The 57,671-nt window shown below is 71.2% G+C and carries 45 protein-coding genes and 1 pseudogene (2 of these 46 only partly in view); 27 read left to right on the forward strand and 19 right to left on the reverse strand.

All coding sequences use genetic code 11. The features are described 5' to 3' along the window. Nucleotides 1-1,106, reverse strand: the 5' portion of a protein-coding gene (locus WME98_RS37480) for an ArnT family glycosyltransferase (protein WP_437946478.1). Its footprint begins 718 nt before the window's first position; 1,106 of the gene's 1,824 nt are visible here — the first part of the coding sequence; the start codon lies at nt 1,104-1,106; its stop codon lies off the left edge, out of view. 503 nt (nt 1,107-1,609) lie between these two features. On the opposite strand from WME98_RS37480, the gene WME98_RS37485 reads away from it, so the two are divergent. From WME98_RS37485 to WME98_RS37495, 3 genes are all read left to right on the forward strand, one after another. Then, nucleotides 1,610-2,446: a DUF1206 domain-containing protein gene (locus WME98_RS37485; RefSeq protein ID WP_437946480.1), complete on the forward strand. Its 837-nt coding sequence runs from the start codon at nt 1,610-1,612 to the stop codon at nt 2,444-2,446. A 70-nt stretch (nt 2,447-2,516) separates the two neighbouring features. Beyond that, nucleotides 2,517-3,296, forward strand: a complete 780-nt coding sequence (locus tag WME98_RS37490; RefSeq protein WP_437946481.1) for an N-acyl homoserine lactonase family protein — start codon at nt 2,517-2,519, stop codon at nt 3,294-3,296. 76 nt (nt 3,297-3,372) lie between these two features. Beyond that, nucleotides 3,373-3,747 (forward strand): zf-TFIIB domain-containing protein, encoded by a 375-nt coding sequence (locus tag WME98_RS37495; protein WP_437946483.1) that lies wholly within the window; start codon nt 3,373-3,375, stop codon nt 3,745-3,747. Nucleotides 3,748-3,770: 23 nt separating this feature from the next. On the opposite strand, the gene WME98_RS37500 is transcribed toward WME98_RS37495, so the two are convergent. The 7 genes from WME98_RS37500 to WME98_RS37530 form a co-directional block, all read right to left on the reverse strand. Then, nucleotides 3,771-4,610, reverse strand: a complete 840-nt coding sequence (locus WME98_RS37500; protein WP_044985785.1) for a class II glutamine amidotransferase — start codon at nt 4,608-4,610, stop codon at nt 3,771-3,773. After that, nucleotides 4,603-5,988, reverse strand: a complete 1,386-nt coding sequence (locus WME98_RS37505) for a hypothetical protein (RefSeq protein ID WP_437946485.1) — start codon at nt 5,986-5,988, stop codon at nt 4,603-4,605. The genes WME98_RS37500 and WME98_RS37505 overlap by 8 nt, the downstream gene beginning before the upstream one ends. Before the next feature lie 7 nt (nt 5,989-5,995). After that, nucleotides 5,996-7,501, reverse strand: a complete 1,506-nt coding sequence (locus tag WME98_RS37510; protein WP_437946486.1) for a hypothetical protein — start codon at nt 7,499-7,501, stop codon at nt 5,996-5,998. A gap of 284 nt (nt 7,502-7,785) precedes the next feature. Then, nucleotides 7,786-8,268, reverse strand: a complete 483-nt coding sequence (locus tag WME98_RS37515) for a hypothetical protein (protein ID WP_437946487.1) — start codon at nt 8,266-8,268, stop codon at nt 7,786-7,788. 80 nt (nt 8,269-8,348) lie between these two features. Then, nucleotides 8,349-9,683, reverse strand: a complete 1,335-nt coding sequence (locus WME98_RS37520; protein WP_437954064.1) for an ATP-dependent 6-phosphofructokinase — start codon at nt 9,681-9,683, stop codon at nt 8,349-8,351. Nucleotides 9,684-10,155: 472 nt separating this feature from the next. Further along, the gene (locus tag WME98_RS37525) at nt 10,156-10,992 is read right to left on the reverse strand and encodes a hypothetical protein (protein ID WP_437946488.1); all 837 of its coding nucleotides are present in this window, start codon (nt 10,990-10,992) and stop codon (nt 10,156-10,158) included. Nucleotides 10,993-11,074: 82 nt separating this feature from the next. Beyond that, a complete protein-coding gene (locus WME98_RS37530) occupies nt 11,075-11,377 on the reverse strand; it encodes a hypothetical protein (protein ID WP_437946489.1) in 303 nt (100 codons plus the stop codon). A gap of 121 nt (nt 11,378-11,498) precedes the next feature. Here WME98_RS37530 and WME98_RS37535 point away from each other — a divergent pair, with 121 nt between their 5' ends. The 3 genes from WME98_RS37535 (at nt 11,499) to WME98_RS37545 (ending at nt 14,445) form a co-directional block, all read left to right on the forward strand. Beyond that, entirely contained in the window at nt 11,499-12,740 is a 1,242-nt protein-coding gene (locus WME98_RS37535) for a methyltransferase (RefSeq protein WP_437946491.1), read from the forward strand. A 283-nt stretch (nt 12,741-13,023) separates the two neighbouring features. Next, the gene (locus tag WME98_RS37540) at nt 13,024-14,004 is read left to right on the forward strand and encodes an ABC transporter substrate-binding protein (protein ID WP_061629236.1); all 981 of its coding nucleotides are present in this window, start codon (nt 13,024-13,026) and stop codon (nt 14,002-14,004) included. A 288-nt stretch (nt 14,005-14,292) separates the two neighbouring features. After that, nucleotides 14,293-14,445, forward strand: a complete 153-nt coding sequence (locus WME98_RS37545; RefSeq protein ID WP_437954164.1) for a hypothetical protein — start codon at nt 14,293-14,295, stop codon at nt 14,443-14,445. Nucleotides 14,446-14,638: 193 nt separating this feature from the next. Here the strand turns inward: WME98_RS37545 and WME98_RS37550 are convergent. Beyond that, a pseudogene (locus WME98_RS37550) lies at nt 14,639-15,304 on the reverse strand (hypothetical protein); the annotation flags it as partial. A gap of 232 nt (nt 15,305-15,536) precedes the next feature. Between WME98_RS37550 and WME98_RS37555 the strand changes: the two are divergent. Beyond that, on the forward strand, nt 15,537-17,159 hold the full coding sequence (locus WME98_RS37555; protein ID WP_437946492.1) for a hypothetical protein: 1,623 nt from the start codon (nt 15,537-15,539) through the stop codon (nt 17,157-17,159). Continuing rightward, on the forward strand, nt 17,156-18,142 hold the full coding sequence (locus WME98_RS37560; protein ID WP_437946494.1) for an Rpn family recombination-promoting nuclease/putative transposase: 987 nt from the start codon (nt 17,156-17,158) through the stop codon (nt 18,140-18,142). Before WME98_RS37555 ends, WME98_RS37560 begins: the two co-directional genes overlap by 4 nt. A gap of 238 nt (nt 18,143-18,380) precedes the next feature. Here the strand turns inward: WME98_RS37560 and WME98_RS37565 are convergent, their stop codons facing one another. The 3 genes from WME98_RS37565 to WME98_RS37575 are packed head-to-tail and all read right to left on the reverse strand — an operon-like array spanning nt 18,381 to nt 21,405. After that, complete coding sequence (locus tag WME98_RS37565) at nt 18,381-19,355, reverse strand: alpha/beta hydrolase (RefSeq protein WP_437946495.1); 975 nt, start codon at nt 19,353-19,355, stop codon at nt 18,381-18,383. Between the two features lie 18 nt (nt 19,356-19,373). Next, entirely contained in the window at nt 19,374-21,128 is a 1,755-nt protein-coding gene (locus WME98_RS37570) for a hypothetical protein (protein WP_437946496.1), read from the reverse strand. A 22-nt stretch (nt 21,129-21,150) separates the two neighbouring features. Further along, complete coding sequence (locus tag WME98_RS37575; RefSeq protein ID WP_437946497.1) at nt 21,151-21,405, reverse strand: hypothetical protein; 255 nt, start codon at nt 21,403-21,405, stop codon at nt 21,151-21,153. A 252-nt stretch (nt 21,406-21,657) separates the two neighbouring features. Here WME98_RS37575 and WME98_RS37580 point away from each other — a divergent pair, with 252 nt between their 5' ends. Then, the gene (locus WME98_RS37580) at nt 21,658-22,623 is read left to right on the forward strand and encodes an NADP-dependent oxidoreductase (protein ID WP_437946499.1); all 966 of its coding nucleotides are present in this window, start codon (nt 21,658-21,660) and stop codon (nt 22,621-22,623) included. 94 nt (nt 22,624-22,717) lie between these two features. Here the strand turns inward: WME98_RS37580 and WME98_RS37585 are convergent, their stop codons facing one another. Further along, complete coding sequence (locus tag WME98_RS37585; RefSeq protein ID WP_437337425.1) at nt 22,718-23,524, reverse strand: class I SAM-dependent methyltransferase; 807 nt, start codon at nt 23,522-23,524, stop codon at nt 22,718-22,720. Between the two features lie 21 nt (nt 23,525-23,545). Here WME98_RS37585 and WME98_RS37590 point away from each other — a divergent pair, with 21 nt between their 5' ends. Next, nucleotides 23,546-23,881 carry an aldo/keto reductase gene (locus tag WME98_RS37590; RefSeq protein WP_437946500.1) on the forward strand — a complete coding sequence of 112 codons (336 nt, stop codon included), beginning with the start codon at nt 23,546-23,548 and terminating at the stop codon, nt 23,879-23,881. Between the two features lie 419 nt (nt 23,882-24,300). Then, nucleotides 24,301-25,404 (forward strand): 3,4-dihydroxy-2-butanone-4-phosphate synthase, encoded by a 1,104-nt coding sequence (gene ribB / locus WME98_RS37595; protein ID WP_437946502.1) that lies wholly within the window; start codon nt 24,301-24,303, stop codon nt 25,402-25,404. Between the two features lie 106 nt (nt 25,405-25,510). On the opposite strand, the gene WME98_RS37600 is transcribed toward ribB, so the two are convergent. Beyond that, a complete protein-coding gene (locus WME98_RS37600; RefSeq protein ID WP_437946503.1) occupies nt 25,511-26,983 on the reverse strand; it encodes a DUF4215 domain-containing protein in 1,473 nt (490 codons plus the stop codon). 229 nt (nt 26,984-27,212) lie between these two features. Here WME98_RS37600 and WME98_RS37605 point away from each other — a divergent pair, with 229 nt between their 5' ends. Beyond that, nucleotides 27,213-27,482 carry a hypothetical protein gene (locus WME98_RS37605; RefSeq protein WP_437946504.1) on the forward strand — a complete coding sequence of 90 codons (270 nt, stop codon included), beginning with the start codon at nt 27,213-27,215 and terminating at the stop codon, nt 27,480-27,482. Between the two features lie 9 nt (nt 27,483-27,491). Here the strand turns inward: WME98_RS37605 and WME98_RS37610 are convergent, their stop codons facing one another. After that, complete coding sequence (locus WME98_RS37610) at nt 27,492-28,274, reverse strand: SDR family oxidoreductase (protein WP_061621278.1); 783 nt, start codon at nt 28,272-28,274, stop codon at nt 27,492-27,494. Between the two features lie 826 nt (nt 28,275-29,100). Here WME98_RS37610 and WME98_RS37615 point away from each other — a divergent pair. From WME98_RS37615 to WME98_RS37650, 8 genes are all read left to right on the forward strand, one after another. Next, on the forward strand, nt 29,101-30,387 hold the full coding sequence (locus WME98_RS37615) for an ABC transporter substrate-binding protein (RefSeq protein WP_437946505.1): 1,287 nt from the start codon (nt 29,101-29,103) through the stop codon (nt 30,385-30,387). A gap of 11 nt (nt 30,388-30,398) precedes the next feature. After that, nucleotides 30,399-31,295, forward strand: a complete 897-nt coding sequence (locus WME98_RS37620; RefSeq protein WP_437946506.1) for a carbohydrate ABC transporter permease — start codon at nt 30,399-30,401, stop codon at nt 31,293-31,295. Nucleotides 31,296-31,399: 104 nt separating this feature from the next. Continuing rightward, nucleotides 31,400-32,179 (forward strand): carbohydrate ABC transporter permease, encoded by a 780-nt coding sequence (locus WME98_RS37625; protein WP_437954065.1) that lies wholly within the window; start codon nt 31,400-31,402, stop codon nt 32,177-32,179. Beyond that, nucleotides 32,176-34,494 (forward strand): alpha-xylosidase, encoded by a 2,319-nt coding sequence (gene yicI, locus WME98_RS37630; RefSeq protein WP_437946508.1) that lies wholly within the window; start codon nt 32,176-32,178, stop codon nt 34,492-34,494. The genes WME98_RS37625 and yicI overlap by 4 nt, the downstream gene beginning before the upstream one ends. A 32-nt stretch (nt 34,495-34,526) precedes the next feature. Continuing rightward, nucleotides 34,527-37,502 carry a glycoside hydrolase family 3 C-terminal domain-containing protein gene (locus tag WME98_RS37635; RefSeq protein WP_437946509.1) on the forward strand — a complete coding sequence of 992 codons (2,976 nt, stop codon included), beginning with the start codon at nt 34,527-34,529 and terminating at the stop codon, nt 37,500-37,502. 342 nt (nt 37,503-37,844) lie between these two features. After that, complete coding sequence (locus WME98_RS37640) at nt 37,845-39,053, forward strand: right-handed parallel beta-helix repeat-containing protein (protein WP_437946510.1); 1,209 nt, start codon at nt 37,845-37,847, stop codon at nt 39,051-39,053. Between the two features lie 215 nt (nt 39,054-39,268). Beyond that, on the forward strand, nt 39,269-39,928 hold the full coding sequence (locus WME98_RS37645; protein WP_437946511.1) for a hypothetical protein: 660 nt from the start codon (nt 39,269-39,271) through the stop codon (nt 39,926-39,928). Next, nucleotides 39,918-40,349, forward strand: a complete 432-nt coding sequence (locus tag WME98_RS37650) for an SAM-dependent methyltransferase (RefSeq protein ID WP_437946512.1) — start codon at nt 39,918-39,920, stop codon at nt 40,347-40,349. Before WME98_RS37645 ends, WME98_RS37650 begins: the two co-directional genes overlap by 11 nt. 558 nt (nt 40,350-40,907) lie before the next feature. On the opposite strand, the gene WME98_RS37655 is transcribed toward WME98_RS37650, so the two are convergent. Next, on the reverse strand, nt 40,908-42,983 hold the full coding sequence (locus tag WME98_RS37655; RefSeq protein ID WP_437946514.1) for a hypothetical protein: 2,076 nt from the start codon (nt 42,981-42,983) through the stop codon (nt 40,908-40,910). Between the two features lie 365 nt (nt 42,984-43,348). Between WME98_RS37655 and WME98_RS37660 the strand changes: the two genes are divergently transcribed. From WME98_RS37660 to WME98_RS37670, 3 genes are read left to right on the forward strand one after another with little or no spacing between them, the layout of a single operon-like run. Then, complete coding sequence (locus tag WME98_RS37660) at nt 43,349-44,827, forward strand: protein kinase domain-containing protein (RefSeq protein ID WP_437946515.1); 1,479 nt, start codon at nt 43,349-43,351, stop codon at nt 44,825-44,827. A 21-nt stretch (nt 44,828-44,848) separates the two neighbouring features. Next, the gene (locus WME98_RS37665; protein ID WP_437946517.1) at nt 44,849-45,844 is read left to right on the forward strand and encodes a hypothetical protein; all 996 of its coding nucleotides are present in this window, start codon (nt 44,849-44,851) and stop codon (nt 45,842-45,844) included. Between the two features lie 35 nt (nt 45,845-45,879). Beyond that, nucleotides 45,880-47,730, forward strand: coding sequence for an RCC1 domain-containing protein (locus WME98_RS37670; RefSeq protein ID WP_437946518.1), 1,851 nt, complete (start codon nt 45,880-45,882; stop codon nt 47,728-47,730). 148 nt (nt 47,731-47,878) lie between these two features. On the opposite strand, the gene WME98_RS37675 is transcribed toward WME98_RS37670, so the two are convergent. Beyond that, entirely contained in the window at nt 47,879-48,952 is a 1,074-nt protein-coding gene (locus WME98_RS37675; RefSeq protein WP_437946519.1) for a hypothetical protein, read from the reverse strand. Between the two features lie 765 nt (nt 48,953-49,717). Between WME98_RS37675 and WME98_RS37680 the strand changes: the two genes are divergently transcribed. Further along, on the forward strand, nt 49,718-51,127 hold the full coding sequence (locus WME98_RS37680) for an eCIS core domain-containing protein (protein WP_437946520.1): 1,410 nt from the start codon (nt 49,718-49,720) through the stop codon (nt 51,125-51,127). Next, a complete protein-coding gene (locus WME98_RS37685) occupies nt 51,112-51,528 on the forward strand; it encodes a hypothetical protein (protein WP_437946522.1) in 417 nt (138 codons plus the stop codon). Before WME98_RS37680 ends, WME98_RS37685 begins: the two co-directional genes overlap by 16 nt. A gap of 219 nt (nt 51,529-51,747) precedes the next feature. Here the strand turns inward: WME98_RS37685 and WME98_RS37690 are convergent, their stop codons facing one another. Then, nucleotides 51,748-54,576, reverse strand: coding sequence for a TonB-dependent receptor domain-containing protein (locus WME98_RS37690; RefSeq protein WP_437337440.1), 2,829 nt, complete (start codon nt 54,574-54,576; stop codon nt 51,748-51,750). 265 nt (nt 54,577-54,841) lie between these two features. After that, nucleotides 54,842-56,593, reverse strand: coding sequence for a protein kinase domain-containing protein (locus WME98_RS37695; RefSeq protein WP_437946524.1), 1,752 nt, complete (start codon nt 56,591-56,593; stop codon nt 54,842-54,844). A 340-nt stretch (nt 56,594-56,933) separates the two neighbouring features. Here WME98_RS37695 and WME98_RS37700 point away from each other — a divergent pair, with 340 nt between their 5' ends. Next, entirely contained in the window at nt 56,934-57,368 is a 435-nt protein-coding gene (locus WME98_RS37700; protein WP_437946526.1) for a YeeE/YedE family protein, read from the forward strand. Continuing rightward, on the forward strand, nt 57,365-57,671 hold the 5' portion of the coding sequence (locus WME98_RS37705; RefSeq protein ID WP_437946527.1) for a DUF6691 family protein. The gene runs 185 nt beyond the window's last position; only the first 307 of its 492 coding nucleotides appear in the window; it begins with the start codon at nt 57,365-57,367; its stop codon lies off the right edge, out of view. The genes WME98_RS37700 and WME98_RS37705 overlap by 4 nt, the downstream gene beginning before the upstream one ends.

Below are 57,671 nucleotides of genomic sequence, written 5' to 3' on the forward strand. Positions count from 1 at the left end.
AGCACGGCGGCGTCCGTGCCCCCGAGCTGCGCGCCGCCCGCCTCCGCCACGCGCGGCGCGTCGGCCGGCTCGGCATCGCGACGAGCGTCGCCAGGAGCCGCCGCGCGCACATCGCCCGAGGAGAAGACCCGGCGATCGACCATCACGTAAAAGAGCGCGAGGAGGCAGCTCACCGAGAGCGGCCGCATCAGATCCTCGAGCCAGAAATCGACCCACATCCGCTCCACCCAGGGGTGCTGCCGCGGGAGCCAGAAGACGAACCACCAGAACCAGCCGTCGTGGATCCGGTCGAGCACGACGACGCTGCCGACCATCATCGCGGCGCCAGACGCGGCGAAGACGAGGCCGCGCCTCCACCCGGCGAGGACGAGGTACGCCGCGACCGGCACGAAGATGACCGACGCCGACTGCTTCGTGAGCAGGGCCAGCGTGAAGAGCGCCGCGGCGCCCACGGCAGAGCTCACCGAGCGGCCGAACCGCGCGACGTAGAGCGCCGCGAGCAGCAGCAGCACGAACAGCGAGTCGACCCGCGCGATGTCGAAGAAGCCGGCGGAGAGCGGATACGCGCCCGCGTAGACGCCGGCCGCGAGCAGGGCGGCGTGCTTGCCGCCGGTCTCGCGGTGGACGATGCGCGCGATGAGCGCGATCCCCGCGATCGAGGCGAGATACGAGACCAGACGCGCCGAGAAGAAGCCGACGCCGAGCACCTTCGAGAACGCGGCCGCAACATAGAAGTAGAGCGGCGCGTACAGGAAAGGGACGTACTCGACCGTGGGCTTGACGTAGAGCTTCTGCCCGGCGAGCGCGCGGCGGATCTCGTCCACGAGGCCGCCCTCCATCCACTCGATCTCGAACGGAAAACGAAGGTGGATGATCCCGAGCACGAGGTAGGTGCCGATCGCGCCCGCCGCGGCCAGCGCGACGACCACGCGCAGGAACACGACGGCGAAGCGCGGGAGGCGCTCGAGCCACGGCAGGACGCGCGCGAGGAGCTGGGCGGCGCGCGCGCCCCACGGCGAGGGGACGGCCAGCGCCGTGGGCGTTCCAGCGCGCTGCGGCTCGTCAGGCGCAGGCTCGGGCGCTACGTCAGGGGAGGTCTGGGTCATCGAGGGGCCGAACAGCGGAAGCAGGGGCGACAGAGAGCCGGCGCGGCCAGCTCGGAGGGCCAGAGCGGCCCGCGCGGGGGATAGATCGCGCGCGAGAAGACCCCAAACCGCAACGGGGTGTCAATGCTCTACCACGCGGCGTGGGCCACCGAAGATCCAGCGCGGACCGGGATGGACGTAGGCTCGTTTGCAGGCTGCCAGAGGACTCCCCTCCATCCAGCGCTCCGGTTTCCCGCCGAAAATCCCCGCGATCGCGAGAGCGCATGTGCGCTCACCCGCCCTCGTCGCCCACGACCCCCCGAGGACCGCTGCGCCCGCCGCGACACCTGGGGCGCGCGGCGAAGCACGTTACCGACGCTCGGCGAGGGGGTGTGAGGCACTCTGGAGCCAAGGCGTGGCGGCCCGCCCCACACCGCACGACGCCCCCCGCACCCGCGCTCGAAGCGCCCCGCTCGACCGGTGGCATGCCCGCTGCACCAGGCTCGCCCAGGAGAGCTGAAGCCATGGAAATTCCGGTAGGACAGAACATGTTCACCCAACCTGAAAACAACGGTTGGGTGCGCACCCTGGCCAGGTTCGGGTTTGCGGCCAAGGGGCTCGTCTATGTGCTGATCGGCGCCCTCTCGCTCCAGGCGGCCTTCAGCGGCGGCGGGCGCACCGCCGGCGGGCACGAGGCGGTCGGGGTCCTCGGCGAACAGCCGTTCGGGCAAGCGCTGCTGATCGTCGTGGGGATCGGGCTCCTCGGGTATGCGCTGTGGCGCGAGGTCCTCGCGCTCAAGGACCCGGGCCACGTGGGCCACGACGCGAAGGGGAAGGCCGAGCGCGTGGGCTGGGCCGCGAGCGGCGCGATCTCGGCGGGCCTCGCGATCACGGCCTTCCAGCTCGCGCTCGGCCGCGGCGGCGGCGGCGGCGACGGGTCCCGGACCTGGGTCGGCAAGGTGATGGAGCAGCCGTTCGGGGGCGTGCTGGTCGGCCTCGCGGGGCTCGTGGTGATCGCCGTCGCCGTCCAGCAGCTCCGCAAGGCGATGAAATCTCGCTTCGCGCGGGACCTCAGCACCCAGGGCATGAGTCCCCCCGAGCGCACGTGGGTCTTCCGCATGGCCCGGGTCGGGCTCGTCTCGCGCGGCGTCGTGTTCGGGATCATCGGCGCGGCGCTGATCAAGGCCGCGATCACCCACGATCCGGGGCAATCGAAGGGCGTCGGCGAGGCGCTCTCGACCGTGGCCGCGTCGCCCTTCGGGCCCATGCTGCTCGTGCTCGTCGCCGCCGGCCTGTGCGCCTACGGCGTGTACATGTTCTTTTGCACGAAGTACTCGAAGCTGGCACACCCCGCCGCATGACGCGGGCGCGAGGCTCGGCCAGGCTGGACAGGCCCGCTCGCGGGCCGGCGCCGCAAGGGAGGTCGCGCCCATGAGCACCGAGGTCTCGAGGCTCTACGTGCTGCTCTGTGGGTACGAGATCCTCGAGAAGACGGTCTCGACGCGCGACCGCGGCGGGCGCTTCATCCTCGCCGAGCCGGTGTCGGCCTATCTGCTCGAGACCGCGCGGGGGCTCGTGCTCGTCGATACGGGGCTGAACAGCGCGCTCGTCCACGACCCGGCGCTCCGCGAAGAGCACTACACGAAGCAGGGGATTCGCCCGCCGGTCATCCTCCCGGAGCACGAGCTCGCCTGTCAGCTCGACCGGATCGGGGTGCGCCCCGACGACGTGGGCCACGTCATCCTCACGCACATGCACCTGGACCACGCCGGGAACCTCGCGATGTTCCAGGGCGCGCGCATCTCCGTGCAGCGGCGAGAGCACGCGTATGCCTTCGGCCCGGATCACGGGCCCGCCTGGTTCGAGCGCGACTATGACCTGCCCGGCCTGCGCTGGGACCTCGTCGAGGGAGACTGGGAGGCGATGCCGGGCGTCGAGGTCGTGTCGACGCGCGGGCACACGCCCGGCCATCAGTCCGTGGTGGTCGAGCTGAGGGGCACCGGCACGGTCGTCCTCGTCGGCGACGCGGGCGACCTCGCCGAGAACTTCAGCGAGGAGATCCTCCCCGGCGAGAGCGTGGACGACGAGGCCGCGCTCGCCAGCATCCGCCGCCTCAAGCAGATCGCGCGAGAGCGCCGCGGCGCGCTCCTCCTCGGCCACGATCCAGCGCTCGTCCAGGCGCTGCGGCTCGCGCCGGCGTGCTACACGTGACGCCGGCGCTTCACGCGATCCGGCCCGTCTGATAGCATCGCGGCAGACCGCGGCGCCGGCCGCACTGGAGCGCGACGTGAACTGCCCGAAATGCACCGCCTCGATGGATGTCGTCACCTTCGGAGGGATCGACGTCGACCGATGCACCGCGTGCGGCGGAATCTGGTTCGACAGCCGTGAGAAGGAGTCGCTCAAGGCGATGGAGGGCTCGCAGCACATCGACACCGGCGACCCCGCGGTCGGGCGGAAGAACAACGAGATCCGGCGCGTGCCGTGCCCCCGCTGCACGACGCCGATGGTGCGCATGGTCGACCCGCAGCAGCCGCACATCTGGTACGAGAGCTGTAGCGTGTGCGGCGGCGTCTACTTCGATGCCGGCGAGTTCCGCGACTACAAGGAGCACACGCTGAGCGACTTCTTCCGCGGCCTGTTCGCGCGGCCGCGCGGCTGACGGCGCGCCGCGGACACGGCGCCTCAGCCCGGAGGGCCGGGCTCGGCGATGTCCGCGATCGAGCCCCGCGCCGCGGCCTCGGGGTACGTCGCCACGAGCTCGCCGGCGCGGAAGACCCAGAGCGTGCCGGGCGTCGCCTTGCTCCAGAGCTCGTCGCGCGTGAGCGGCTCGGTGGCCACCACGGCCATGCGCGCGTCGGGGCCCAGGCCGTGGACGTCGTTGAAATTCACCTTGAGATCGGCGTCCACGAGGGTGGCCTCGCCGAACGGGGCGTGGCGGAGGATGCAGGAGAGGTGGTCGCCGCAGCGGGCGAACAGGTGCTCTCCGTCCGCGAGCAGGAAGTTGAACACGCCGTCGCTGCCGAGCTCGTTCCCCAGCTCGTAGAGCGTCTTCCCGAGCGCCCGCCCGTCGCTCGGGTACTGCGCGCCGTAGGCCGCCCGGAGCTCCTCGAGGAGGACGCAGAAGGCATGCTCGCTGTCGGTGTCCCCGATCGGCGTCTCGAGGTGGAGCTTCCGATCCCGGACGTTGGGCAGGGTGCCGTTGTGCGCGAACACGATGTGCCGCCGGTGGAGCACCCGCATGAAAGGGTGCGTGTTCTTCAAGGCCGCCCCGCCGCGCGTCATCTTGCGCACGTGCGCGATGGAGAGGGCCGTGTGGATCGGGTTCTCGCGGATGAACCGCGCGAGCGGGCTCGAGAACGCGGGGTGAGGCTCGAGGAACGTCCGCGCGAAGAGGCCATCATAGAGCGATACGCCCCAGCCGTCCGCGTGCGGCCCCGTCTGCCCGCCGCGGAGCGCGAGCCCCGTGAACGAGAACACGATGTCCGTCGGCACGTTCGAGACCATGCCAAGGAGCTCACACATGGCGGTTCTCCTCTCGTTTCAGGCGCGCATCGTCGACGATCAAGAGCCCGGTGACCCCGCCGCCCGCGGAGACGTTGCTCACCGCAGAGGCCGAGAGCCGCACCATGGCGCCCTCCATGCGGCCGGCGAACACGAAGGGACACAGGTCGAAGTAGACCTCCTCTTCGACCACGCGGCCGTCTCGGAACGCGGGCATGCGCGCCGTAAGCGCGCGGCTGCGCTCCTGCACGATCGCGCGCTGCGCCTCGGCGTCGCGGACAGCCGCCCTCCACGCGTCCGGGGGCGTCTGCCACCCGAGCAGCACGCCTTTGCCCCCGTAGTCGTCGTTCGGCTTCAGCACGAAGCTCTCCTGCTCGGCGGCGATGAGCTCGAGGAGGTCCACGTCGCGCCCCCGCCACGAGGTCCGGCCCGCCCGCGCGCGGCGCGTCCAGGGGATGTGCTCCGCGATGGCCGCCCGCTGCTCGGGCGAGAACAGGTCGGCGAACTCGGGGGCGCTCAGCACCGCGAACGCCGCCTTCTTGTTGAGCGGCTTGGTCCGGAACGAGTTCGCCACGTACGCCGCGCGGTCGCGGTAGGCGCGGACGAGCGGGTGATCCAGGCCGCGCCGCCCGACGAGCTCCTGCGTGATGACGCGCCGGTAGACGAGATCGATCCGCTCCCCGCCGGCCGAGAGGCGGCCTCCGTCGAGCTCGAGCTCGTCCGGATCGAGGATCAGCGTCCGGTGCCCCTCGGCCGAGAACAGGTCGGAGAGCACCTTGAACTCGGCCGAGGTGTCGGCGGTCTTCCAGTCGACGATGGCGATCGTGGGCCTCGCCTCGCGTCCGCCCCACGCGGCGTACCCCTCGCGCAGGGCGCGGAGGAGCGCCCGGTGCGGCGCCGGCGCGCGCACGCCCCGCCCGCGCCGGAGCGGCGCGAGGTGGGGGAGCGCCATCAACGTCTCCTCGATGAGGAGCTGGTCGGTGATGCCAGCGGGCGAGTCGGCGTTGTATTCGATGAACGAGAAGCCGCCGTCGGTGACGAGCATGTCGAGCCGCCCGACCGTGAGGAACGGCCCCTCGCCGGGATCGAGGGCCGCGAGGGCGCGCTCTTCCGCGGAGAGCCCCAGCTCCTCGGCCAGGGCGGCGTCGACGAGCGCGCGCCGCGCGACGCGCTCGAGCGCGGCGGCGATCCGCTCGGCGGCGCGCGCGACCGCGGCGTAGTCGTGCTCCGCGATGAGGTAGGGCCTGAGGTGGCGGCACAGCGCGCGGCCGCCGTGCGTGAGGCCGAGCCTCCGCTGGCCTCCGAGGAACGACGCGAACCGCGCCGCGTCCATCGCCCCCGGCGCGGAGAGCCGCGCGTCGATCTGCGCTGCGAGCGAGCTCGTGGCGGTAAGGCTCATGGCGACCTCACGTCGAGCCGGCGCCCGGGATCGCCCAGGCGTGCACGGGGTTGCCGGAGTCGACCTCGGCCATGTACCGCTCGAGCATCCGCCGGAGCGCCTCCTCGCGCGACGGCGCGCGCGGCTCCAGGGCCGAGAGCGCACGGAGCTGCCACACGGCCCCGGTGACGCCCCTGGCGACGCGCGCCTCGAAGATCTGCAGGTAGCGGCGGGCCTCCGCGCCGTCGACCCCCGCGCTCACGAGGCCCTCCTCGACCCGCGGCAGGAGCGAGAGGAGCAGATCGCGCGCGCGGACGCCCTTCGGCGCGGCGCCCGGCCCCTCCGGCCAGACCAGCTCGGCGTCGAGGCCGTGCTGCGCGGCCTGGTAGAAGTTCCGCGCGGCGAGCCCGAAGGGGAACGACGGCAGGAGCTCTCCGACGGTCGGCGCGAGGGCGAGGATGCCGCCGAGCAGGAAGCACCCGTTCGCGAGCATGTCGTCGAGGGTGGGCCCGGACGGCATGGCGCGCAGCTCGATGCGCAGGTGACCGCCGCCGGCCGGGTCGTACACCGGCCGATTCCACTTCCAGACGGTGCCGTGGTGCAGGCGGAGCTCGTGCAGCTGGGGCACGCCGCCGGCCCGCGCGCACGCGATGACGTCCTCGTCGCTGCAGACGGGGAGGATGGGCTCGTGCAGCGCGACGCTCTCCATGAAGAGCTCCGCCGCGCCGTCGCGCACCCAGCCGGTCCCGAAGCCGATGCGGGCGGGCTTCTTCCAGTCCGCGTCGGTCTCCGGGGGGCGGTCGTCGCCGGCCTGCTTGAACACCGCCACCCGCGTCTCGTGCCAGAGCCGGTGTCCGAGGAAGGTGGGAGAGTTGCCCGCGGCCGCGAGGACGGGCGCGGTCATCATCATGGCCGCGTTGAACAGCCGCGCGAACGCGTCGGGCGACGCCCGGAGGTGGACCTGAAAGGCGGTGTTCGCCGCCTCCATCGCGGGGTCGTCCGACATCAGCTCGAGCGGCTCGGCGCCGTCGATCCGGATGTGGAACGGCGCCTTGCGCAGCCGGCAGAGCCCCGCGGCGAGCGCGCGGTACCGGGGGAGGTTCGTGATCGTCGCAGGGCTGAAGTCCTGCCGCTGGAAGGTCGGCAGGATGCTGACCGGGACCACGCGCGCGCCCCGCGCCGCGGCGCGCTCGCGGATCGCCTCCACGGTCGCGCGCATCTGCTCGCGCAGGGCCGACAGCGGCCGGCCGGCGAGCGGCACCGCCTGCGTGCTGAGCTCGATGTCGAACGCGCCCATCTCCGGCGTGATCATCGGGCTCGCCGCCGCGCGCGCGATCTCGGGCCCGAGCGGCACGGGTCTCGCCTCCCGGTCGACGAGGAACATCTCGAGCTCCGCGCCGATCGTCGTGTCGCCGAGGCCGAACCCCGGCCGGCTGAGCACCATCTCGAGCGCGGTGAGGTTCTGCTGGAGGCGCGCCTTGAAGAGCCCGTAATCGACGGTCTTGAAATGGTCTTGCTGGATCTCGATGCCCAAGGGACCTCCCGCGGCGATCTCGGCGAGAGCCGATCCACGATCTCCACGTTCCAGCCGTGGGCCGGCGACGTCCGCGGCCGGGATCGCGATGTTCTCGGACCCACGCAATGCAAGCGCAGGGCCAGGGGCTGGCGATCTCGACGTGAGGGACGCCGGAGATGGGCTGTGCGATCGGGTCGAGCCGCGTCGAGCTCGATCGGTGTGGCGCAGGTGCGGCCTGTGGCAAAACGCAGCGTGAGGCGTTCTCGGCCGCGCCGTTCACCGGTGTTCGCGCGGGCGGCCGGTCACCGGTCGACGTGCGGCACGCGCTCGACGACGCATTGCCCCGCCTTGCAGCGGGCGACCGAGTCCTCCTTCGGCGCCATGCACTTGGCGACCGGGCAGCTCTCGGCCGCGCAGCGCTCGGCGCGCCACTGCTGGAGCGCGGCGAGCGCATCGCGGTGGTACGCCTGGTCGCACGGCGGGCACAGCTGGTCGCAGCACTGTCCGACCCGCGCGCAGGAGACCACACAGTCGGCGTCTGCCGCGCACCGGGGCTCGGTCGCCGCCGCGCTGCCGCCGTCGCCCGGCGCGGCGCTGCTGCCGTCGCCTGGGGCGACGCTGTTGCCGTCGCCCGTCGGGGCGCCGGTCCCGGCGGTGGGGTCCTGCGTCCGGGCCGCGGCCTCGACCGGCGGCGGGGCCTGCGCCGGGGCCTCCTTGTGACAGCCGGCGAGACCGGCGAGACCGACGACGAGCACGAGCGGGCGCGAAAGCGACGAGATGTTCATGCCGGGCATCATGCCACGAGCGCGTCGCGCCCCGCGCCTGGTTGATGCACGAGAGGCGGCGCCTCGACCCGGAGACCGGCCTAATGGAACGTGAGCGGCTGCCCCGTGGCCTCCACGACGGCCATCCACAGATCGTCCGTCGGCTCGACCTGCTTGCGCATGCGGACGGCGAGCGGCATCGGTACGTGCACGAAGCGGCCGTGCCACCGGCCGATGAGCATCTCCGTGTTGCCCGCCATGGCCGCGTGGACGGCGTTCCTGGCCATGTTCCAGCAAAACACGCTGTCCGACGGGGACGCGGGGACGCTGCGGATATGATAGCTCGGGTCGAGGTACTTCAGCGTCGCCTCGACGCCGCGCGCCCGGAAGTGCGCGTTGATGCGATCGCGCAGGACGAGGCCGATGTCCTTCAGCTTGATATTGCCGCTGAGATCGGTGGCCATCGGCTCCGCGCTCGAGGCGCAGTGCTCTTGCAGCGCGCCCTCGGCCACGACGACCACGGCGTTGCCGTGGCGCGCGAGCCGGCGCTCGAGGTGCGCGAGCAGGCCGCGCGGGCCGTCGAGCTCCGCGCGGACCTCGGGGATGAGCACCACGTCCACGTCCGCCGACGCGAGGGCCGCCGAGCACGCGATGAAGCCCGAGTGCCGGCCCATCACCTTGACGAGGCCGATGCCGTTCTTCGCGCCCGAGGCCTCCACGTGCGCGCTGCGGATGACGTCCACGGCGGCGGCGAAGGCGCTCTCGAAGCCGAAGCTGCGGTCGATGAAGTGGATGTCGTTGTCGATGGTCTTCGGCACGCCGATGACCCCGATCGACAGCCGGCGCTCCTCGATGGCCCGGACGATCGACATCGCGCCGCGGATCGTGCCGTCTCCGCCGACGACGAAGAGCACGTTGATGCCCATGGCCACGAGCGTGTCCACCATCTGGTGCGGGTCCTGGTTGCCGCGGGAAGTGCCGAGGACGGTGCCGCCCATGCGGTGGATCTCCTCGACAGTGCGCGGGTCCAGGCGCACCGGGGCGTGCCCGAAGCGGGCGACGAGCCCCTCGTAGCCGTAACGGAAGCCGAAGATCTCCTGCACGCCGTAGCTGTGCGCCATCGTGAGCACGAGCCCGCGGATGACGTTGTTCACGCCGGGGCATAGCCCGCCGCACGTCACGATGCCGGCGCGCATCTCCTTCGGCTCCCAGAAGGCGCGGTTGCGCGGCCCGGCGAGCTCGAACGCCGGCGGGCGCGGGCCGGCGGCGCCCGAGAGGACGGCGGACAGGCGATCGTCGAACAGCACTTTGTCGGCCTCGCCGACGTACACCGTGGCCTTCTCGCCGAGCTTCTCGGCGACGGGCGAGGGGTAGCGGCAAGGGCCGAGATCCTTGATGGCGAGATCTGCAGAGGTCACCACGCGGAAGGCCTCCATGGTGAGGAGAGGACCGCCCCGCGGCGAGGGCCGCCGCGGGGACGCCGGCATTGTCTCTCGGCGCTGGTTTCGTCGGCATTTCATGCGCGATACGGCGTCGTAACGCGCGCCGCGCGGCCCGCGTCACACGCCCCGGCCGAAGGCGGCCGAGGCGCTCGCCGGGCCGCCGCAGGTCCCCCCGGAGCCCCGGAGCTCGCTCCCCGTCTCTCGTCCCGCGTCTCTCGTCCCGCGTCTCTCGTCCCGCGTCTCTCGTCCCCCGTCTCTCGTCCCCCGTCTCTCGTCCCCCGTCTCTCGTCCCGCGTCTCTCGTCCCCCGTCTCTCGTCCCCCGTCTCTCGTGCGCGTGCGCGTGCGCGATTTTCCGGAGTTAGCGCGCACGCGCACGCGGGACGAGCACGGAAGACGGAAGACGGAGACGGAGACGGTAGACGAAAGACGGAGACGGCAGTGCGCCAGTCTCGGCAGAAATCCCCTCTAGAACTCAACCATCAGCCCCACCGCCGGGTAGACGATGAAGCTGTCGAGATCCACCGCGGCCGCCCGCTTCCCGAGCACGGCGAGCTCGCCGCCCGTGAAAATCTCCGCGAGCGTGAGCTCGACGCCCAGGAACACATGCTTGTAACCGAACGCGACGCCGGCCTGACCGCCCACGTAGAGCCCGAGGCCGGAGAGCGAGGCGATCTCGAGCTCGCCCGGGTATCCGGTGACGGCGGGCAGGTTCACGGTGAGGCCGGCGTCGAACGTCGTGAGCATGAGGCGAGGGCCGCCCCAGACCCGGTACCACGTGCCCGCCGTCCCGACCTGGATCGGCAGATCGACTTGCCACCGCGTGAAGTCCTGGAGCTCGACGATGTCGAGGACGCTCACGACAGGAAACCCGAATACATAACGCCCGACGCCGGCGCCGACCGTCAGGTCGATGCCGTCCTTGTCGCGCTTCAGGAGCTGGTAGCGGGTGCCCAGGCGAAGCGCGCTGCCGGTATAGCGGAGGTTGAGCTCCCAGCGGTCGAGCGCGGTGTAGCCGACCCCGAGGTGCGGCGTCGCCGACGGCGGGTTCAGCGTGAGCGCGCCGCCTGCCTCGAAGAGCGTCTGCCGCTCGCGCTCGGACAGCTCCCGGGACTCCGCGACCTCCGCGAGCACGACGCCGGCGTCGATGAGCGAGGCGATGGTGCCGGTCGGGATCGAGACGTCGAGTCCGAGCTCGGCCTGGACATGGCCCTTGTCGGCCACGTGGGCGGGCTGGAACGTGGAGAGGGCTGGAGCGCAACCGCACGTCCAGAGGCAGAGAGACGCGAAGGCGAGCAGGCGCATGGCGCCCCCACGCTACCATGCGCCGCCGGGCAGGAAGCCCGCGCCCGCCGGGTGGCTCCGGCCGCGCGCTCGGGCGGGCGGGTCAGTCCCGCCCCTTCTTCACACCGATGTCCTCGTAGGGGTTCGGCCTGCCCTCGCCCTCGTCGCCGCCGGTCGCGCCCTCGCCGCCGAAGCCGCCGTGGCCGTGCGTCGCGCCCACCGCGCCCTCGGTGTCGCCGCCCTGGTGCGTGCCGCCGGGGTTCTCGCCCTTCTGGTACGCCTCCGCGCTCTCCTGCGAGCCCTTGCCGCCGTGGTGCGCCTCGCCGGCGCGCCGCTGCGTGCGCTCATCGACGTGCTGTTGCCGCTGATCCTTGCCCGCTGGGCCCTGCTTGTTCTGCTTCTCCATGCGCCCCTCATGGAGCGGGGGTGCCCGGCCGCAAGCCCCCCGCCGGCCCCGCGGCGCGCGCGAGAGGCGGCTTCCTGGCGCCGCGCGGATCCGGTACTGCTCGCCCCGCTCCGGTTCGCGCATGCCCCCGTCGCCCAGGTTGCCCACCGTCGCTCAGCGCCTCGCGCGCGCCCTCGAGGTGCTGGTGCCGGCGCTCGACATCGTCGAGGCGCGCGTCGACGAGGGCGCGCCGCCGGCCTGGTGCGAGGCGCGGGGCTGGACGGGCTTCCTCCTCTCGCTCACGGACGCCGATCTCGCCCGCTGCGAGGGCGAGGGGCTCGCGGCGTGCATCGCCGGGCTCGGCGGCGCGCCGGCGAGCCTCGCGGCCCTGGCGCGCGCCGCGGACGAGGCCGCGAGGCTGCCGCGGCGCCCGGTCCAGCCGCTCCCGCCGGCGTCGCTGGACGAGCTCCGGGCGGTGCCGGCGCGCAAGCGGCTCCAGCTCGAGGCGCTGCTCGGCGCGGTGGCGCCGATGGCCGCCCGCGCCCGCCGCCTCGTCGACGTGGGCGCGGGGCACGGGCACTTCACCCGCCTCGCCGCCGCGCGCTTCGACCGTGAGGCGATCGGCCTCGAGCGCGAGCCCGACCGCGTCGCGACGGCCTCGGCGCTGGCCGCCGGGGGCCGGGCCCGCTTCGTCGCGTTCGACGCCTTCCAGGAGGCGCTCGCGTTCGCGCCGGACGACCTGCCGGTCGGCCTGCACGCGTGCGGGGAGCTCGGGGATCGCATGGTGACCGCGGCGGCGGCGGCGCGCTGCGACCTCGCGCTCGTCTCGTGCTGCTTGCAGAAGATCGGCGCGCCGGCGCGCGCCCCGCTGTCGGCGGCGGCGAGGGCGGCGGGGCTCGTCCTCCGGCGCGAGGCGCTGGGCCTCACCAACCTCACGGCGCGGCGCGCGGGGGTCGAGGCCAGCCTGGACGAGGAGCTCGCGGCGCGCGAGCGGCGGCACGCGCTGCTCTCGCTGCTCCGCGGCCGCGGGCTCGACGTCGCCCTCGGCGAGGAGATGCGCGGGATCAACCGGCGGCGCGCGCACGGCGGGCTGCGCGAGCTCGCGGCGCGGGCGCTCGCGCTGCGGGGCCTGCCGCCGGCGACCGAGGCCGAGCTCCGCGAGCGCGAGCGCGCGGCGCGCGCGGCGTTCGGCCGGATGCGCCGGCTCACGCTGCCGCGCTCTCTCCTGGCCCGCCTCACGGAGGTCGCGGTCTCGCTCGACCGCGCGATGGCCCTCGGCGAGCAGGGGCACGAGGTCGAGGCGGCGATCGTCTTCGACCCCGAGGTGACGCCGCGGAACATCGCCGTCTTCGCGAGCGCGCGGCCGGGGGGGCTCGGCGGCTGAGGCCGCGACGCCCGGACCGGCGGCGAGCCGCGGGCGGGGCGCGCGCGGCCGGGCGCGGCTCCCCGGCCGGACTGCGGGATGGACCGCCGCCAGCATCGTTGCGGATCGGCTGCTCCCCTGGAAGCAGCGTGGCGCGCCGGAGCGCTGATTTCGGGGGTGCTCGGCGAATGGCATGTCCGGTGCACATCGGCGCGTCATGGATAGACGTCAGTTCTTGGGGGGCGCTGCGGCGGCGGTGTCCGGAGCGCTCCTCGCAGGCAGGGCCCGTGCTGCTGGGCCCAGTGTGATCCGCGTTGGCGTGCCGGGCGTGGGCGTGGGCAATCGCCCCGTCACGGGGGGCAGCTTCTTCTCCCTCTTGCACCTTCAGGGGAGCCTCGTCGAGGAGTTCAAGAAGGACGGCATCGAGGTGAAGTGGAACTTCTTCCGCGGCGCCGGTCCGGCCGTGAACGAGGCGGTGGCGAACAACCTGCTCGACATCTGGACGCACGGCCACCTGCCGTCGGTGGTCGGTCGGGCGAGCGGCCTCAAGACGCGGCTCTTGGGCAGCGCCAGCCGGCGCGGCCACGCCTACCTGGTGGTGCCCTCCGATTCGCCGATCAACGGGGTCAAGGATCTGCGCGGCAAGAAGGTGGCATTCGCCAAGGGCACGGCGACGCAGCTGTCCGCGAACCGGATCCTCGAGGGCCACGGGCTGACCGAGAAGGACATTCGCTCCATCAACATGGACACGTCCACGTCGAAGGCGGCGCTGGCCACGAAGGACATCGACGCGGCGTTCGGCGGCACCGATTTCCTGTCGCTGCGCGATCAGGGCATCGCGAAGATCGTCTACTCGACGAAGGGCGACTCGCCGACCTACCCGAGCAATTCAGGCATCATCGCGCGGGAGGACTTCATCAACGAGCACCCCGAGATCGTGCAGCGCATCATCACGCTGGCGGTGAAGTCGTCGGCGTGGGTCGCGGACGAGAAGAACCGCAACCAGGTGTTCCAGCTGTGGTCGAAGTCGGGCACGCCCTACGCGAACTACAAGGAAGCGCAGCAGGGCGAGGACATGAAGCAGAACGCGAGCCCGCTGCTCGACGAGTACGTCATCGCCCGGTACAAGTCGGCGGTCGCCGACTCGAAGAAGTTCGGTTTGATCCGGAACACCTTCGACGTCGAGCCCTGGACCGATCGTCGCTTCCTGAACCGGGCGCTGAAGGACCTCGGCCTGGAGCGCTTCTGGGCGGAGTGGGACGCGAACGGCAAGGCGAAGGGGTGACCGAGGCTGCCGGGAGCCTCCCGGGAGAATTGAAATTCAGACCCGAGGCTGCCGGGAGCCTCCCGGGAGAATTGAAATTCAGACCCGAGGCTGCCGGGAGCCTCCCGGGAGAATTGAAATTCAGACCCGAGGCTGCCGGGAGCCTCCCGGGAGAATTGAAATTCAGACCCGAGGCTGCCGGGAGCCTCCGGGCAGGAAGCTCCTGCGCAGGATGAGGCTGCTTCGGACGGCGCGTCCTGGACCCGTCGGGCTCCCGTTCGCGGTCCCTTCCGCGTAGCATCGCCCGTCATGACGCTCGTCCTTCGGAGCGGCGATCCCGACCTCCGCGACCTCGCCCGTGACCGGCCGGCGCTCACCGACGCCCCCACGGGCGCGCCCTCGGGGCTGCGCCTCGTGCGGTGGATCGGTAGCCGCTGCTGTTGCCGCTCGGGGGCGAGGTGAACGCGGTCGCGTCGGGGCCGCTCGGCTCTTCGTGGCGAGCAGCTTTCGGGGCAAGCGCGGCCGGACGATGTGGCTCGGCCACGACGGCAAGGCGCAGGTGTTCGCGGCGGGCCTGGGCGCCGAGGCTCACCGCGTCGTCGGGCGAGCGGTCCGAGAGCGCGAAGAACGTCGCCACGAGGGGATTGCAGGTCAGGTCGAGCAAGGGTGGGGACGCCGTGGGGCTGAGCGAGGCACAGGGCGCGCCACTCGTCGGCGAGCATGTCCGGCTCGCCGCGCGCCGCCAGGCGGAAGCGGTGCGCGACGTCGCGCTCGAGCGCGCCGAGCCACGCGCCGTCGACGGGCTGAGCGGAGGCGAGGTGCGCCCCACGTCGCGGTAGAGCGTCGGCACCAGGCTCCACGCGGCGCTCGCGTGGCCCCGGCAGCAGAACCGCGCATGAGGCGCGCACTCGAGGAGCGCCATGAGCTCCGAGAGGCGGGAGATGTGGACCGCCTGCACCGACGAGAGGGTACGGCAGGTGAGGCGCGCGTGCCTAGACCTGGACCGGAGCGGTTCGGGGGGCCAGCCCCGGCGCGATGCAGGGGGGACCTTTCCCAGGCGCGGCGAGGAAAGCGCCTGTTCAGCGCAATCCCAAATCATACCGGTCGAGTCCCCGTAATTGATGGGCAGAGCCCCGTCGCCGGCGCGCAGCGCCGCGGGGAGCGAGCGAGGTCGCGCGCTTCTCCCGTCGGCTCGCCAGGCAGCAGCGTTGGCCCGAGGTGGGCCATGTCGACCCGGGGGAATCGGCCGCGAGGCGATCCGAACAGGTTGTCCAGCAGCACAGGCGCGCCTGTGAAGCACGATTGAGAAATGAGAATGCATGCCTCGCCGTAATTGCGCGGCATCCGCCGATCTCGTCACATGAAATGCAGCTTGAACTCGACATCTTTTTCATGGCCAACCTGTCTGTGGCTTGCTAGCGAATGGGCCTCGAAGACGATGCGCCGCCGAGCCCGTGCTCGGTTGGGCCAGGCCCCAGCTTGTCTTCTCGCGCCGCGGAGGCTCTGCGCCATCACGGCGGCCGGCCGCGCCGGCCGATCAGGAGGATCGATCCATGGGCGTGCACGTGATTCTCGACATCGATCCGCGAGGCATCGACGAGGCCGAGTGGGCAGCCGTCTACGAGGAGACGCTCGCGCTCCTTTCGGCGTGGCGGCCGCGCCTCCTGGGCCGGGGTTGGCGCACGATCGACGGCGTGCGCGTGCCGATATACACGCGCTCACTCCGTGGCGATGTCGACGAACCCAAGCATGCGCACTGGTCCGTGGCCGGCGACCGCGACAGCCTGCGAACGGCCGAGTGCCAGTCGTTCTTCCGCGATCTCGGCGTGTACGCGGCGCGCCGGGATGCATGCCCCGACGATGACATCGTCGTCACCGCCGCCATGCCGGACCGCGTCGGCACCGGCGGCCCCGTGCGCGTGTTCGGCGGCAAGACGCAGGGCTGCCCGTATCATTTCGCCTTGCTCGCGGCGGCGATGCTCGTGGAAGAGCGTTTTCCGCGGCACGCGATGGTGTGGGGCAACATCGATCGCGAGGACGCGGAGGAGGCCAGGCGGCTCTCGGCGCCGATCCTCGGCCGTGAGCTGCCGCTGCCCGTGCGCGTCGACGGCCCGCGGTTGATCGAGCGCTTGCGCGCTCGCTACGAAGCCGACGCGTTGGCCGGCGCGTTTCTGCGGGTGTTCCTCGGCGAGGTGGACGAGAAGCTCGACGCCATGCTGGGCGCGTTTCCGGGCGAGGACGGCGCGCGCGAATGGCGGCGCGCGCTCGCCGAGTCGAAGTCGCCGACCGCGCTCGACGCCACGCGCCTGGTGCTCGCCTGGCTCAACGCCGGGCGCGGCCTGCGCGACGCGTGCCGGCTCGCATGCCTCGCGCCGGAGGGCCCGCGCTTCTCCCCGGAGGATTTCGTCGAGACCCTCGCGTGGACGTGGGTCGCGGTGCCGCCTCCTGCGCGCGAGCTGCTCGCCGCTTTGTGCAAGCCGCCCGAGGCGACGCACACCGTCGCGTCGCTGTTGGCGTCTTTCTTCCTCGACCTGATCGCGATGGGACGGCGCCTCCGTATTCACATCGAGCCAGCCGCGCTCGCCGCCGACCTCTCCGCGGTCTTCGACGATGGAGGTCCCGCGCTCGCGGAGCAGCTGCGCGAGAGGAGCGCGAACATCGAGGCGCAGCTCCGCGAGAACGCGCACTTCCTGGAGACCCTCCTTGCGGAGACGGGCGACGCTGCCCGCGACGACACGGACGCGCTCGCGGTGCTCCGCTCCGCGGACGCGATGGGCCCGAGACAGCAGACCTGGGTGCAGGCGATGGCGTGGCGCGTGATGACGGAGCTCGTGCGCCTCCGTGGCGGGAATCCGAAGATGGCGGAGGTCCTCGACGATGCGGCGCAGGGGAAGCGTTTGCTCGTACGGATGCTGGCCGAGCAACCCCCGGTGCTCACCGAGGACGCGTGGGAGGGGATCCTCGCGGAGAGCGAGGCGGGGGCCATTGCGTGGCGGATCGCGCTCGTCAGCCTGCGCACCAGCGAGCTGCACGCATCGCAGGTCTGCCGAGCCTTCCTCGAGAACGCGGAGCTCCGGGCCTACGCGATCGGCATCGGCCGTGACGAGCGGGCGATGCGTGAGCTCGGCGAGCTCGCCGCCAGGGTTCGCGCCGGCAGGGGGAGCGAGACTCGATGACGCCTACCCCTCATGACGCCCTGTTCAAGTCGACGTTCAGCCAGCCGGCGCACGCGGCCGGGGCGCTACAACAGGCGCTGCCGGCGGCGTTGGCCGCCCGCATCGACTTCGGATCGCTGGAGCTGCAGCCCGGCAGCTTCATCGACGAGGCGCTCGCGGCGAGCCACAGCGATCTGCTCTTCACCGCCAGGCTGGAGCAAACGTCGCTGTTCCTCTACGTGCTGTTCGAGCACCAGAGCACGACGCACCCGCTGATGGCGTTTCGGCTGCTCGCGTACATGGTGCGGATCTGGCAGCGTCACCTGGAGCGCCATCCGGAGGCGACGCGCCTCCCGGCGATCCTGCCTGTGGTGCTGCACCACGACGAGACCTGCTGGAGTGCGGCGGTTTCGTTTCAGGAGCTGCTGGACGTGCCGCCGGGAACGCTGGCGCTGATGGCCGAGCATGTGCCGCAGTTCCGGTTCGTGCTGGACGACATCAGTAAGGAGGAGGACGACGCGCTGCGAGCGCGGGCAATGACGGCGCTGGGCCGGCTGGTGCTGTGGTGCTTCCGGCTCGCGCGCGATCCTCGCGACCTGGAGGAGCGTGTGTCGGCATGGCGGGAGGTGCTCCGGGAAGTGCACCAAGCGCCCGACGGAGTAGCTGCGCTCAGGCGCGTGTGGCACTATATTTTCATCGTCGTCAACCCGTCCGAGCCCGAGAAGCTGCTGCCGAGGCTGCTCGCGGCGGCGGGACCGGAGTTCAAGGAGGAGATGGTGACCGTCGCAGACTACCTTCACGAGCAGGGGCGCCTGGCGGGCGAGCGGGAAGGCCGCCTCGAAGGGCAGCGGAGCACGTTGCTGAGGCTGCTCGGGCTGCGCTTCGGCGAGCTGCCGGAGCCGATCGAGGCGCGCATCCGTGCCGCGGATGCCGGGCAGATCGAGGGCTGGACCGATCGCGTGCTCACCGCGCCCACGCTCGACGACGTCCTCAACGAGCGCTGATGCGGCTCGTTCGCGCGTGGTGCCGCGGGCGCCAGGCACGGCGCTGCACCCGCCGCATCGGCTGACCGCCGTCCGTCCACGGGGTAGCACGCGCGCGCTGACGCGGTGGTGATAGCCTGGCCCCATGCGGCTCTGGGCGTGCTCGATCTGCGAGCAATCCTCCGCGCCTCGGCCAGCTGCTTCACGGTCGCGGAGGAGGCGGGAGGTGACGGGCGCGGCGGTAGAGAGGGCGCGAACCCTAGTCCCCGAGCGGCGGGAAGCGCTCGTCCAGCCATCCGCGGATCGCCGCGTACGCGGTGGGCGCGTTGATCTGGAGGTTCAGATCGTGCCCCGCGTTGGGCACGACGACGATCTCGAGCTCCGCGGCCGGCGCGTAGGCGGCCGGCTCCAGCGTGGTCCCGCTGAACAGGGTGCCGCAGGGCGCGATCCCGCAGAATACCGTGTCGTGCCGCCCCACGACGGTGAGCACCGGCGCGTCGACCTGGAGGCTCGTGAGCGCGGTGTTGACCAGCGCGAACTCGGCGAGCTCGCCGGACGTGCCGAGCCCCTTGGTCGCTTCGTCCAGGGCGATCACCGCCGGATCCGCGTTCGGGAGGTGATAAAAGAGCGAGCCGCGGGTGCCCGGCCGGGTCGTCAAATAGCCGAGGTCGAGGCCGGCGCCCGCGAAGCTCGGGTCGAGCGTGGCCGGATGAACGTTCAGGAGCAGCTGCGGCAAGCCCGGGCCGTAGGTGTGCAAGAACCCCGTGACGACCACGCCGTCCACGTCGTGGTACGTCGCGGCCTGCTGGACCGAAATGATCGATCCCAGCGAGTGGCCGACGAGCACCACCCGGCTCCATGCGCGCCCGAGCTCGCCGCTCCGGAGCGCCTCCGCGAGCTGATGATGGACGTAGGCCTGCGCGGTCGGTGTGACCAGAAGGGAGGGCGGTCGGTCGCTGTCTCCGGTGCCGATGCGGTCGAAGTTCAGCGTGGCGTAGCCCGCCGCGTTGGCGTAGCGCACGAACGAGTAGCGCTCCGGCTGGTACGGGAAATCCCAGTACACGCTCGTGTACGTGGTGCCGTGCACGGTGAGCAACACCGTGTCCCGCGGGCTGTCCTGCGGCACGCAGAGCTCGGCGGCGACCTCGTAGTCCGCCGGCGCTCCAGGAGCGAGCGCGACCGCGTACCGGAAGCTCGTGCACACCGGCAAGAGGACGGATGCGAGATGTGCCATGTCCATGGCTTCTGAGTACTACATCTTCAGGCGCGCGGGAAGCGGCACGCGCGCCCCCCGCGGCGCCTTCTTCGCGAACGTGTACAGCAGGAAACAGCAGAACGCGAGCATCGCCACGGTGAGCACCGTGTACCTGTCGTCGTTCCAGGAGCTCCACCTCCAGATGCCTTGGCTGAGCGCCGCCAGGCCGAGGAGGGGAATCTCGAGGCGCCGCCTCACTCGGGTGAGCGGGGCGCTCAAGATCATGAACACATAGTAATAGCAGGTGATCTGCGACAGCAGGATGATGAAAATCTGCGCCAGGCACTCCCCCACCCAGAGCGAGCGTACCCGCCGAGCAGCGTAGGCGAAGGACGCGAAGCTCGCGGCGATGATGCAGTAGGCGACGCTTCGGTGCTTCGCATGACGCTCGCTGCGCATTCGCTTCCACACCTCGAAGGGGTCGGCGAGCGTAACGTCTTTCGTGTACTTCATCCTGCCGGACTCGACCCCTGTTCCGAACCTGTGGGCCACGAGGACCCGCAGGCCCATGTGGTTCGTCACCGGGGTCTGGTCGTGCACCTTGAGCGTGTGCTCGTAAAACTGCTGATACGAATCCTTGCCAGCGACCGCGACGCTCACGGGGATCAGCACGGCCGCGGCCAGGACGCCGCCGATCAGCACCTGCACGTGGGACGGAGCCATGCGCTTGTGCCGGAGGAGGTAGCTCCCCGCGACGGCGAGCCACCCGATGACGGCGATGCCCGGGAAGACGCGGAGCAGGCCCGCGTAGACCATGCTCGCGCCGGCGAGCTTGAAGTACCTCTTGCGCACCAGGCAGGCCGAGAGGACGAGGAAGAAGAGCCAGTCATTCCGGAGGAAGCCGCCGCCCGTCCAGAAGAACGGCGCCGGCGACTGGCACCCCCAGAAGATCACCGCCACCGCGCAGACGCGCCACCCGAAGGCCCAAGTGAGAGCGGCGAACACCCCGACCAGATACGCGATGTCGAAGCTGGCGAGGAGCTGGAGGTAGCCTGTCGTGGCCGGATGAAGCTCGGCCAGGATGCGACCCATGATCGTCCAGACCGGCGGCGGGTTGTAGCCGTGGTCCTTCGCCATGTCCTCCCAGTAGCCCTTCTCCGAGGCGGTCCGGAAGAACCGCACGTCCGCCTTGAAGGCCTCCCAGCGCTCGAGAGAGAAGCGCGCCTTGCAGGCCTCGGGGTGTTCCAGGAGCCCGCCCACGGGGATCAAGAGGTTGTCCACGCCGAGGTTCCGGATCTTCTTGTCCGGCTCGCGCGCCTCCGCGCTCATGTCGAGCGTGACGGGCTGACCGGTGCGCTCGTCCGTATACGTGACGACCCCGAGCTCGTCCTGCGCGATGACCGTGCACTTGTAGAGGTCGTCGTAGGCCATCTCGGGGAAGTACTTGGCCCCGAGGTAGTAATGATAGTGCTCCCATCGGTGGTAGAAGGAGGGGTAGGCGAAGCGAAACCCGTCGAAGTAGGCGACGACCGCTACGGCCGAAAACGCGAAGGCGGCGCGCTTCTTCCACCGCTCGGCGATCGGCCGGCGCTGCCGTCGGCGGCGCGCCTCGTAGAGGAGGGCCAGCACGGCGGAGGACGCGATCGCGCCCTTCGCGATGTCGAGGGCGAGGGGGTAGTCGGCGGCGTACCGATGGATCAGGGAGAAGAGCGCCGCGGCGCCGGCGAGGACCGCGAGGCACCAGGCGATGAAAGGATGGCGATCCGGGGCGGGCCCGGCTGCACTGGCGCGTTCCTGGAGGGGGGTGTTCATCGGAGCTGCGCGTCTGATCTCGCTAGCGCGAGCGCGAGGGCTGCTGAACCCGGTGCGCCACCAGCGGCTCCGCGGAAGGAAATTGGAGGGCCGCGCCGGCGCGCGTCGAGCCGGTCGGGTGGGTCGGACCGCCCGCCGCGCCCGCCCAGGGCCCATCGCCCAGCTCCTTGCTGCAAGCGCCGCAGAGCAGCGCCAGTACGATGGGCAAGGCGCGGAGGATGCTCGTCCGTGCTCTTGGCGTCTCGTCGAGAGGCGCCGAGTGAAGATTCTCGTTCATGGTTTCTCCTTCCGCGCAGCGATCGGCTTGCGGTGCCGTGGAGATAGCGCCGATCTGGACCCGCGGGAGGCACCAGAATCGAAATGCCGATGGGTCCAGGTCGGTCACCGTGGCGCTTCGACCTCGACGTGAAGGAGGGGGACCTCTGACCGCTGGCCGCGTTCGTGGCGGACGTGCGAGGGCGCCCGTTCACGGCCGCCCTCACGACTCCTTCCGCCGGAGCGCTCCCTCGACGCGCACGAGGTCCACCCCATGTTCACGGCGATGCTCCCCAGCTCGACCGACGCCGCCCGAGTCCGCCGGTTCGGCGGCCCCGAAGTCATCACCCTCGAAGAGGTGCCGGTCCTGCTGCCCGGCCCGGGCGAGGTGCTGGTCCGCGTCGCGGCGGCCGGGGTCGGGCCGTGGGACGCCTGGATTCGTGCCGGCAAGAGCGTGCTGCCCCAGCCGTTGCCGCTGACGCTCGGCTCGGACCTCGCTGGTACGGTGGCCGCGGTCGGCCCCGAGGTGACCGGCCTCGCGCCGGGCGCAGCGGTCTTTGGCGTCACCAACAGGCGCTTCACCGGCGCACACGCGGGCCATGCCGTGGCGGAGGCGCGCAGGGTGACGCGCAAGCCGCGCCGGCTCGACGACGTGCAGGCCGCCTCGGTGCCGGTCATCGCCGTCACGGCGTGGCAGGCGCTGTTCGAGCACGCCCAGCTCGACGCCGGACAGACCGTGCTGGTGCACGGCGCGGCCGGCAGCGTCGGCGCGTACGCGGTGCAGCTCGCGCGCCGAGCCCGCGCCCGTGTGATCGCGACGGCCTCGGCCAAGGATCGCGACTTCGTCCGCAGCCTCGGCGCGGACGTCGTCGTGGACTACCGGAGCGAGCGCTTCGAGGACGCCGCCAGGGACGTCGATGCCGTCATCGACCTCGTCGGCGGCGACACCCAGGCGCGGTCCTTCGCCGTGCTCAAGCCACGTGGCACCCTGGTCTCGGCGGTGTCGACCCCTGATCAGGAAGAGGCCGCCCGTCGCGGCGTGCGGGCAAGCTTCTTCCTCGTCGACGTCACGACGGCCCACCTCGACCGCATCGCCGCCCTGCTCGACGCGGGCGAGCTCTCGGTCGACATCGGCGCCGTGCTGCCGCTCGCCGAGGTCCGCGGCGCGCACGAGATGCTCGACGGCACCCGCCCCCGCCCGCGTGGCAAGATCGTCCTGGCCATGGCGCCTGCTCGCTGAGGTCCGAGAGAAGCGGCCCTCCGGGCGCGTCCGACGAGGCCAGTCTCCCGAGCGGAGCCTGCGGGCGCTGGAGAGCGGCGAGGCTCCGGCGGCGCTAGTTGCCCGCCGTGTGGGCGATCGCGAAGATGAGGTTCCGCTCGAGCCGAATCCCCTGCGGCGTGCGCCACGCCTCGAGCTCCTTCGCGAGCCGGTCGCGCACCTCGCGCTTCTCGTCGAAGCTCAGGTGGGAGAGGTGGTTGCCGAACGAGCCCGACCCGCTCTGCCGCAAGATCTCGTCGATGTCGGCGGCGTGGTCGACGAACGTGCGGATCTCCACCGTGTCCACGATGAACCCGGTGCGCTGGAGCAGCTCCCGGACCTCGTCGACCGTCAGCTTGTGCGGGATCGTCCCCTGCGCCTCTTTCCCGAGGTCCGCCAGCACCTTGCGCTGGATCGGGTCGAGCTGGTGCGGCTTCTCCCGCGATCCGGTGCTGAACCCGATCTTGCCGCCCGGCTTGAGCACGCGCGCCGCCTCGCGGAGCGCGCGCTCCTTCTGGCCTTGATCCAGCCAGTGAAGGACGCTGTTCAGGTACACCACGTCGAAGCTGTGCGTGGCGAAGGCGGAGAGGTCCTCGGCGCGCCCGACCGCGGTCGCGAGGTTGTCGCGCGTCTTCTGCCGGGCGATGTCCACGCGCAGGGGCAGGGGATCGATCGCCACCACGCTGCCCTCCGCGCCGACGATCTCCGCGACGTATGCGGCCAGGCGGCCCGTCCCCGCGCCGACGTCGAGCACGCGCTGGCCCCGCCGCACGCCCAGCGCCGCGATGAGGAGCTTGCCGTGGTTGAACTGCCGGTGGCTGCCGGTCTCGTAGGCCTGAGCGAGCTCCGGGGTGTCGAGCGTGAGACGGATGGTGGTGGTCATGCCGGCGCCCAGGCAGAAGGCGTGCCGGGCTGCCGACCACGCGGCCGACGGCGCGGCGCCCGCCGGGCCCGCCTCTCGGCGCCGGACGCGCCGCTGACCGCGCGCTTCCTCACCGACCGCAACCGGCAGATCGCCGCGGCGCTCGGCGCCTACGCGGCGTCCCGGGGCCGCACCCTGCTGGAGCTGGCGTTCTCGTGGCTCGCCAGCCGGCCCGCGGTGGCCTCCGTGATCGCCGGCGCGACGTCGCCGGAGCAGGTGCGCGCGAACGCCGCCGCCGTGGGCTTCCGGCCGACCGACGCCGACCTGCACGAGATCGATCGCCTGGCGCCGCCGCCTGCCGCCTCGCCGGGCGCGTGACCGCACCGGCCGCCCCGCCGGCGCCTCGCGCGCCCCCCGGGGCGAGCCGCTGCTGGAGCAGCACCCGATGCGCATCGGGTGCTGCTCCAGCAGCACCTCGGCTTGCCAGTTCCGCGGGGCAGAAGTCCCGCCAGGGATTGGCCTCGCGAGCGAGGAGAGATTTGAACGCAAAGGCGCAAAGGGCGCAAAGACGCAAAAATATATAATTTCTTTTTGCGCCTTTGCGCCCTTTGCGCCTTTGCGTTGAACTCTCTCTCCGGATCCGTGGCCGGACTCCTCGCGGATGCGACTGGGCCGCCTCCCACCTTCGGCTTCCGATCCGACCACCGCCGGTGAGGCGGGTGAGGAGCGCGGTCGCGCCTGTGGCATGCCTCGTGCGTGCCGGGCCGCCCATGGCAGTTTCGTCATCAGCGGTGCGTGTGCAGGCTTCCGTCGAGCAGCTCCGGTCCGGCGGCATGGTGATCCTCGTCGACGACGAGGAGCGCGAGGACGAGGGCGATCTCGTCGTCCTGGCGGAGCACGCGACGCCGGCGGCCATCAACTTCATGGCGACCCACGGCCGGGGGCTCATCTGCCTGGCGCTCACGGAGGCGCAGGTGGACCGCCTCGCGCTGCCGCTCATGGCGACCCGGGCCGGCGCCCGCCGCTCGACGGCGTTCACGGTGAGCATCGAGGCGCGCGAGGGCGTCACGACCGGCATCAGCGCCCGCGACCGGGCGCGCACCGTCGCGGCCGCCATCGCCCGGGACGCGTCGCCGCGCGACCTCGTGTCGCCGGGGCACGTCTTCCCGCTCCGCGCGCGCCGCGACGGGGTGATCGAGCGCGAGGGGCACACCGAGGGCGCGGTCGACCTGGCGCGGCTCGCCGGCGCGAACCCGGCGGCCGTCATCTGCGAGATCATGAACGACGACGGGACGATGGCGCGCCGGCGGGACCTCGCGCGCTTCGGGGCGCGGCACGGGCTGCCGATCGTCTCCATCGGGGACGTCATCCGCCACCGGGTGCAGCGCGAGGACGTCGCCGCGCGCGTCGGCACCACCCCGTTCCGGCCCGCGGGCCTGAGCGGCGAGTGGCGGGCGCACACCTACCAGCTGCGTCGCGATCGGCAGCTGCTCCTGCTGACGCACGGCGCGCCCGCGCTCTCCGGCGACCGCGCCGTGGTGTTCACCCACCGCGCGGCGCTCGTGTCGGACCTCCTCGGCGACGCCGACCTGTTCGGCGCCCTGCGGGAGATCGAGGCCGCCGGCGCGGGCGCGGTGATCTACAGCCCGCCCTCGGCCGACCCGGGCGCCGAGCACACGGCGGGCCTCGACCTCGCCGTCGCCGCCCGCGAGCTCGTGGAGCTCGGATACCGCCGCGTGACGCTGCTCGACTCGAGGGCGCTCCGGCCCGCCGCGGCGAGGCGCGAGATCGACCTCGAGACCGGCGATCCGCCGGCGCCGGTCGATGCGCACGGCGCGTCGCTCCCGCGGCGCGGGCGCGCGGCCGACGGGCTCTCCGGCGTCCCCGTCCTGCAGCCCTGAGAGGCCAGCGCTGCCCGGGCGCGCGCGGGACGGCGAGCGCGCGCGCGGCGTGCCTCGGCCGTCCCGAGGAGAGGGCACCCGGGCGCGCCGGACGGCGCGCGGGCGCTCAGGGCGCGGGGGTGAAGTCGACGGTGAGCGTGTAGGCGCCTCCGCCGATCGGCAGGTAGGTGTCGACGATGACGAACAGGGGCTCGCCGCCGGCGACGTCGATCGCGAGCGTCTCGTCATCGCCGCGGCCTCCGTCGTCGGCGCACCCGAGCTCGGAGCCGAAGTCCGCGCAGCCCTCGCGCACGTAGAAGCCCAGGTCGGCCTCGGCGGACAGCGTCAGCGTGAGCGTGCCGTCGCTCGGCGGCGTGAACCTGTGGATCGCCTCCGGCAGGTCCCATCCGATGCAGCTGCCTTCGAACACCGACGCGCCGGCCGTCGTGCTGCCCGTGTTCTCGCCGATGGCGAGCTCGGCGGCGTCCTCGCACAGCACGTCGAGCTCGTAGACGCACGTGGAGGAGCATCCATCGCCGCTCGTGGTGTTGCCGTCGTCGCACTCCTCGATCGCGTCGACGGTCCCGTCGCCGCAGACGATCGGCGTGAACCTGACGTTCAGCGTGTAGGGACCGGCCTCCCGCGGCTCATAGGCGTCGACGACGATCGGCACGGCCTGGCCGTCTCTCACGTAGATCTCGAGCCGCTCCTGGTCGGGCAGACCGTCGTAGGGGGAGCTCTCGTCGGAGCAGTCGATCTCGGAGAACATGTCCGCGCACGCGCTGCGGGCGTAGACGCTGTGATCGGTCGGCGACTCGAGCTCGATCACGAGCGTGCCCGACTGCCCGGTGGGCGGCGTGAACAGGTGGATCTCTTCCGGTCCGTGGCCCGTGTTGCCGAGGAAGCAGGTCCCTTCCAGGCCGCTCGTGCCCTCCGACGTGTCGCCGTGGATCGTCGTCGAGACGATGGGTGTCGCGCTCGCGCAGGCGGTCTCGGCGATCGGGGCGCAGGTCGCGGCGCAGTCGGTGTCCGCGCAGTCGTAGGACCCGTCCCCGTCGTCGTCCTCGTAGTTCGTGCAGTCCGTCTCGCCGGTGGGCTCGGCGCCGCCGCTGCCGCCTGTGCCTGTGGGCTCGGCGCCGCCGCTGCCGCCGGTGCCGGTGGGCTCGCCGCCGCTGCCGCCGGTGCCGGTGGGCTCGCCGCCGCTGCCGCCTGTGCCGGTGGGCTCGCCGCCGCTGCCGCCGGTGCCGGTGGGCTCGCCGCCGCTGCCGCCGGTGCCGGTGGGCTCGCCGCCGCTGCCGCCGGTGCCGGTGGGCTCGCCGCCGCTGCCGCCGGTGCCGGTGGGCTCGCCGCCGCTGCCGCCGGTGCCGGTGGGCTCGCCGCCGCTGCCGCCGGTGCCGGTGGGCTCGCCGCCGCTGCCGCCAGTGCCGGTGGGCTCGCCGCCGCCGCCGGCGGTGCCAGTTCCGGTGCTCGTGGCGTCGACGCCGCCGGCACCGCCAGCGCCGCCGGAGCCGCCATTGCCGCCCTCGCCGTCATCGTCTCCGCATCCCGCGGCTGCCGACAACGCCAGCACGAAAATACCTGCAACGAGTCGTACGTTCATCCATCTGCTCCAACGCAAGAGAGAGCCGTCATAACGCGGGTGAGCCTGACTCCACGGCGCAGCGTGATGACATCTTCGGCGCAACCGCTCCGCCTCGATGAACGCGTGGTCGGCGAATTTCATTGACTTAACCGGTTGTGTTAACGTTAACATGGGGGTAAAGATCCTGGCAACTCGAAGCGCTTCGACGAGGAGGGCCGATGTCCGTTTCTCGTCCCGGAGGAAATTTATGATCGGAAGACTCAAGGGCGCAGCGCTGCTCGCCGTGCTCGCCGCAGGGTCCCTGACGCTGGTCGCGTGCGGTCGCAGCGACGGCGGCGACTCCGGCGGCAAGGTCGGCACGGCGTTCAACCTGGCCCCGGACGGCTCCGGTCCCGGGGCTGCCTCATCGCTGGGCGACGCGGAGCTAGCCCTTCTCAAGAGCTTGCCGTCGACGGTCGTGGCGCAGAGCCCCCGGTGGAGCCGACCACCGTTCGCGCGCCCGCGTCGAGGAGCTTGACGCATCAAATTAAAGCAGTGCCCGATCGAGGTGCACATATCCTCCATCCACATGAATGAGCTGCCCGGTGATGTGCGAGGATTTTTGTGAGAGCAAAAAAACCGCCATCGCGGCGATCTCCTCCTTTGTGGTCATCCGTTTCCCCAATGGAATTCTTTCGTTTATTAACTTCAATTTTTCTTCCGGGTCAGGAAAGGTCTTGATCCAGGTGTCATATGACGGGGTATAACATTCTGCGACGATTACAGAGTTTACCCGAACCTCGTAGGGCAGAAGCTCCACCGCCCATTCGCGCGTGAGCGCGTTCCGCCCTCCGTTGGAGGCCGCATATGCCGACGTATTGCCCTGCCCTGTCTCGGCTGTCTTCGATCCGATGTTGACAATCGAACCCTTGTTGCGAATCAATTCCGGCAACGAATAGTGCGCCATCAAATAATAATGAATCAGGTTTCTGTGAAGCGAGTCGATGAATTTTTCATAGCTCCCCGAGGCCAGGCCCACGCCGTCATTTACGCCTGCGTTGTTGATGAGCGCGTCGATCCTCTCGAATTTTGAAATTGTCTCTTCGGTGGCCCGTCTGCATCCGTCATTTGACGTGAGCTCGGCGGTCACGTATCCGCACCTGGATCCTTGCGAAACGATCGATCGGCATACCTTTGAATTGTCGCTCTCATCGCGTCCAATGATTACCGGGATGGCTTTCTCCTCTGCGAGTGCTCGTACGATACCTTCTCCGATACCTCTGGCGCCCCCGGTGACCATGACGACTTTGTTCTCTAATCCCAGATCCATATTATTCTGTTGTGAGGTTATGAGTTTTGCTGCGGTATCCAAAGATGTAATTCAATTTCATCGCCGCGTGAACCATTGTAGCGCTGGTCCTCGCCTGCTCCGGTCCTGTGCCATCTCGGCCGCCATCCCCGACAGCGCCGGCCAAGGCCAAGACGGTGCTGTCGCTGCCGCCGCCGGACCCCACGCTCGCCTGGACCGTGCGGCCGCCGGGGGAGTGGAGCCGCACCGGCGAGAGCGCGCCGCCCGACGCGCCCAGCGCTGTGCCGGCCCGAGCCGCTCGACGGCGACGCGGCGCCGGCCGTCCATGGACGACCGCGCCCTCGCCAGCCCGCGCCCGGCCCGCTCGCGGCCGGGCGCGGGCTGGCGAGGGCGCCGCCGGCCCCGGCGGTCGCGAGGAGGAGCGCCGCCGAGGAGAGCACGATCGATGGCTTGCGTCGCATCGCTCTCCTGGATCCACCGGACCGCGCGGCGTCCTACCGGCGCCACCCTGGTGCGGCGCTCGGATGGGAGAGCTACAGGCGGCCAATCGGTGCTCGGACGAGGACGAGAGAACGACAAACCGCCGAGGCGCCGAGGACGCCGCGAGAAGCGATATCCCTGTGTTCTCTCGGTGCCTTGGCGGCTTCACTCTCCCCACGATCTTCATGGGTGCTGCCTCCCGGTGCGCCTGGTGGCGACGGCCACCCACATTCTCCCGGGTGAACATGCGACGAGCGTTTGTCTGGTTTGCCTGTTGTGTTAACGTTCACATGCGATCTATCATCCCTGCGCTCGGAGCGCTTCGAAAAGGAGGGCCGATGCCCGTTTCTCACCCCGGAGGAAATTTATGATCAAGAGAGTCACGGGCGCAGCGCTGCTCGCCGTGCTCGCCGCAGGGTCCCTGACGCTGGTCGCGTGCGGCCGCAGCGACGGCGGCGACTCCGGCGGCAAGGAGCTGCGGGTCTGGCACTACGAGGCTCCCGAGAGCGGCATGGGCGTGGCCTGGAACGAGGCCATCAAGGAGTTCGAGGCCACCCATCCGGGCGTGAAGGTCAAGCTCGAGTTGAAGGGCTTCGAGCAGATCCAGAAGACCGCGCCCATGATCGTGAACTCCAACAGCGCCCCCGACGTCATGGAGTACAACAAGGGCAACGCGACCGCCGGGCTGCTCTCCAGGCAGGGCCTGCTCGAGGAGATCACCCCCGAGGTCAAGAAGCGCGGCTGGGACAAGCTGATCAGCCCGAGCGTGCAGGTCGTCGCCAAGTACGACGACAAGGGCATCATGGGCGGCGACAAGTGGTACGGCGTGCCCACCTACGCCGAGTACACGCAGGTCTACTACAACAAGGACCTGTTCAAGAAGTACGACGTCAAGGTCCCGACCACGTTCGACGAGTTCACCAAGGTGATGGACGCGTTCGTCGCCAAGGGCGTCACGCCGCTGGCCAACGGCGGCGCCGAGTACATGGCGCAGCAGTACGTCTACCAGCTCGCGCTGGACAAGGCCGACGAGCCGTGGGTGAACGCGTTCCAGCGCTACACCGGCAAGACCGATTTCACCGACCCGGCATGGACGTACGCGGCGACCACGTTCGCCGACTGGGTGACGAAGGGCTATATCGCCAAGAACTCGGTCAGCACCAAGGGCGAGGACGCCGGCGTGGCGTTCATGAGCGGCAAGTTCCCGATGATGTTCTCCGGGAACTGGTGGTTCGGGCGCGTGGCCAAGGAGGCCAAGTTCGACTGGGACACCTTCGTGTGGCCCGGCGCGAAGATGACCCTCGGCTCGGGCGGCAACCTGTGGGTCGTCCCGAAGGGATCGAAGAACAAGCAGCTCGCCTACGACTTCATCGACATCACGCTGCAGAAGAAGATCCAGAACATTCTCGGCAACGCGGGCGGCGTCCCGGTGGCGGCCGACAGCTCGGCCATCACCGAGCCCAGGGCCAAGAAGCTCATCGACGGCTTCAACACCCTCGCCCAGTCGAACGGCCTGGCGTACTACCCGGACTGGCCGGCCCCGGGCTTTTACGATCAGTGGGTCTCGCAGACCCAGAAGCTCATGAACGGCGATCCGCCGCAGTCGGTGCTCAGCGGCCTCCAGAAGACCTACGACAGCGGCCTGCCCAAGTGACAACAGGCAGCTTGACAGGGCGTGACCGGCTCGCCTACCTGCCCTACCTGATCCCCGGGCTGCTGCTGTTCGCCGGGGTCATCGGGGTGCCGTTCCTGATGAACATCGGGACCAGCTTCACCGAGTGGGCCGGCGTCGGCACCCCGACGTGGGTGGGGCTGGACAACTACCGGGAGCTGGCGACGGACGGCGAGTTCTGGGCGTCGTTCCGGCACAACGCGCTGGTCATCGTCGGGATGGCGATCCTCCCGACGATGATCGGGCTCGTGCTGGCCTCCGTCCTGACCGACCTGATCGACCGGCACTTCGGCCCGCGCACCGCCAGCGCCCTGCGCGCCTGCATCTACCTGCCGCAGGTCCTGCCGATCGTCATCGCGGGCATCGTGTGGAGCTGGCTGCTCGCCCCCGAGAACGGCGCGGTGAACGTCCTGCTGCACGCGATCGGGCTCGGCTCGCTCGCGCACGACTGGCTCGGCGATCCCGCCACCGCGCTGTGGAGCGTCATGGGGGTCATGGTCTGGATCCAGATCGGATTCCCCCTCGTGATCTTCATGTCCGGGCTGCAGCGCGTGGACCCCTCGCTCTACGAGGCGGCCGAGATCGACGGGGCCTCGTGGGCGCAGCGCTTCTGGTACATCACGATCCCGCAGATCAGGCCCGAGATCTTCGTGGTGCTGCTGTGGACGACGATCGCCGCGCTCAAGGCATTCCCGCACATCTTCGTGCTCACCAGGGGCGGCCCGGGAGGCGCGACCAACGTGCCGTCCTACTACTCCTACGTCCATTTCTTCGAGAAGACCGACGTCGGCTACGGCTCGGCGATCGCCACCGTGCTGACGCTGATCGTCATCGCGCTCACCATCGTCTTTCTGCGGCTGCAGGGCCGTGAGCTGGGGGAGGAGCGGTGACCACGACGCTGGCCAAAAGCCCGGTGAGCGCACCCGCGCGGAGCCGGCCGCGGCGGCGCCGCCGGGGTCCGTCGGCCTACGCGGTGCTGGCGGCGCTGGCCGCGATGGCCGCGATCATGCTGATCCCCTTTGCCGTGGTGGTCTTCAACGCGCTGAAGACGCCGGCGGAGTACACCGCCAACGGCCCGCTCGCCCCGCCGGAGGGATTCCATCTCGAGGGGATCAGGGACTTCTGGGAGCGCGTCGGCTTCGGCCACGTGCTGCTCAACAGCCTGCTCATCAGCGGCTCGGTGGCCGTGCTGGCGGTCCTTTTCTCGGTGCTGAACGCCTACGCACTGGGCATCGGCCGGATCAAGGGCCGGATGTGGGTGCTGGTCCTGCTGCTGATGGCCAACACGCTGCCGCAGGAGTCGCTGGTCTACCCGCTGTACTACCTGGCCAACCAGCTCGGGCTCTACGACACCCGGGTCAGCGTCATCATCGTGTTCACCGTCATCCAGAGCGCGTTCGGCACTTACCTGCTGTCGTCGGTGATGGCGGCGTTCCCCCGGCCGCTGCTGGATGCGGCGCGGATCGACGGCGCAAGCCGGTGGCAGATCCTGTGGCGGGTGGTCGTGCCGGTCGTGCGGCCCACGCTGACCGTGATGCTCGTCTTCTTCTTCATCTGGACCTGGAACGAGTTCCTGATCCCCCTCATCTTCCTCATCTCCAACGACAACCAGACGGTCTCGGTCGCGCTCGGCGTGCTGCAGGGACAGCGGCTGATGGACGCCACCATGTCCAGCGCCGCCGCGCTGCTCGGCCTGCTGCCGACCGTTGTCTTCTACCTCATCTTCCAGCGCACGCTATCGCGCGGACTCACAGCAGGAGCGATCAAAGAATGAAGTTCACTGACGGTTACTGGGAGATGTGCAAGGGTGTGCACGCGGTCTACCCGATGGAGGTCCTCGACGTCGACGCCGGGCCGGCGTCGTTCGTCGTGCACGCGCCCGTCCAGCGGATCCGGCACCGCGGCGACCTGCTCAAGGGGCCGGTGGTGACCGTCACCTGCGCATCCCCGATGCCGGACGTCATCGGCGTCACCATCACGCACTTCGCGGGCGAGCGGCCCCGCGGCCCGGCGTTCGAGCTGGCCACCGACCCGACCGGGGAGGTGACGGTGGACGAGGACGCGGCCACGCTGACCTCCGGCGCGCTGTCGGTGCGGGTCGGGCGCGGCGAGGGGTGGAGGCTGGACTTCCTGGCCGGGGGCCGCCGCCTCACCGGCAGCGCGCGGAAGGCGATGGCGATCATCGACACTGACGACGGCCGCCACTACGTGCGCGAGCAACTCCACCTAGGCGTGGACCACTTCGTGTACGGCCTCGGCGAGCGGTTCGGGCCGCTGGTCAAGAACGGCCAGGTCGTGGACATCTGGAACAACGACGGCGGCACGTCCAGCGAGCACGCGTACAAGAACGCGCCGTTCTTCCTCACCAACGCTGGCTACGGCGTATTCGTCGACCATCCCGGGCGCGTGTCGTTCGAGGTGGCCTCCGAGGCGGTGTCGCGGACGCAGTTCAGCGTCGAGGGCCAATCGATGCGCTACTTCCTCATCTACGGGCCGACGCCGAGGGAGATCCTGCGCAAGTACACCGCGCTCACCGGGCGGCCCGCGCGGGTGCCGGCCTGGTCGTACGGGCTGTGGCTGTCCACCTCGTTCACCACCGATTACGACGAGGCGACCGTCACCTCGTTCATCGACGGGATGGCCGATCGAGACCTGCCGCTCAGCGTGTTCCATTTCGACTGCTTCTGGATGCGCGAGTTCCGGTGGTGCGATTTCGAGTGGGACCCGCGCGTGTTCCCCGACCCGCCCGGGATGCTGCGCCGGCTCAGGGAGCGCGGCCTGCGCATCTGTGTCTGGATCAACCCCTACATCGGGCAGCGCTCGCCGCTGTTCGAGGAGGGCAGGGCGCGCGGCTACCTGCTGCGGCGCCCGAACGGCGACGTGTGGCAGTGGGACCTGTGGCAGCCGGGCATGGCCATTGTCGACTTCACCAACCCCGAGGCCCGCGCGTGGTACGCCGCCAAGCTCGACGCGTTGCTCGACATGGGCGTGGACTGCTTCAAGACCGACTTCGGCGAGCGCATCCCCACCGACGTCGTCTACCACGACGGGTCCGACCCCGAACGCGCGCACAACTACTATACCCACCTCTACAACCAGACGGTGTTCGAGCTCTTGCGCAAGCGGCGCGGCGAGGGCGAGGCGGTCGTGTTCGCCCGCTCGGCCACGGCGGGCGGGCAGCAGTTCCCGGTGCACTGGGGCGGAGACTGCGAGTCGACGTTCGAGGGGATGGGGGAGAGCCTGCGGGGCGGCCTGTCGCTGGGCATGACGGGCTTCGGCTTCTGGAGCCACGACATCGGCGGGTTCGAGGGCACCCCCGACCCGGCGGTGTTCAAACGATGGATCGCGTTCGGGCTCTTGTCGTCGCACAGCCGGCTGCACGGAAGCGGCTCCTACCGGGTGCCATGGCTGTTCGACGAGGAGTGTGTGGAGGTGCTGCGGCGCTTCACCCGGCTGAAGATGCGGCTGATGCCCTACCTGGCCGGGGCCGCGCGGCAGGCGTACGGCGAGGGCTTGCCGATGATGCGCGCGATGGTCGTCGAGTTCCCGGACGACCCGGCCTGCACGCACCTGGAGCGGCAGTACATGCTGGGTGACGACCTGCTCGTGGCGCCCGTCTTCTCCGCCGACGGGGAGGTCTCCTATTACGTGCCGCGCGGCGCGTGGACGCACTACCTCACGGGGGAGCGCGTCGAGGGCGGCCGCTGGGTGCGCGAGCGCCACGGGTTCGACAGCGTGCCGCTGCTCGTCCGTCCTGGCGCGGTGATCCCCGAGGGCGCGGTGGAGGACCGTCCCGACTACGACCATGCGAACGGCGTGACGCTGCGCGTGTACGAGCCGGCGGAAGGCGCCCGCGTCACCACGGTGATCCCGGGCGCGGACGGGGACGCGGTCACGACGTTCACCACGTCCCGGCGCGGCCCGGTGGTGCGGGTGGAGGCCGCGGGCGCCCCGGGGGCCTGGAACGTTCTCGTCGTCAACCGCCGCGTCGTGGGCGTCGAAGGCGGGGAGAGCGCGGAGCACCCGCGGGGAGCGCTGGTCAGGGCGGCCGGCGGCCCGCTGGTCATCACGCTGGAAGAGAAGGGCTGAGCCACGGCACGCGGCCCCAAAGGAGACGATCGATGAAGAGATTTCGCTTAATTGCTGCTTCCGTTCCGTTCGCGCTCGCGCTGGCGCTTCACCCCTCGGCCTCGAGCGCGGCTGACACGCTGCCGTTCCAGGACCCCGGTCTGCCGATCGAGGTCCGCGTCCACGACCTCCTCGGCCGGCTCACGCTCGACGAGAAGCTCTCGCTCTTGCACCAGTTCCAGCCTGCCATTCCGCGGCTCGGCATTCCGGACTTCAAGGCCGGCACCGAGGCATTGCATGGAGTGGGCTGGTCGACCGATCGCGACAACGGCGGCGCCGTCGTGACGGCGACCGGCACGGTGTTCCCGCAGGCGATCGGCTTGGCGACGACCTGGAACCCGGATCTCATCCTGCGGGTCGGCGAGGCTGTCGGCGACGAGGTTCGCGGCTATCACGCGCTCGCCCCGCGCGTCTGGGGTCTGCAGGTATGGGCGCCCGTGGTCAACCTCCTGCGCGACCCGCGCTGGGGGCGCAACGAGGAGGGCTATTCCGAGGACCCGCTCCTCTCCGGCGCGATTGCCACCGCCTACGGACGCGGCCTCGAGGGGGACGACCCGCTCTACCTGAAGACCGCGCCGGTCATCAAGCACTTCCTCGCCAACAACAACGAGATCCGTCGTGACACCACGTCGTCGAACCTGCGCCCGCGCGTGAAGCACGAGTACGACGAGCTGGCCTTCAAGATGCCCATCGCCGCCGACGCCGTGACCGGCGTCATGACCTCGTATAACCTGGTCAACGGCAGGCCCGCCACCGTCAACCCCGATGTCGGCGACGTCGTGCGGAGCTGGACGCAGAAGACGCTCTACAACGTGTCCGACGCCTGGGCCCCCTCCAACTTGACCAGCTCGCAGCGCTACTTCGCCACGAGCGAGGAGGCCTTCGCGGCGACGCTCCTGGCCGGCGTGGACAGCTTCACCGTCGACAACAACGACAGCGCGCCCACCATCGCAATCCTCCGCTCGGCGCTCGCGCAAGGGCTCCTCGCCGAGGAGGACATCGACGCCTCCGTCGAGCACGTCCTCTCCGTCCGCCTCCGGCTCGGCGATTTCGATCCGGAGGGCGGCCCCTATGCCGGCATCGGGCCCGACGTCATCGACAGCCCGGCGCACCGCCAGCTGGCCCGCCGGGCCGCCGACGAGGCCATGGTCCTGCTCGAGAACAAGCGTCGCCTCCTGCCGCTGGACCCGTCGGCCACGCGGCGGATCGCGGTCGTCGGGCCGCTCGCGGACACGCTCTACACGGACTGGTACTCCGGGGCGCTCCCGTACCGGGTCACGCCCCTGGACGGCATCCGCGAGCGGCTCGGCGGCGCCACGGTCCTCTCCAGCGAGGGCGTGGACCGGATCGTGCTGCGCGACGTCGCGAGCGGCCGTTACGTGACCGCCGGCGCGGACGACGACGGGGACATCCTCCGCGTCAGCGCGGCCAGCGCGGGTCCGACCGAGGAGTTCGACGTGTTCGACTGGGGTCAGGGCATCGTCACGCTGCGGAGCGCGGCCAACGGCAAGGTGGTCGACCGCTTCAACTTCGGCGCCAACTTCGCGAACCGCGCCGCCCAGCCGTACGACTGGTTCGTCCAGCAGCAGTTCGTCCTCGAGCCGCAGGGCGACGGTACGCACGTCATCCGCTACGCCGGCTACGAGAAGGCGTTCGACTGGGCCGGCCCCGAGGTCTACCTGACCATCGCCGAGGACGGCGCGCTCGCCCTGACCGCGACCGAGGCGGCCGACGCGGCGCGCTTCGAGGTCGACGTGGTCCGGAGCGGCGTCGACGAAGCCGTGCGCGCGGCAACAGGCGCCGATGCCGCCGTGGTCGTCGTCGGCAGCATGCCGTTCATCAACGGGCGGGAGGATCATGACCGCACGACGATGGCGCTGGCCGAGGGGCAGTCCGCCCTGGTACGGGCGGTGCTCGCCGCCAATCCGCGCACCATCGTCGTGCTGGAGACCAGCTATCCGATGACCATCCCGTGGGAGAAGTCGCACGTGCCGGCCATCCTGTGGACCACCCACGCGGGCCAGGAGACCGGCCATGCCATCTCCGACGTCCTCTTCGGCGACCACAACCCTGCCGGCCGGCTGACCCAGACCTGGTATCGCTCGGCGGACGACCTGCCGGACATCCTCGAGTACGACATCATCAAGGCCCGGCGGACGTATCTCTACTTCGACGGCGATCCGCTCTATCCGTTCGGGTACGGGCTGTCGTACTCGACCTTCGGGTACGACAACCTCCAGCTGAGCGCCCGGTCGGTGCAGGCCGGCGACACGATCTCGGTGCGCGTCGACGTCACGAACAGGAGCCTGCGGGCCGGCGACGAGGTCGTCCAGCTCTACAGCCGCCAGCCGTCGTCGCGCGATCCGCAGCCCGCCAAGCAGCTGCGGGCGTTCCGGCGGATCCACCTCGCGCCGGGCGAGAAGCGGACGGTCGAGCTCGATTTCGCGGCGTCCGACCTCGCCCACTGGGACGTGACCCGGGGCCGCTGGGTCCTCGAGGCGGCCGGCGTCGAGCTGATGGTCGGCTCCTCCTCGGCGGACATCCGCCACCGCACGACCGTGCGCGTGCGCGGCGAGCGCATTCCGGCGCGCGACCTCGCCCGCGAGACGCGGGCGGTCGACTTCGACGACTACGCCGGCGTCGAGCTGGTCGACGAGAGCATGGAGTGGGGCGACGCCGTGGGCGCCACCGCGGGCGACTGGATCCGCTTCTCCGATGTGGAGCTGGGCAGCGGCGCCAGCCACTTCAGCGGCGGGTTCGCCCGCGCCGAGGCGGGCGACGCGCTCGTCGAGATCCGGCTCGACGATCCGGTCCGCGGCAAGCGGGTCGGGACCGCCGTCGTGCCGAGCACGGGGGACGTGTACGCCTACGTCACCGCGACCGCCGAGCTCGACGGCGCTTACGGGCGACGCGACGTCTACCTCGTGTTCCGTGGCGCCGCCCGCCTGTCGACGTTCGCGCTCGACTGAGGGCGGTCCGCCCAGCGCAGCGTCGGGCGCGACCGTCTCATCTTCTTCATTGTCAGATCGCTCCTGGCTCCGGCGTATCTCTGGAGGTAGGCCGCTGTTCCATCATCCAGAGGAAGGAGCTCCATGAAGTGCGATCGCGACGTACTCGCCCTCTTTTGTGCCGCCTTGGGCGCAGCTGCCGCAGGCTTCGTACCTGCGCAGGCCCATGCCTCCGACGAGTTGCTGGCGGATCCGGCCTCGCAGCATGCGCCGATGCTCGCCTGGGAAGAAAATGCCGCCTGCCAGTCCTGTCACGAGGATGACCACGACGGTGGTTCGTGGAACGCCCATGGTTGGGATGCGATGGAGGAGGGGCGGCTCCCGGTCGGCCAGCACGGGCGCCAGACCCTCGTCGTCCGCCCAGGCCAGTCGATCCAGGACGCCATCGACCAGGCGGACGACGGGGCCAGGATCCTCATCCTGCCAGGCGTGTACCGGGAGACCGCCGACGCGACCAACGGCCTGATCATCAACAAGAGCGGCATCTCGCTCATCGGGCTGAACAGGCCGACGGAGCGCGTCGTCCTCGAGAACGCCGGCAGCCAGCGCAACGGGATCGTCGTCGTGCCCAGCGAGCGCAACGACTGCATGGGCTGCCACGAGAGCATGGCGCCGCCGTTCGCGCTCAAGCCCGGCATCGGCAGCGTGATGACCGACGGCGAGCCGGTCCTGTACGACGTCGAGATCCGCGGCATCACCATCCGCGACTTCTCCAACAACGGCCTGTTCACGGAGCGCGTCGACGGCTTCCGGATCGTGGACGTCCACTCGGACAACAACAAGAATTACGGGATCTTTCCCACACGATCGCGCAACGGGCTGATCGCGCTGAGCAAGGCCACGGGGGCCAACGACAGCGGCGTCTGGATCGAGACCTCCGAGCGCGTCCTGGTCACGCACAACCTGGTGGAGAACAACACCAACGGCTTCGAAACGTCCAACAGCGACGATGTCGACCTGACCTACAACGTGGCCAGGAACAACTCCGTGGGGATCTCGGTCCTGCTGTTGCCGGGCATCTTCGACGTCCGAGCGGGCTCCAAGCGCGTCAACGCTCGCGGCAACTACGTATACGACAACAACAGGCCGAACACGGCGCGGCCGGGGAGCATCCTCTCGTCCGTCCATCCCGGGTCGGGCATCCTCTATGTCGGCGTGGACGAGTCGGAGATCTCGGGCAACCAGGTCTTCGGCAACGATCTCACGGGCATCGCCATCGCGGACTACTGTGTGCTGGTCAGCGGCGCCCCGGGCCGCGACTGCCAGACGGATCCGTCCGTCACCGTTCCTTACCTGCTGGACCAGGACGCCCGCGACAACCACGTGGTAGGCAACACGGCGACGGACAACGGCCTGAGCCCGGGATCGCCGGCCGAGAACCCTTTCTTCTTCGTCGCGAGCGACCTGACGCTGCTCACCCTGCCGGACACGCACGGCAACTGCTTCGAGGACAACGCGTTCGACACGTTCTTCTCGCTGATCGGGCTGTCCGCTCCGCCCGGTTGCGACTAGCAGGCTGCTGGCCTCGCCCCTGGGGACGCCCCGCCCACCATTTGGGACTTGCGGTGCAGCGCCGATCCGTGAGACTTTCGGTGGGGGAGATCGCCAAAGGCGACCCTCTGGACAGGCCTGGTCCGGCGGCTTCGGTCGACCCATCGACGGATGGTTGTCCGGACGGGCGTGAGCGACGGAACCATCCGAAGGACGCGCCCACGACGGAGGAAGACATGGCGAGAGGACGCACGCAGCGCGCCGCGACCGTCGGCGTCGCCGAGCACGGCAACTCGGCGGTCCTCGTCACCCTCGCGCCCGGCGGTGAGCTCCTCGATCGCCGGCGCGTCGACCTCACCGATCCCGGTCTGCCGACGCACCCGCATCACCACGAAGGGTCGTGGGCGGTCGGCCGTTACCTCGACAGCCCGTGGGCGCGGCCGATTTCGCTCGCCGACGCCGTGGCGCTCGTCGAGCGCGTGCGCGAGTCCGCCGCGCGCGGCGCGCGCGAGGGCCTCGAGGCGCTGGCCGCAGCGGTGCCCGCGCCGATCGCGAGCATCGCGATCCGCGTGTGTCCCACGCTTCCGCCGACGACCGAGGAGCGGATCGCCGACAATCGCGCGCAGACCGTCGCCGACTCCGTCATGTATCGCGAGGCCCTCGCGACCGCCGCCGAGGCGCGCGGTTGGTCCGTGCATTGGTACGACAGCGAGCGCGTGTTTCGCGAAGCGGCGGCGACGCTCGGCCTCGAGGATGTCGACGCATTCCTGCACGCGATGGGTCGATCCATCGGGCCGCCGTGGCAAGCGAAGCACAAGCTCGCGGCGGCTGCGGCGCTCGCGGCACAAGCCTTCAGCCCGCGGCCCGTCCGCAAGGTCGACCCGGATGCCCCGTGAGCTATCGCCCAGACTTGCGGCGATCGTGGAAGCCCTGCCGTTGAGGCCGGGGCTCCGCGTCCTGGAGATCGGTTGCGGCCCTGGCGTTGCGGCGCGCGCTATCGCCAGGCGGATCGGCGAGGGGCATGTTCTGGCGATCGACCGCTCGGCCAAGGCGATCGTACAGGCGATGGCGGGATCGGCGGCTGAGCTGGCCTCTGGCCGTTTGAGCTTTCGCCATGTGGCGATCGAGGAGCTCGAGCTGGAGGAGGGAGAGGGGCCTTATGACATTGCGTTCGCTGTTCGGGTTGGCGCGCTCGACGGCCGCCACCCGGAGGCTGGGCGTCTCGCCAGGCAGCGGATTCGCAGAGCCTTGCGCGAGGGGGGCCGCCTTTACATCGATGGAGGCGAGCCGCTTCGTGAGATCTCCCTTGACGACTAGTTCCGCGGGGCAGAAGTCCCGCCAGGGATCTGCCTCGCGAGCGAAGGGAGATTTGAACGCAAAGGCGCAAAGGGCGCAAAGACGCAAAAATACATGATTTCTCTTTGCGTCTTTGCGCCTTTGCGCCCTTGCGTTGAACTCACTCCACGGATCTCTGGCCGGACTCCTCGCGGATGCGACCAGTACCCCGAACGGCGCATGCGAGCGCGCGTCACCTGTCATCGGCTTGCGACGGGGCGCGGTGCGCGTGACCAACCCGTCCGGCTGAAAACGAGGCGGCGCGGAGGTCGCGACCAACGCCGGCGCTCGTGGCGAGGCCGCGGGGAGGTCGCGACCGATCGCGGAGGATGAATTCGAGCCCGCGACGAGGTCCCGATCAAAGCATTTGAATTTTTTCATACAAATCGAGCGGTCGGGACCCCTTCGCGGGCTCCCGCGCGAGCGTCGCGGTGGGTCGCGACCTCGCGGGCGGCATCCTCGCGACGTCGCGGGGAGCTGCCGCCGCCGGTCGTCCATCGTCATCGGCGCCCGGAGTAGGGCAGACGCCGGACAGGCGCTTCAGCGAGAGACCTCGATTTCATGGCGGGCGAGCTGCGCCCTGAACTCCCCCGGGAGCGCGAGCGACCACGCGGCCTCGCCGAGGCACTGGCGCACCGCCGCGGCATGCCTCCCCGCGAGCCTGACCGCGGGGACGTCGACCACCTCGTCCACCGTGGTCTCGAGCGTGACACGCGCGCTCTTCGGACCCGGCGGGCAGCCGCCGAACGCCTTTTCGAGCGCGGCGCGGAGGTACGCGCGATGGTCGAACGCGCTCCCGCTTCCCGTCGGGCCGCCGTGGCCAAGGCCGCCCCCGAGCCCCTCGTGGGTGCTGGGTCCTCTTCCCGTGCCGCCTCCCAGGCTCACGGTCCTGGGACGCTTTCCGGGCGCGCTCGCGACGTAGCTCGTCACGGGCGAGACGGCGCCGCCGCGGACCGCGAGAACCGCCATCTCCGGCTCGGTGAGCGACTCGAGGAGCTCGGAGCCGAACACGAGCGCGGACCAGAGCCGGGCGTGCGCCGGGTCCGGCGTGAACACGCGCCGCACGGGCCGCGCCCAGAGCTCGCCGGTCAGCACCGCCCGCGCGATCCGGCCGCCGTGCAGGCGAAGCAGCTCCAGGCCGTCGCCCTCGGGCAGCTGCTCGCCGAAGGCGACCTGCGAAAGGCCGGCTCCGGGCAATCGCACGTCCAGGCGGTCGATGCGGAGCGGGCGAACCCACTCCTCGTAAACGCGGCGCATGGCGCCGGCGTCGCCGGGCCTGGCGCTCGCGCGCGCCGTCCAGACGAGCCCCCCGGTCGCGCGCACCGGGGCGCCGAAGGGGTGCTCGTTGCGCGTGAGGCCAGGCGCGCCCTCGCCGATGACACCGACGTGCACGAGCGCGCCGCTCTTGAGGATCGCGCCGAGGCGGCGGGGCGTGAGCGCGGAGCGGGTGCGGAGATCGGTGAGCGCGAGGATGCGGCGGGGGAGGCCCGCGGGCGTCGCGGCGAGCAGGGCGTCCGCGCGGGCGAGGGCGTCGTCGAGGCGGCTGCCGTTGCGCCGGGGGAGGACGAGCGTGCCGAGGTCGGCGGCGGCGCGGGCGGCGGGGACGAAGCGGCCGTGGCGCGGGCGGACCTCGCGGTCGAAGGTGAGGACCTCGACGAGGGAGCCGTCGAGATGGGAGAGATAAGCCCGGGCGGCGGCGAGGGCCGCGGCGCCGTCGCGCTCGGGGAGCGAGCGCGAGGCGTCGAGGAGGACGACGACGCGGGCGTTGCGCGGCGGCTCGGAGAGGCGGAGCGGAGCGTCGATGCGGAGCGCGACGAGCTCGCGGCGGCTGCCGAGGGGCGAGGAGGAGAAGGCGCCGTCGAGCGCGAGCGAGGGGCGCGGGGCGAGGGCGAGGTCGGTCTCGTCCTGCGCGAGCTGGAAGGTGGCGCCGGGGGAGATGGGCTTCCCGTCGAGGAACAGGCGATCTCCGGGGCGCGCCGCGGAGACGACGACGGTGGCGGCGAGGGTCTCGGTGCCCACGCGCGGCAAGGTGAGGTGATGGCGGCCCTCGCGGTAAGCCGTGGGCAGGCGGAGGGTGTACTCGACGGTCCTGGGCTGGCCGGGCGCGCACGGGAAGGCCTGGAGCGCGAGGAAGCCCTGCGAGCGCCACGAGAGGAGCGCCGTCTCCTTGGGAGAGAAGCCCTCGACCCCGGGGAGATTCATGTACTTCGCGGCGGCGGCCTCGGCCTCCATGAGGTCCGCGCGGCGCCACGACGGTCGTCCGCCCTTGAGCCCGAGCGAGGCGAGCCCGGTGGCGACCGCGCCTTGCGGTATGTTGAGCAGGAAGAGCGCCTGATCGCGGCGCGGGCCGCCGTTATGGACGGTGCGCTGGACGACGAGCTCGGCGTGCCCGCGGTCGAGGCGGAGCGCGATGCGGTGCTCCTTCTCGACGAGCGCGTTCGTCTCGGTGCCCTCGACGCTGTCGCGGCCATCGGCCCGGGCGCTCGCGGCGGCGAGCAGCAGCGCGGCGCCGGCGAGGACGGCGCCGGCGAGGCGAGGGGAGGCGGTCGGCGCGGCCGCGGGCGCCGGCCGGACGGCAGGGCGGCGGGAGCGCGGACGGGGGCGGACGGTGGACATGCGAGGGGAGCGACAGTACCTCGCTGCGATGGTTCCCGCGCGGGGGGCGGACAGGGCGTGCGTCGAAAAACGCTCCGCCGCTGGGCCCCGGACTTCGGAGACCTGCCCTCCCGCCGGAGCGTGCTGCCGCTGAGCGTGATGGCGCCCTCTCGCCAAACGCTGCTGCGGCGCGGCTTCGTCCAGGCCGGCGCTGGAGGTGAGCGTTTCCGGAAAAGACGGATGCGGTCATTCGTTCTCGGAGTACTCGGTTTGCGAAACGGGGCATGACTGGACATCTCGCATTGTCCTGATACCGTAGCGCCGTCGCGTCGTGCTGCGGCGTATTCCTCGCCCGCAGCCCCGAGGGGGGAGCGCGCTCGAGCGTCATGGAAGCTCTGATTCGTCCGGGGGCCTTGCTGCTCGACAAATACTGCGTGGAGCGCGTCCTCGGGAAGGGGGGAATGGGGGTCGTCGTGGCGGCACGCCACCTCGATCTCGACGAGCTCCGCGCGATCAAGCTCCTGCTGCCCGAGACGGCCAGAGACGCGCACGCCGAGGAGCGATTCCTCCGTGAAGCGCGCGCGGCGGCCCGCCTCAAGGGCGAGCACGCGGTGCGAGTCCATGATTTCGGGCGGCTGCAGACGGGTGAGCTGTTCATGGTGCTCGAGCTCCTCTCGGGCACGGATCTGAAGCAGATCGTGAAGGCGCGTGGCCCGCTGTCCGTCGAGGAAGCCGCGACCTACGCGCTCCAGGCCTCGAAAGCGCTCGCCGAAGCGCACGCGCTCGGCATCATCCACCGTGACATCAAGCCGGCCAACCTGTTCCTCGCCCAGCGGCCCGACGGTTCACCGTACGTGAAGGTCCTCGATTTCGGTATTTCGAAGCATATCGCCTCGGACAGCCTGGAGCTCACCGCGACTGGCGCCATGCTCGGCTCGCCGCTCTACATGTCGCCCGAGCAGATGGTGCGCACGAAGGAGGTCGATCGTCGGAGCGACATCTGGGCGATGGGGGTGTCTCTGTACGAGCTGGTCACGGGCACACTGCCCTTCCCGGCGGACACGCTGACCGAGCTCGTTGGCCGCGTGCTCCAGGAGGATGCCGTCCCGCCGAGCCGATTGCGACCCGGCTTGCCCGCGCAGCTCGACGCCATCGTCGCGCGCTGTCTTCAGAAGCACCCCGAGCATCGATACCAGCGCATCGAGGAGCTCGCCTCCGCGCTGGCCGCGCTCCTCGGCGGGGCGTGGAGAAGGTTTGGATCGCGGCCGGACGTCGCGTCGCAGCCCGCGCTCGCGCCGCCGACGAGCCCGCCGGAGGCTGCCATTCCGGCGAGCCCGCCGCAGACCGTGCCGGCGAGCGCGCCGCCGGCGCTCGTCTCGACGGGCTCCGCCTGGGGCCATACTGGCGCGCAAGGCCGGCCGGCGGCCAGGCATCGGGCGCGTGCCATCGTGAGCGCGGCGCTGGGCGTGAGCGCGCTCGTGGCCTGTCTTTCGTGGCTCGCTCTGCGTGCCGCGCCAGACGGCGTCGAGGTGCCAGCCGCCGCCTCGACGAACCTTCCGGATGCGGAGCCGGACGCCGAGCCGCGGTCGGCTTCGGAGGTCGTCGAGACCGCGCCCTCAGGAGCCGGGGAGCTCGCGAGGTCGTCCTCGCCACCCCCGCCGCCGGTGACGGCCGAGACGCCATCGCCCGCGGGGTCATCCTCCTCGAAGGGGGGTCGCAAGCGCCGCCCCGAGAGCGCTCCAAGGCAGACGCCCACGAGCTCGAGTCCAGCCCCCGACGAGGCCCCCATCCCCGCCCCGGAGCCACCTGAAGCCCCGGCAGCAGGCGGCGTCCCGCAAAAAAAGACGCGCGAACCTCTGCGCTGACACAACCCAGGAGAGCAGCTCATGATCAGCCCTGCGTGCTGCGCGCGATCGCCACGCGCGTTCGTCCTTTTTTTGTGCCTGCTCGCGCCCGTCACGGCGCGGGCGCAGCCGGTCGCTCCCCAGAGGGAGACCACCGTCCAGGCGCTCTACGAGCAAGCGACCTCGGAGATGGATGCGGGGCGCTACGAGCGCGCGTGTCCCCGGCTCGAGGAGGTGGTCCGCCTCGCGCCCGACGCGCTCGGCGCGAAGCTCACGCTCGGCGAATGTTACGAAGGCTGGGGCAAGCTCGCGAGCGCCTGGTCCCAGTATGTGTTGGTCGAGGGGGAGGCAACCAAGGTCGGGGACCTCGATCGCCAGATGAAGGCCGCAGGCAAGTCCGCCGCGCTGAAGCCGAAGCTCGCGACGCTGACGATCGAGGTCCCCGCGTCCGTGCGGTCCGTCCCCGGGCTGACGATCACGCGCGATGGGTTGCCTGTTCGCGAGGCGCAGTGGTCCGTGCCGCTGCCGCTTGATGTTGGCCGGCACGAGATCGTCGTCAGCGGACGAGGATACAAGACGAGCAAGCAGCAGATCGAGATCGCGGCGGATGGGCACCGGGTCGCCGTGCCCGTTCCGCCGCTCGAATCCATGACGAGCGCCGGGTCGAACCCCGAGCGGCCGTGGCAGCGCCCGGCGGCGATCGTCGCGATAGGACTCGGCGGCGCGGGCCTCGCCGTGGGGGCGGTGCTCGGAGGGCTGGCGATCGCGAGGAACCAGGAGAGCAACGACGGACATTGCAGCGCGCAGGATCGTTGCGACCCGGCAGGGCTCGATTTGCGCCGGCAGGCGGTGGGCCTCGGAAATGGGTCGACCGTCGCGTTGGTCACTGGCGGGTTGCTGGCGGCGGGAGGCGCGGTGCTGTTCGTGACGGCGCCGTCGCAGGCGCAGCGCGACGGGCGCGCGCAATCGAGGGGAGCCCGGTGGCGCGCCGAGATCGCGCTGCTCCCGGGCAGCGTGGCGGTTCAGGGGGTGTGGTGATGGAAGCGACGCGAAGAAGGATGGCGGGCGCGACGGTGGCGCTCGTCGTCGCAGCGAGCTGCAACCAGGTGGCTGGCATCCGGGAGGGCCTTCCCGATGGGGGGTGTCGCACGGTCGACGAGTGCAAGGCCGGCGAGCCGGTCTGCCGCACCGCCGTGGCGTGTCAGGAGGGCGCCTGCGTCTTCGAGGACGCCGCCGAAGGCAAGCCGCTGCCCGAGCAGACAGCCGGCGACTGCGCGCAGCTCGTGTGCGACGGCGCGGGCTCTGCCAAGCAGGTGCCGCTGCCCACGGACGTGCCTGACGACCGGAACGTCTGCACGATCGATGGCTGCGACGGGACGACGCCCGTGCACACCCTGGGCGATTCGGTGCCTTGCTACACGGGCCCTGCAGGGACGGAGGGCGTCGGGGTCTGCCAGGGGGGACTCCAGCGGTGCGATGAGCAGGGCAAGCCGGTGGGAAGCTGCGACGGCGAGGTGACGCCCCAGGCGGAGGTATGCGGCAGCGGCAGCGGCGACGAGGATTGCGATGGCGACACGAACGAGGACGGCGAGGACTGCGCGTGCGGCGATGGCTGGGTGTCCGCGGGAGCGGGAGAGGAGTGCGATGACGGCGGCACCGTCGACGGGGACGGGTGCTCGGCGAGCTGCGTGACGGAGAGGGTCGTCAAGATCGAGGCGGGGTACTACCATACATGCGCGGTGGCGAACACCGGGCGAATCAAGTGCTGGGGATATAATACTAGCGGGCAGCTCGGGTTAGGTGATGCAGTGAACCGCGGCAATTTGCCTGGCCAGATGGGCGGCGCGCTGCCGGTAACGGACCTCGGCGCGGATGCAAGGGTCGATTCGCTCGCGATGGGCGCCGCGCATTCGTGCGCGCGGCTGACCAGTGGCGCGGTCAAGTGCTGGGGGGGCAGCGGCTTCGGCGCGCTCGGGCTCGGCACGATCACCTCGCGCGGCGCCGGGGCGAACCAGATGGGCGATCGCCTCGAGGTGGTGAATCTGGGCGGAGTAGCGACTGTGGTGGCCGCGGGCCATTCACACACGTGTGCGCTCGTGAGCGACGTGACACGATGCTGGGGCTGGAATCAGAATGGGCAGCTCGGGCTCGGTGATAAAGAAAACCGGAACCTGGCCAATGGCTCCTCCGTGAGCCTGGGTGGCGGCAAGATAGCCCTCGCGCTCGCCTTGGGCGAGACGCACACCTGCGCATGGCTGAGCGGCGGCAGCGTCAAATGCTGGGGGGCCAACGGTGCTGCCCAGCTCGGGCTCGGCGATCTTGTGACCCGTGGAGACGATCCGAACGAGATGGGCGACAGCCTTCGTGCCGTCGATCTCGGGGGTGAGCGCGCCTTGGCACTCTCAGCGGGTCATCATCATACCTGCGTGTTGCTCACCGATGGCCGCGTCAAGTGCTGGGGGCATAACGGACAGGGGCAGCTCGGTGTAGGTGACACGGGCCATCGCGGCGCAGCCACGAGCCACATGGGGGACAACCTCAACCAGGTGGACGTGGGCGAGGCCGTCACAGCGCTTGCCACAGGTGGGTATCACACCTGCGCGCTGCTCGCCAGCGGTCGCGTCAAATGCTGGGGGCTCAACGATTTCGGCCAGCTCGGCCTGGGTGACATGGCGAACCGTGGTGACGCCCCAGACGAGATGGGCGACGCGCTACCCCCGGTCGACCTCGGTGAAGGAGCGAAGGCGGAGGCCATCACCGCTGGCGTGCATCACACCTGCGCGCTGCTGACCGACGGCCGCGTCAAGTGCTGGGGGCGCAACCACGTGGGCCAGCTCGGCCTGGGCGACTCCCTGCCCCGCGGCCACGCGCCCGGTACGATGGGGGACGCCCTCTCTGCGGTGGAGCTCTTCAAGAGCCCCTGACCCATCCATGGATCGCGAGCGGCACCCCCGGCGAGCCGGACCCGCGCCCGGCGCCGGGCTGCCGGGGAGCAACGACAGCAGCGCGCTCGTGGACGTACGAAGCGCTCGGGGCGGCTCGGCGTCATGAGGGCAGGCCTCGGCGCAGGGTCTACGGAAACTCGCGCACCTTGACCGCGCGTGTCGTGCCCGGGTAGGCATCGTTGTAGTGCTCCACCCCATAAAGCAGGATCTCGCCGTCTGGATCCACATAGATCCCGGCCCCTGCGTCGAACGCGCAGTAGCGCTTGTTGCCCGTCGCCGCGCTGCTGCACGACATGTGTCGGCTGGCCACCTTGGCGAAGCTAGGCACGAACGTCGTGCCGAGGTCCACACGCCACAGGTCGACCCAGTCCTCGTCATACCATTGGTTCCTGTGCGTGCCGGCGACGAAGAGCTGACCGTCGCACTGGGTCACGAGCTGCAGGCCCTGATAATCCGCGCCGCCAAAGGGCGTCGAGGCGCTCGCCTGAGACACCCAGGTGGAGGTCGAGCTGCCGAAGTAGGGCATCGCCGCCTCCGAGGACACGAACACCTCGACGTCGTCCGAGTCGTGGCCAAAGACGAGCGCGAGGTAGCGGCCCGAGGAGAGCAGCGTGAGGCTCGCCGCTCCCGCGTTGACCGTCTGACCGCGCGCTCGCAAGACCAGCGGGCCCCACTGGGGATTCGAGGGGGTCGACACCCTGGCGACGCGAAAGCCCGCCGTCGCCTGATCGTCGCTCTTCTCGAACGGCACGATGACGTAATCGCCGTTCACCTGAAGGCCGCCCGAGTGATCGTACGGCATCCCCGAGTCGTCGGGCTGGTAGCGCACGATCGCGTCGCTGCAGGACGGGAGCCGGGAGGGAGAAGCGTTCCGACCCAAGAGCCACGGGTTGTTGCTCAGCGATCCGAGGCGCACGACCTCGAAGCCCGGGCGCGCGCCCCCCTGAACCGAGGTCGTCACCAGGAGATAGTTGTAGTCACGCGCGAGCCGCTGGATGCCCTGGTGGTGAATGAGCCCGGCCCCCGTCGTGGGCGCATACGCGCTGCACGCGTCGCTGCCGCTGCGGTAGGCCATGACGTAGCTCGGGTCATAGAGCGCGTTGATGCTGCTGGCGGCATCGTTCACGCAGCGGTTCGTATAGGGGTTCGCGTGGTCGGTGTGGGCCCAGCCCCAGTGGGAGCTCAGCCCCTCGGAGGCCACGCCAATGTCGTCGAGCGCTGGCTCGGCCGTGCTCTCCTCCGTCCCACAGGCGACGAGAGACAGTACGCCCGCTGCTGCAGCAGCGAGCTGCCAGAGCCTGGATTGGAGACTGCGTTCATCAATCTTCATGGAGTCCTCGGCGAGAGAGATGTACCGGGCATGCAAGCAAGTCGGTTGACGTTCATCTGGTTTGTGTTTTTACGTGTTGCAGCGCTCATGCCAGGGTGCAGCGCGCGGCGTCGACCAGCGGTTTCTACGAGGCGTCGACCCCGATCTGCCTCGGCGAGCAAGCCGATGGCGCGCCTCCGCCGAGCTCCAGCGCTCCTCGGCTTCGCGCGACGAGCCACCCCTGCGCGGGTTGAGCAACAACGGCGCAACGGGCTCGCGGCCACCGCGGCTCGGCTGAATGCCTGCCGCGCGACCGTTTCAACCTGAAACGACGGCATTCACGTCGCCGGCCGATTCGTCCGCGAGGGCGTTGCGTGGGGGCCCGGGCGCTCGCTACACTGAAGCGAGAGGGGGACGATGCTGCACCACGCAAGACTCGCGCGCGCGAAGGACCCGCCGACGCCTTCGATGGTCTTCCGTAAGGCCGCCGCGCCCGCGCGGCCCCTCGCGGCGCGGGCGGCCGGACCGGTGACGCAACCCGACGAGGCCCTTCGGTCGCTCGGCCCCGCGGCGCAGCCCGATCATGCCGCCCTGTCGCCAGGTGTCGGGCCGGCGGCGGCCGGGCTTTCGGGCCCGGGCAGGCCGCTTCCCGACAGCGTGCGCTCGCACTTCGAGCAGCGCTTCGGCCACGACTTCAGCCGCATCCGCGTGCACGCCGACGCGCGGGCCGACGCCTCGGCGCGCGCGCTCGACGCGCGGGCGTTCACCGTGGGGCACGACATCGCGTTCCGCCGCGGCGAGTACGCCCCCGACTCGCTGGCAGGGCGCAAGCTGCTCGCCCACGAGCTGACGCACGTCGTGCAGCAGGGCGCGGGTACACGGTCCGCCGGACGCGTCAGCGAGCCGGGCGACGCCGCCGAGCGCGAGGCAGACCGCGCGGCCGAGGCGGTCGGCGCCGGGAGGCATGCGGGGCCGATCGGCGCGGCGCCCTCGGCGATCGCGCGGCAGCCGGCGCCCAAGCAGGGCCCGACGTACATCGACGTCGAGATCATCAGCGGCCCTACCGACTACCCACAGTGGATCGATCGCTCGATCACCGCCGCCGGGTACACCATCTGGCTCAACGGCTTCATGCTCTACGTCGGCAACATGACGCCCGGCGGCCCGGGCATCAAAGTACCCGAATCGGACGTCGACTTTACCATCGACCGCGCGACGCCCATCAACAAGACCATTTACCAGAGCCACGCCGAGGCGAAGGCCGCGGTCGCCGCGGCGCCCAAGCCGGCCGACGGGTCGCACCCCTTCGCGTACTACTGGGGGGCGGGCGGGCTGATCATCGCGCCCACCACGATCTGCCGGGGGTCGGCGCCGAAGACCACCGAGACCATGTGGCAGGCGCGTGTCAACTACGCCAACTACGTGCAGCACGCGCTCGCGGGCGTGGCCTTGGGCATGGTCGCCGGCAAAATCCTCGGCGGCGCCTATAGCTGGGCCCGCGGGGGCGGCGGGGGCAACATCAAGCTGCCGAGGCGCTCGTCCGACGTGAAGTCCGGGGGGGGTGACCAGAGCAAGCCGCCGGCGAAGGTCGACCCGACGGTGAAGCCGCCGAAGGTCGAGACGCCAAAGGTGGAGGCGCCGAAGGTCGAGACGCCAAAGGTGGAGGCGCCGAAGGTCGAGACGCCAAAGGCCGAAACGCCGAAGGTCGAAACGCCGAAGACGACGCCGACCGCGAAGGCGCCCGCCGCGCAGACGGGACCGCAGACGGGCCCCGACCTTTTCAAGCAGACGGCCCAGGCGCCCGGCGGGCAGGCCGAAAAGGCCAAGTACTTCGAGACTCACGCCGCGGAGCTCAAGCAGCGGACCGGCTGGACGGCGGACTACACCGGCCAGACGCCCGACGGCGCGCGCGTCTATCACGGCGAGGCGCAATCGAAGGCGCTCGTCATCACGTCGGACGGGCGCGTCATGACCGGGACATGGGGCAAGCACGTGAGTCTCAAGTTCAGCCCCTCGGGGCCCCAGCTTGTCTGCGATTGGAGCTTGCCGGGATGGAAGCAATGGTGACGGACGACCTCGGTGCGCTGGAGGCCGGCCTCCGGTCGGAGGGGTTTCTCGACCGCGAGGTCGCGGCCACGAAGCTCGTCGCCGCCGGCCGCGATGGGGCCCGGGTGCTGGTGCAGGTTGCGACCGATCGAGGCGCGCCGCAGGCGGTGCGCGTCACAGCCCTGCGCCACCTGCCGGCCGACGAAGGGGCAACCGACGCGCTGCGTACGCTGCTCGGCGACGGGCTGCCGGTGCTCCGGGTCGTGGCGCTCGACAAGGTCGAGCAGGCGCGCGCTGCGGTCCTCGCGCCGCTCGTCGAGGCGCTGACGCGCGACCCCGCCACGTTCTGCGACCTCGACGAAGAGATCTCCGTGGCGGACGTCGCTGCGCGCGTGCTCGCGTCGCTCTCGTCTCGAGAGTAGTCCGCGACGTCGCGCCGGCGCGCGACCCCCCGGGGCCTGCTGTCATCGGTCGCGGGTCCGTCCTCTCGGAGGTGCCGCCGCCGTTGTCGGCGATCGGGCCGTACGCGTCGACGGTCAGGACGATCGCGGTGCCCGCGAGCACGCTATGAAGACCGCTGCTGTTTCCGGCGACCGCTCGTCATCGACCGGCGTTTCTGGCGGGATTTCCGGCGGGCTGAGCTACGGATAGCTGACCGTGATCTCGGCGAGGAACGTCCTGCCGTTCTGCCGGCTCGTGGACGAGAGGTAGGTCTCCGCGGCCGGGTAGTCGTACCGCGTGTCCATCGCGTTGTAGAGGCCGAGCACGTAGCGCGTGTGAAAGCGCTGGAGCTCGCCGGACACCGTGAGATCCGCGACGATGGCGCCCCGGGTCTCGCCGCCCGCGCTGCGGGAGATCCGCCGGGGCGCCTCCAGGTTGATCCGCAGCCCGGCGGCGGCGAGCCGCTCCACCACCGGGACGACGCCGCGGAACGACGCGAGGTGCTCCGGGGCGTTGATGAGGCGCCCTCCGCCCCCTCGCTGGGCGCGCTGGTAGCCGTACATCGCCGCGAGCATCCAGCCTTGCCGCCACTCGCGGCGGAGCTCGACGTCGCCCCCCACGACGAACGCGCCTCGCTTGCTGTTCGCGTAGCGCTGCAGCCCGTCGTGGTCCTCGAGGGAGATCCCGCCCGACAGCAGGCTCGCGTGGACGGCGCCGAGCGCGATCCAGGCGTCGCCGATGCGCTGCGTGTACTCGACCTCGGCGGAATGGAGGGACTCCGGCTCGAGCGTGAGGCCCGCCGTGGGGTCGACGGCGGGCACCTGCGTCTCGCCGTCCTCGTAGTACTGCTCGGAGACGCTCGGCGCGCGGAAGGCGCTCCCGCCCATGATCTTCAGCACGCCTCCGGGCGCTGGCCGGAAGATGACCGCGGCGCGCGGGACGAAGATGGGCCCGAACGTGCTGTAGACGTCCAGGCGCGCGCCCGCCGAGAAGCGCACCCAGGGCGCGGGCGAGCCGTCGAGGATGAGGTAGCCGGCGCCGAAGCCGAACGGCTCGCGCTTCGTGCGGATGCGCCCGTCCGCGAAGACGCCGCGCAGCGTCGCCTCGGGGTGCCCCTGGACCTCGCCGCCCCCGGTGACCCGGAGCCCGGCGAGCGGCGTCCACGCCGCCCGGAGCTCGGCGCCCAGCCAGGTGCCGTGCTGCTGCTCGAAGACCGTCGCCTCGTCGAACCGGTACACCCCGCGCCAGACGAAGCGGTTCACGTGGCCGCGCGCCATGAGCTGCAGGTCGGGCGCGGGCCGCGGCTCGTAGCGCACCTCGGCCATCATGTGCGCGTCGTCGTAGGTCGTCCCCAGGTCGTTGAGCCGCGTGCCCACGTAACCCGTCGGGATGCGCTGCTCGCGCGTGTGGTACATCCACTGCGCCGTGAACGGCCCGTACCAGGCGCGCCCGGAGGTGCCGCCGGCCCGGAAGGTCTCGGCGCGCTCGGCGATCGGCACGGGCGGGCCGCCCCGGGGGTCGCGCAGGGCCACCGGCACGTCGAACCCGTCGGAGCGGGCGCCGGTGACGCTCGCCCGCACGCCCGCGTCCGGGCCAGCGTTGACGTGGAACCCGGCGCGCGCGTGGGCCACGCCGTCGTAGTAGGTGCCGGCCGCCACGTGCGCGCCCGTGGGCTCGTCGCGGCCGCGCGGCACGAGGTTGACGATGCCGGAGAGGGCGCCCGTGCCGTAGAGCAGCGAGCCCGGGCCGCGGACGACCTCGATGTGGTCCACGTCGTGGAGGTCGTCGCGCGCGTCCGAGCCCACGAACGAGGCGTTGAGGACGTTGTCGTTCGTCGAGTGCCCGTCGGAGAGGACGAGGAGCCGGTTGCCGTAGTCGAGCGGCTCGCCGAGCCCGCGGATCCCGGCCGAGTAGACCACGTGGTCGTTCGAGAGGTAGACGCCGCGCGTGCCGCGCAGCGCCTCGGCGATGGTCGGGTACCCGAAGGCGCGCAGCTCCTGCTGCTCGATGACGCTGATGGAGGCGGGCGCGTCCTCGACCCGCTCGAGGACGCGCGAGGCCGACGACACCTCGCGGATCGGCTCCAGCGTGAGATCGCGCAGCGCCGCCTGCTGGCCGGCCGCGACCTCGATCGTCCGCTCGACGGGCGCGAAGCCGCGCAGGCTGACGCGCACCCGGCGCCGGCCCACGGGGACGCCCTGGATGACCGACGGCGTGAAGCCCATCGGCCGGCCGTCGATCTCGACGAGGGCGTCGGGCTCGCTGGCGCGCACGAGGATCGAGCCCGTGAGCGGGCTGAGCGTCGCCGTGATCGGCACGGTCTCGTGCGCGGCGACGGTCAGCGGCTGCGGCGCCGCCTGGTAGCCGGCGCGCGAGAAATAGAGCACGTGGCGGCCCGGCGGCAGGTCGAGGTCGCAGGGCGCGGCGCAGGCGGGCGGCGCGCCCTCGTTGTCGACGTGGACCGTGGCCTCGCTCGCGCCGCGCACGTCCACCCGGACCGTGCCCACGATGCGGCGGAGCACGATGAGCACCTCCTTGGTCTGCCCGAGCTTCACCGCGGTGTCCTCGACCGCCACGGGCTCGTAGCCCGGGAGCTCGACGAGGATCCGGTAGCGGCCCTCGGCCAGGGCGAGCCGGCGCGGCGCCGTGCCGCGGGCGCCGAGGTCCTTGCGATCGACGTAGATCGTGGCCCCCGGCGGCGACGTGACGATCTGCAGCACGGCGACGCGCGGCGCGATCCGCTCGAGCGCGGCCTGCGCCTCGGCGACGATCTCCGGGTCGGTCTCGCCCGCGAGCGCGTCGTCGTAGTACCGGTGCGCGTCCGCGAAGCGGCCCAGCTCCTCGTAGGTGAGCGCGATGTTGAAGACGACGTTGCGGTTCGGCACGAGCCGGTTGGACGCGAGGAAATGCTCGAGGGCCGCGCGGAACTGCCCCTTCTTGTAGCTGTCGCGGCCGAGCTCGAAGTGGAGGTCGGCCTCGTCGGCCTGGCCCTCGCCGTCGGCGCGGGCGGCGGGGGCGTGGAGCAGCACGCCCGCGAGGAGGGGAAGCGCCGCGAGACAAGACCGGCGAGCGCGCCGCCGAGAGCGCGCGCGCGTGCTCGAGGGCGCGCTCGGCATGCCGCTAGTCCCGCCCGCCAGGGATCCGGAGGGAGATTTCAACGCAAAGGCACAAAGGCGCAAAGGCGCAAGAAGAACAAAATCTGTGCATTTTCGCGTCTTTACGCTCTTTGCGTCTCTGCGTTGATCTCTCTTCGCTCGCGAGGCAGAGCCCTGGCGGGGTTGCTGACCCGCGGCGCTAGCGGTGCTCGCGCAGGCGCACCGCCCTCGTCGCCGGCGCGTCGCCGCCGGCCGCCGGCTCGCCGCCGGTCGTGGTCGCCGCCGGCTCGCCGCCTGCCGCTGACGGCGCCGGCGCCGCCAGCACGGCGCGCGGGCGCGCGGGCCGCGCCGAGCTCGACGGCGCGAGCGCGGCGCCGGCCGCGGCGAAGCCGCTCGCCGCGGCGGCCACGGCCGCCGCAGGGGGCGTGAGGATCGCGGACGGCGGGAGGGGCGAGGCCTCGAGCGTCTCGTCCGCCGCGGGCATCGCCGCCGGCTCGTCCCGGCCCGGCGCGCCCCGCGAGGCCGCCTCGCCGGCGGGCGGCGTGCCCGGGACCTGTGCCGCCCCGCGCCCCAGCCACGCGAGCGCCGCCGCGCCCCCGAGGAGCACGGCGAGCGCCGCCGCCGCGGGCAAGGCCGCGCTGCGCCGGCCGCGGCGCCCGCGGGCGTCCCCCGCGGGATCGCGCTCGTGCCGCTCGGGCGGCGCCGCCGTCGGCGCCAGGGGCTCGCCGAGGTGCGACGCCACCGCGGCCGACGTGACGCCGGGGGAGGGGTAGGGGGGCGGCACGGACGCCGCGATCGTCACCGCGGGCGGCGCGCCCGCCGCGGGCGGCACGGACGCCGCGATCGTCACCGCGGGCGGCGGGTCGACCGCGGACGGCTGCGTGGGCGGCGCCGACCCCTGCGCCCGCTCGGCCACGACGCACCACGACCCCGGCGCGGCGCCGCGCGACCCGGTCAGGGTCGGGGCATCCTCATCGACCACCCTCGGGCGGTCCGGCGGCGGCGGGGCGTCCACGGTCTCGTTCCCCATGGCCCTGCGCAGGATGCGCGCCGCCGTCAGCCGCGCGCGCTCCGACCCCAGCGGCTCGAGCAGCGACACCAGCTCGGCGACCGTCTGCGGGCGGCGCGCTGGGTCCTTCTCCAGGCACATCAGGAGGATGTACTCGAGCTCGACCGGGATCTCGGGCCGGTACGCGCGCGGCGGCACGGGTGGGTCTGTCACGATGCTGACGAAAAGCGCCGAGACGGCCTCGTTCTCGAACGGCAGCCGCCCGGTCAGGAGCTGATAGAGCGTCATGCCGAGCGCCCAGATGTCGCTGCGGGCGTCCACGGTCCGGGTGTTGCGGATGTGCTCCGGCGACATGTAGCGGGGAGAGCCGAGCACCACGGAAGAGGCGGTCAGCTTGGCGTTCAGGCCGAGCGCGCCGGCCTCCGACGCCTTCGAGATGCCGAAATCGAGCACCTTGATCAGGGTCGAGCCGTCCGCGCGGCTCGCCAGGAACAGGTTGCCCGGCTTGAGGTCGCGGTGGACGATCCCGAGCGCGTGCGCCTCGGCGAGGGCGTCGCAGGCCTCGATCACGTAGCTCACCGCCTGCTCGACCGGCAGCGGGCCCCGCGTCTCCACGAGCGCCTCCAGATCGATGCCATTCAGGTGCTCCATCACGAAGTAGGGCAGCTCCTCGTCGGTCTGCCCCACGTCGATGACGCGCGCGATGTGCTCGCTGGCGATGGCCGCCGCGGCCTGCGCCTCGCGGAAGAAGCGCTCGAGCGCGCCCGGCGTGGTGCGCCCCTCGGGGAGCAGGAACTTCAGCGCGACGCGGTGGCGGAGCGAGACATGGTGCGCCGAGACGACGAGCCCCATGCCGCCGCGCCCGAGCACCCGCTCCACGCGGTACTTGCCGCCGATGATGTCCCCGACCCGGGGAATCCTGCGCGACGGAGCCGGTTCCACCGCTTCCCAGCCTGCTTGGGCCATCGACCGATGAGTATACACCAGCACCCCCGGGGCCCCGGCAGAATCCTCGCCCTCGAAGCCGTCCACGTCGGCCGCATCGGCCGCGCCGGCCGCGCCGGCCGCGTGTGCGACACGCCCGCTTCCAGCCCCACCTGCGGTGTGCGACGCGCTGCGCGCGGGCCGCCGCGCACCGCCCGCGACGATCCGGATCTCGGCATGTCCGCGCGGCCACGAGCGCCGCGCCTGGCTTCGCCTGGAGGATGGGCGCGGCGCGTTGCTATGCTGTCGGTCGGTCACCCCACGATTCACCCCACGAGTCACCCCACGAGGTCTCATCGTGCATGATTTCACCGTGACAGGACCGCTCGTCGGCGGGGCGCTCATCGGCCTCAGCGCGTCGCTCCTCCTCTTGTTCAACGGGAGGGTCGCCGGCATCAGCGGCATCTTCGGAGGGCTCCTCTTCCGCGAGCGGGGCGACACCGCCTGGCGCGCCGCGTTCGTCGTGGGCCTCCTCCTCGGCGGCCTCGCCCTCGCCGCCGCGCATCCCGCCGCCTTTCCGCCGGCGGGCGGCGGCCGCTCGCTCGGCCTCCTGGTCGCCGCCGGGCTGCTCGTCGGCCTCGGCGCGCGGCTCGGCAACGGGTGCACGAGCGGCCATGGCGTCTGCGGCCTCAGCCGCCTGTCGCTCCGCTCTCTCGTCGCCACCATGACGTTCATGGCGACCGCGGCCGCCACCGTTTACGTCAGCCTTCATGGGCTCGGAGCGGCGCGATGAAGCAGATCGCGCTCGCGCTGCTCGCCGGCGCGCTGTTCGCCGTGGGGCTCGGCGTCTCCGGCATGACCCAGCCGTCCAAGGTCGTCGGCTTCCTCGACGTCGCCGGCGGCTGGGACCCGAGCCTCGCGTTCGTGATGGCGGGCGCGATCTCGGTGCACTTCCTCGCCTATCGCCTCCTTCGCCGGCAGCAGCGCGCCGCTCCCGAGGGCGCCCCCCGCTTTCCCCTCCTGGCCGATCGCCTGTCCCTGCCGACCCGCACCGGGGTCGACGCGCGCCTGCTCGGCGGCGCCGCGATCTTCGGCG

The organism is Sorangium sp. So ce296 (genome assembly GCF_051529605.1).
Classification (GTDB): domain Bacteria; phylum Myxococcota_A; class Polyangia; order Polyangiales; family Polyangiaceae; genus Sorangium; species Sorangium cellulosum_D.

What these genes read in the sequence shown, in the direction of transcription:
- WME98_RS37485 (WP_437946480.1), top strand. Translation starts at nt 1,610, where the DNA reads ATGGAAATTCCGGTAGGACAGAACATGTTCACCCAACCTGAAAACAAC.
- WME98_RS37490 (WP_437946481.1), top strand. Translation starts at nt 2,517, where the DNA reads ATGAGCACCGAGGTCTCGAGGCTCTACGTGCTGCTCTGTGGGTACGAG.
- WME98_RS37500 (WP_044985785.1), bottom strand. Translation starts at nt 4,610, where the DNA reads ATGTGTGAGCTCCTTGGCATGGTCTCGAACGTGCCGACGGACATCGTG.
- WME98_RS37505 (WP_437946485.1), bottom strand. Translation starts at nt 5,988, where the DNA reads ATGAGCCTTACCGCCACGAGCTCGCTCGCAGCGCAGATCGACGCGCGG.
- WME98_RS37515 (WP_437946487.1), bottom strand. Translation starts at nt 8,268, where the DNA reads ATGAACATCTCGTCGCTTTCGCGCCCGCTCGTGCTCGTCGTCGGTCTC.
- WME98_RS37520 (WP_437954064.1), bottom strand. Translation starts at nt 9,683, where the DNA reads ATGGAGGCCTTCCGCGTGGTGACCTCTGCAGATCTCGCCATCAAGGAT.
- WME98_RS37525 (WP_437946488.1), bottom strand. Translation starts at nt 10,992, where the DNA reads ATGCGCCTGCTCGCCTTCGCGTCTCTCTGCCTCTGGACGTGCGGTTGC.
- WME98_RS37530 (WP_437946489.1), bottom strand. Translation starts at nt 11,377, where the DNA reads ATGGAGAAGCAGAACAAGCAGGGCCCAGCGGGCAAGGATCAGCGGCAA.
- WME98_RS37535 (WP_437946491.1), top strand. Translation starts at nt 11,499, where the DNA reads ATGCCCCCGTCGCCCAGGTTGCCCACCGTCGCTCAGCGCCTCGCGCGC.
- WME98_RS37545 (WP_437954164.1), top strand. Translation starts at nt 14,293, where the DNA reads ATGACGCTCGTCCTTCGGAGCGGCGATCCCGACCTCCGCGACCTCGCC.
- WME98_RS37555 (WP_437946492.1), top strand. Translation starts at nt 15,537, where the DNA reads ATGGGCGTGCACGTGATTCTCGACATCGATCCGCGAGGCATCGACGAG.
- WME98_RS37560 (WP_437946494.1), top strand. Translation starts at nt 17,156, where the DNA reads ATGACGCCTACCCCTCATGACGCCCTGTTCAAGTCGACGTTCAGCCAG.
- WME98_RS37565 (WP_437946495.1), bottom strand. Translation starts at nt 19,355, where the DNA reads ATGGCACATCTCGCATCCGTCCTCTTGCCGGTGTGCACGAGCTTCCGG.
- WME98_RS37570 (WP_437946496.1), bottom strand. Translation starts at nt 21,128, where the DNA reads ATGAACACCCCCCTCCAGGAACGCGCCAGTGCAGCCGGGCCCGCCCCG.
- WME98_RS37575 (WP_437946497.1), bottom strand. Translation starts at nt 21,405, where the DNA reads ATGAACGAGAATCTTCACTCGGCGCCTCTCGACGAGACGCCAAGAGCA.
- WME98_RS37580 (WP_437946499.1), top strand. Translation starts at nt 21,658, where the DNA reads ATGTTCACGGCGATGCTCCCCAGCTCGACCGACGCCGCCCGAGTCCGC.
- WME98_RS37585 (WP_437337425.1), bottom strand. Translation starts at nt 23,524, where the DNA reads ATGACCACCACCATCCGTCTCACGCTCGACACCCCGGAGCTCGCTCAG.
- WME98_RS37600 (WP_437946503.1), bottom strand. Translation starts at nt 26,983, where the DNA reads ATGAACGTACGACTCGTTGCAGGTATTTTCGTGCTGGCGTTGTCGGCA.
- WME98_RS37605 (WP_437946504.1), top strand. Translation starts at nt 27,213, where the DNA reads ATGATCGGAAGACTCAAGGGCGCAGCGCTGCTCGCCGTGCTCGCCGCA.
- WME98_RS37610 (WP_061621278.1), bottom strand. Translation starts at nt 28,274, where the DNA reads ATGGATCTGGGATTAGAGAACAAAGTCGTCATGGTCACCGGGGGCGCC.
- WME98_RS37615 (WP_437946505.1), top strand. Translation starts at nt 29,101, where the DNA reads ATGATCAAGAGAGTCACGGGCGCAGCGCTGCTCGCCGTGCTCGCCGCA.
- WME98_RS37625 (WP_437954065.1), top strand. Translation starts at nt 31,400, where the DNA reads ATGGCCGCGATCATGCTGATCCCCTTTGCCGTGGTGGTCTTCAACGCG.
- yicI (WP_437946508.1), top strand. Translation starts at nt 32,176, where the DNA reads ATGAAGTTCACTGACGGTTACTGGGAGATGTGCAAGGGTGTGCACGCG.
- WME98_RS37635 (WP_437946509.1), top strand. Translation starts at nt 34,527, where the DNA reads ATGAAGAGATTTCGCTTAATTGCTGCTTCCGTTCCGTTCGCGCTCGCG.
- WME98_RS37640 (WP_437946510.1), top strand. Translation starts at nt 37,845, where the DNA reads ATGGAGGAGGGGCGGCTCCCGGTCGGCCAGCACGGGCGCCAGACCCTC.
- WME98_RS37645 (WP_437946511.1), top strand. Translation starts at nt 39,269, where the DNA reads ATGGCGAGAGGACGCACGCAGCGCGCCGCGACCGTCGGCGTCGCCGAG.
- WME98_RS37650 (WP_437946512.1), top strand. Translation starts at nt 39,918, where the DNA reads ATGCCCCGTGAGCTATCGCCCAGACTTGCGGCGATCGTGGAAGCCCTG.
- WME98_RS37655 (WP_437946514.1), bottom strand. Translation starts at nt 42,983, where the DNA reads ATGTCCACCGTCCGCCCCCGTCCGCGCTCCCGCCGCCCTGCCGTCCGG.
- WME98_RS37660 (WP_437946515.1), top strand. Translation starts at nt 43,349, where the DNA reads ATGGAAGCTCTGATTCGTCCGGGGGCCTTGCTGCTCGACAAATACTGC.
- WME98_RS37665 (WP_437946517.1), top strand. Translation starts at nt 44,849, where the DNA reads ATGATCAGCCCTGCGTGCTGCGCGCGATCGCCACGCGCGTTCGTCCTT.
- WME98_RS37685 (WP_437946522.1), top strand. Translation starts at nt 51,112, where the DNA reads ATGGAAGCAATGGTGACGGACGACCTCGGTGCGCTGGAGGCCGGCCTC.